The 56,228-nt window shown below is 47.1% G+C and carries 61 protein-coding genes, 7 tRNA genes, 3 rRNA genes, 4 pseudogenes and 1 riboswitch (1 of these 76 only partly in view); of the genes and pseudogenes, 69 read left to right on the top strand and 6 right to left on the bottom strand.

The window, feature by feature from the left end; translation table 11 throughout:
• Window positions 1-301 precede the first annotated feature (301 nt).
• From infA to L0M13_RS00445, 24 genes and pseudogenes are all read left to right on the top strand, one after another.
• A complete protein-coding gene (gene infA, locus L0M13_RS00330) occupies window positions 302-520 on the top strand; it encodes a translation initiation factor IF-1 (protein ID WP_006828950.1) in 219 nt (72 codons plus the stop codon).
• 37 nt (window positions 521-557) lie between these two features.
• Window positions 558-671 carry a 50S ribosomal protein L36 gene (gene rpmJ, locus L0M13_RS00335; RefSeq protein WP_006828951.1) on the top strand — a complete coding sequence of 38 codons (114 nt, stop codon included), beginning with the start codon at window positions 558-560 and terminating at the stop codon, window positions 669-671.
• Between the two features lie 23 nt (window positions 672-694).
• Window positions 695-1,060: a 30S ribosomal protein S13 gene (rpsM, locus tag L0M13_RS00340; protein ID WP_052654076.1), complete on the top strand. Its 366-nt coding sequence runs from the start codon at window positions 695-697 to the stop codon at window positions 1,058-1,060.
• A gap of 25 nt (window positions 1,061-1,085) precedes the next feature.
• Window positions 1,086-1,475, top strand: coding sequence for a 30S ribosomal protein S11 (rpsK, locus tag L0M13_RS00345; protein WP_052654071.1), 390 nt, complete (start codon window positions 1,086-1,088; stop codon window positions 1,473-1,475).
• 130 nt (window positions 1,476-1,605) lie between these two features.
• A complete protein-coding gene (locus tag L0M13_RS00350) occupies window positions 1,606-2,550 on the top strand; it encodes a DNA-directed RNA polymerase subunit alpha (protein ID WP_052654068.1) in 945 nt (314 codons plus the stop codon).
• Window positions 2,551-2,598: 48 nt separating this feature from the next.
• Complete coding sequence (gene rplQ, locus L0M13_RS00355) at window positions 2,599-2,973, top strand: 50S ribosomal protein L17 (RefSeq protein WP_052654065.1); 375 nt, start codon at window positions 2,599-2,601, stop codon at window positions 2,971-2,973.
• A 282-nt stretch (window positions 2,974-3,255) separates the two neighbouring features.
• Window positions 3,256-4,104 (top strand): energy-coupling factor ABC transporter ATP-binding protein, encoded by an 849-nt coding sequence (locus L0M13_RS00360; RefSeq protein ID WP_235197820.1) that lies wholly within the window; start codon window positions 3,256-3,258, stop codon window positions 4,102-4,104.
• A complete protein-coding gene (locus tag L0M13_RS00365; protein ID WP_235197821.1) occupies window positions 4,080-4,952 on the top strand; it encodes an energy-coupling factor ABC transporter ATP-binding protein in 873 nt (290 codons plus the stop codon). The genes L0M13_RS00360 and L0M13_RS00365 overlap by 25 nt, the downstream gene beginning before the upstream one ends.
• Window positions 4,949-5,745, top strand: a pseudogene (locus L0M13_RS00370) (energy-coupling factor transporter transmembrane component T family protein). Before L0M13_RS00365 ends, L0M13_RS00370 begins: the two are co-directional and overlap by 4 nt.
• An 11-nt stretch (window positions 5,746-5,756) precedes the next feature.
• On the top strand, window positions 5,757-6,500 hold the full coding sequence (gene truA, locus L0M13_RS00375; protein WP_235197822.1) for a tRNA pseudouridine(38-40) synthase TruA: 744 nt from the start codon (window positions 5,757-5,759) through the stop codon (window positions 6,498-6,500).
• 199 nt (window positions 6,501-6,699) lie between these two features.
• A complete protein-coding gene (gene rplM / locus L0M13_RS00380) occupies window positions 6,700-7,137 on the top strand; it encodes a 50S ribosomal protein L13 (protein ID WP_235197823.1) in 438 nt (145 codons plus the stop codon).
• 29 nt (window positions 7,138-7,166) lie between these two features.
• Window positions 7,167-7,559, top strand: a complete 393-nt coding sequence (gene rpsI / locus L0M13_RS00385) for a 30S ribosomal protein S9 (RefSeq protein WP_033542771.1) — start codon at window positions 7,167-7,169, stop codon at window positions 7,557-7,559.
• Between the two features lie 307 nt (window positions 7,560-7,866).
• A pseudogene (locus L0M13_RS00390) lies at window positions 7,867-8,932 on the top strand (P-loop NTPase).
• A gap of 163 nt (window positions 8,933-9,095) precedes the next feature.
• The gene (locus tag L0M13_RS00395; RefSeq protein ID WP_235197824.1) at window positions 9,096-9,779 is read left to right on the top strand and encodes a KinB-signaling pathway activation protein; all 684 of its coding nucleotides are present in this window, start codon (window positions 9,096-9,098) and stop codon (window positions 9,777-9,779) included.
• 503 nt (window positions 9,780-10,282) lie between these two features.
• Window positions 10,283-11,832 (top strand): 16S ribosomal RNA (locus tag L0M13_RS00400).
• Between the two features lie 205 nt (window positions 11,833-12,037).
• Window positions 12,038-14,968 (top strand): 23S ribosomal RNA (locus L0M13_RS00405).
• Window positions 14,969-15,049: 81 nt separating this feature from the next.
• Window positions 15,050-15,165 (top strand): 5S ribosomal RNA (gene rrf, locus L0M13_RS00410).
• Together the 16S, 23S and 5S rRNA genes with 7 tRNA genes alongside form the textbook arrangement of a ribosomal RNA operon.
• Window positions 15,166-15,204: 39 nt before the next feature.
• A tRNA-Thr gene (locus L0M13_RS00415) sits at window positions 15,205-15,277 on the top strand.
• A 56-nt stretch (window positions 15,278-15,333) separates the two neighbouring features.
• Window positions 15,334-15,408: transfer RNA gene (locus tag L0M13_RS00420), tRNA-Glu, on the top strand.
• A gap of 46 nt (window positions 15,409-15,454) precedes the next feature.
• Window positions 15,455-15,530 (top strand) — tRNA-Val (locus tag L0M13_RS00425).
• An 8-nt stretch (window positions 15,531-15,538) separates the two neighbouring features.
• Window positions 15,539-15,622, top strand: a tRNA-Tyr gene (locus L0M13_RS00430).
• A 10-nt stretch (window positions 15,623-15,632) separates the two neighbouring features.
• Window positions 15,633-15,707 (top strand) — tRNA-Gln (locus L0M13_RS00435).
• Between the two features lie 8 nt (window positions 15,708-15,715).
• A tRNA-Lys gene (locus L0M13_RS00440) sits at window positions 15,716-15,788 on the top strand.
• A gap of 31 nt (window positions 15,789-15,819) precedes the next feature.
• Window positions 15,820-15,892: transfer RNA gene (locus L0M13_RS00445), tRNA-Ala, on the top strand.
• A 73-nt stretch (window positions 15,893-15,965) separates the two neighbouring features.
• On the opposite strand, the gene L0M13_RS00450 is transcribed toward L0M13_RS00445, so the two are convergent.
• The gene (locus L0M13_RS00450; protein ID WP_235197825.1) at window positions 15,966-17,045 is read right to left on the bottom strand and encodes a citrate synthase/methylcitrate synthase; all 1,080 of its coding nucleotides are present in this window, start codon (window positions 17,043-17,045) and stop codon (window positions 15,966-15,968) included.
• Between the two features lie 106 nt (window positions 17,046-17,151).
• On the opposite strand from L0M13_RS00450, the gene L0M13_RS00455 reads away from it, so the two are divergent.
• From L0M13_RS00455 to L0M13_RS00575, 25 genes and pseudogenes are all read left to right on the top strand, one after another.
• Window positions 17,152-18,033, top strand: coding sequence for a LysR family transcriptional regulator (locus L0M13_RS00455; RefSeq protein ID WP_235197826.1), 882 nt, complete (start codon window positions 17,152-17,154; stop codon window positions 18,031-18,033).
• An 11-nt stretch (window positions 18,034-18,044) separates the two neighbouring features.
• Window positions 18,045-18,608, top strand: a complete 564-nt coding sequence (locus L0M13_RS00460) for a GNAT family N-acetyltransferase (protein WP_235197827.1) — start codon at window positions 18,045-18,047, stop codon at window positions 18,606-18,608.
• 70 nt (window positions 18,609-18,678) lie between these two features.
• Window positions 18,679-19,587, top strand: coding sequence for an arginase (rocF, locus tag L0M13_RS00465; protein WP_235197828.1), 909 nt, complete (start codon window positions 18,679-18,681; stop codon window positions 19,585-19,587).
• A 222-nt stretch (window positions 19,588-19,809) separates the two neighbouring features.
• Window positions 19,810-20,373: an RNA polymerase sigma factor SigW gene (sigW, locus tag L0M13_RS00470; RefSeq protein WP_235197829.1), complete on the top strand. Its 564-nt coding sequence runs from the start codon at window positions 19,810-19,812 to the stop codon at window positions 20,371-20,373.
• 12 nt (window positions 20,374-20,385) lie between these two features.
• Window positions 20,386-21,018 carry an anti-sigma factor family protein gene (locus tag L0M13_RS00475; RefSeq protein WP_235197830.1) on the top strand — a complete coding sequence of 211 codons (633 nt, stop codon included), beginning with the start codon at window positions 20,386-20,388 and terminating at the stop codon, window positions 21,016-21,018.
• 283 nt (window positions 21,019-21,301) lie between these two features.
• Window positions 21,302-22,138, top strand: a complete 837-nt coding sequence (gene cdaA, locus L0M13_RS00480; RefSeq protein ID WP_235197831.1) for a diadenylate cyclase CdaA — start codon at window positions 21,302-21,304, stop codon at window positions 22,136-22,138.
• Window positions 22,131-22,739, top strand: coding sequence for a CdaR family protein (locus L0M13_RS00485; protein ID WP_235197832.1), 609 nt, complete (start codon window positions 22,131-22,133; stop codon window positions 22,737-22,739). Before cdaA ends, L0M13_RS00485 begins: the two co-directional genes overlap by 8 nt.
• A gap of 19 nt (window positions 22,740-22,758) precedes the next feature.
• Window positions 22,759-23,136: a CdaR family protein gene (locus tag L0M13_RS00490; protein ID WP_235197833.1), complete on the top strand. Its 378-nt coding sequence runs from the start codon at window positions 22,759-22,761 to the stop codon at window positions 23,134-23,136.
• Window positions 23,137-23,210: 74 nt separating this feature from the next.
• Window positions 23,211-24,560, top strand: a complete 1,350-nt coding sequence (gene glmM / locus L0M13_RS00495; RefSeq protein WP_235197834.1) for a phosphoglucosamine mutase — start codon at window positions 23,211-23,213, stop codon at window positions 24,558-24,560.
• Between the two features lie 666 nt (window positions 24,561-25,226).
• Window positions 25,227-27,030, top strand: a pseudogene (glmS, locus tag L0M13_RS00500) (glutamine--fructose-6-phosphate transaminase (isomerizing)).
• Between the two features lie 102 nt (window positions 27,031-27,132).
• Entirely contained in the window at window positions 27,133-27,504 is a 372-nt protein-coding gene (locus tag L0M13_RS00505; protein WP_235197835.1) for an iron chaperone, read from the top strand.
• An 89-nt stretch (window positions 27,505-27,593) separates the two neighbouring features.
• A complete protein-coding gene (locus tag L0M13_RS00510; RefSeq protein WP_235197836.1) occupies window positions 27,594-27,776 on the top strand; it encodes a hypothetical protein in 183 nt (60 codons plus the stop codon).
• A 15-nt stretch (window positions 27,777-27,791) separates the two neighbouring features.
• Complete coding sequence (locus L0M13_RS00515; protein ID WP_235197837.1) at window positions 27,792-27,968, top strand: hypothetical protein; 177 nt, start codon at window positions 27,792-27,794, stop codon at window positions 27,966-27,968.
• A 111-nt stretch (window positions 27,969-28,079) separates the two neighbouring features.
• The gene (locus tag L0M13_RS00520) at window positions 28,080-29,234 is read left to right on the top strand and encodes a GAF and HD-GYP domain-containing protein (RefSeq protein WP_235197838.1); all 1,155 of its coding nucleotides are present in this window, start codon (window positions 28,080-28,082) and stop codon (window positions 29,232-29,234) included.
• Window positions 29,231-29,575 carry a DUF3307 domain-containing protein gene (locus tag L0M13_RS00525; protein ID WP_235197839.1) on the top strand — a complete coding sequence of 115 codons (345 nt, stop codon included), beginning with the start codon at window positions 29,231-29,233 and terminating at the stop codon, window positions 29,573-29,575. Before L0M13_RS00520 ends, L0M13_RS00525 begins: the two co-directional genes overlap by 4 nt.
• 11 nt (window positions 29,576-29,586) lie before the next feature.
• On the top strand, window positions 29,587-30,378 hold the full coding sequence (locus L0M13_RS00530) for a hypothetical protein (RefSeq protein ID WP_235197840.1): 792 nt from the start codon (window positions 29,587-29,589) through the stop codon (window positions 30,376-30,378).
• Complete coding sequence (locus tag L0M13_RS00535) at window positions 30,305-31,426, top strand: adenylate/guanylate cyclase domain-containing protein (RefSeq protein WP_235197841.1); 1,122 nt, start codon at window positions 30,305-30,307, stop codon at window positions 31,424-31,426. The genes L0M13_RS00530 and L0M13_RS00535 overlap by 74 nt, the downstream gene beginning before the upstream one ends.
• Window positions 31,427-31,589: 163 nt before the next feature.
• Window positions 31,590-32,645 carry an LLM class flavin-dependent oxidoreductase gene (locus L0M13_RS00540; RefSeq protein ID WP_235197842.1) on the top strand — a complete coding sequence of 352 codons (1,056 nt, stop codon included), beginning with the start codon at window positions 31,590-31,592 and terminating at the stop codon, window positions 32,643-32,645.
• A gap of 12 nt (window positions 32,646-32,657) precedes the next feature.
• A complete protein-coding gene (locus L0M13_RS00545; RefSeq protein ID WP_235197843.1) occupies window positions 32,658-33,224 on the top strand; it encodes an NADPH-dependent FMN reductase in 567 nt (188 codons plus the stop codon).
• A gap of 328 nt (window positions 33,225-33,552) precedes the next feature.
• Complete coding sequence (locus L0M13_RS00550; RefSeq protein ID WP_235197844.1) at window positions 33,553-34,017, top strand: GNAT family N-acetyltransferase; 465 nt, start codon at window positions 33,553-33,555, stop codon at window positions 34,015-34,017.
• Window positions 34,018-34,019: 2 nt separating this feature from the next.
• The gene (locus tag L0M13_RS00555; RefSeq protein ID WP_235197845.1) at window positions 34,020-34,817 is read left to right on the top strand and encodes a DUF2785 domain-containing protein; all 798 of its coding nucleotides are present in this window, start codon (window positions 34,020-34,022) and stop codon (window positions 34,815-34,817) included.
• Between the two features lie 155 nt (window positions 34,818-34,972).
• Window positions 34,973-35,797 (top strand): MBL fold metallo-hydrolase, encoded by an 825-nt coding sequence (locus tag L0M13_RS00560; RefSeq protein WP_235197846.1) that lies wholly within the window; start codon window positions 34,973-34,975, stop codon window positions 35,795-35,797.
• Window positions 35,798-35,802: 5 nt separating this feature from the next.
• A complete protein-coding gene (locus tag L0M13_RS00565) occupies window positions 35,803-36,288 on the top strand; it encodes a tetratricopeptide repeat protein (RefSeq protein WP_235197847.1) in 486 nt (161 codons plus the stop codon).
• A 27-nt stretch (window positions 36,289-36,315) separates the two neighbouring features.
• Window positions 36,316-36,867, top strand: a complete 552-nt coding sequence (locus L0M13_RS00570; protein WP_235197848.1) for an SF0329 family protein — start codon at window positions 36,316-36,318, stop codon at window positions 36,865-36,867.
• Window positions 36,857-37,402: a GNAT family N-acetyltransferase gene (locus L0M13_RS00575; protein ID WP_235197849.1), complete on the top strand. Its 546-nt coding sequence runs from the start codon at window positions 36,857-36,859 to the stop codon at window positions 37,400-37,402. The genes L0M13_RS00570 and L0M13_RS00575 overlap by 11 nt, the downstream gene beginning before the upstream one ends.
• A gap of 52 nt (window positions 37,403-37,454) precedes the next feature.
• On the opposite strand, the gene L0M13_RS18405 is transcribed toward L0M13_RS00575, so the two are convergent.
• Complete coding sequence (locus tag L0M13_RS18405; RefSeq protein WP_397443530.1) at window positions 37,455-38,252, bottom strand: putative bifunctional diguanylate cyclase/phosphodiesterase; 798 nt, start codon at window positions 38,250-38,252, stop codon at window positions 37,455-37,457.
• Between the two features lie 75 nt (window positions 38,253-38,327).
• Window positions 38,328-39,877 (bottom strand): annotated as a pseudogene (locus L0M13_RS18410) (MHYT domain-containing protein); the annotation flags it as partial.
• Between the two features lie 308 nt (window positions 39,878-40,185).
• Here L0M13_RS18410 and fliW point away from each other — a divergent pair.
• From fliW to L0M13_RS00615, 6 genes are all read left to right on the top strand, one after another.
• Complete coding sequence (gene fliW, locus L0M13_RS00585; RefSeq protein WP_235197850.1) at window positions 40,186-40,632, top strand: flagellar assembly protein FliW; 447 nt, start codon at window positions 40,186-40,188, stop codon at window positions 40,630-40,632.
• Between the two features lie 3 nt (window positions 40,633-40,635).
• The gene (csrA, locus tag L0M13_RS00590; RefSeq protein ID WP_235197851.1) at window positions 40,636-40,857 is read left to right on the top strand and encodes a carbon storage regulator CsrA; all 222 of its coding nucleotides are present in this window, start codon (window positions 40,636-40,638) and stop codon (window positions 40,855-40,857) included.
• 180 nt (window positions 40,858-41,037) lie between these two features.
• A complete protein-coding gene (locus L0M13_RS18415; protein ID WP_311195597.1) occupies window positions 41,038-42,108 on the top strand; it encodes a flagellin N-terminal helical domain-containing protein in 1,071 nt (356 codons plus the stop codon).
• A 321-nt stretch (window positions 42,109-42,429) separates the two neighbouring features.
• Complete coding sequence (locus L0M13_RS00605; RefSeq protein ID WP_311195598.1) at window positions 42,430-42,564, top strand: flagellin; 135 nt, start codon at window positions 42,430-42,432, stop codon at window positions 42,562-42,564.
• A 58-nt stretch (window positions 42,565-42,622) separates the two neighbouring features.
• Window positions 42,623-42,799, top strand: a complete 177-nt coding sequence (locus tag L0M13_RS00610; protein ID WP_235199232.1) for a YjfB family protein — start codon at window positions 42,623-42,625, stop codon at window positions 42,797-42,799.
• 74 nt (window positions 42,800-42,873) lie between these two features.
• A complete protein-coding gene (locus tag L0M13_RS00615) occupies window positions 42,874-43,101 on the top strand; it encodes a hypothetical protein (protein WP_235197852.1) in 228 nt (75 codons plus the stop codon).
• Between the two features lie 24 nt (window positions 43,102-43,125).
• On the opposite strand, the gene L0M13_RS00620 is transcribed toward L0M13_RS00615, so the two are convergent.
• Window positions 43,126-44,004 carry an endonuclease gene (locus L0M13_RS00620; protein WP_235197853.1) on the bottom strand — a complete coding sequence of 293 codons (879 nt, stop codon included), beginning with the start codon at window positions 44,002-44,004 and terminating at the stop codon, window positions 43,126-43,128.
• Between the two features lie 189 nt (window positions 44,005-44,193).
• Between L0M13_RS00620 and L0M13_RS00625 the strand changes: the two genes are divergently transcribed.
• The 13 genes from L0M13_RS00625 (at window position 44,194) to flgL (ending at window position 53,604) form a co-directional block, all read left to right on the top strand.
• Window positions 44,194-44,952 carry a glucosaminidase domain-containing protein gene (locus tag L0M13_RS00625; protein WP_235197854.1) on the top strand — a complete coding sequence of 253 codons (759 nt, stop codon included), beginning with the start codon at window positions 44,194-44,196 and terminating at the stop codon, window positions 44,950-44,952.
• A 158-nt stretch (window positions 44,953-45,110) separates the two neighbouring features.
• A complete protein-coding gene (gene flaG, locus L0M13_RS00630) occupies window positions 45,111-45,458 on the top strand; it encodes a flagellar protein FlaG (RefSeq protein WP_235197855.1) in 348 nt (115 codons plus the stop codon).
• Between the two features lie 12 nt (window positions 45,459-45,470).
• The gene (gene fliD / locus L0M13_RS00635) at window positions 45,471-47,000 is read left to right on the top strand and encodes a flagellar filament capping protein FliD (RefSeq protein ID WP_235197856.1); all 1,530 of its coding nucleotides are present in this window, start codon (window positions 45,471-45,473) and stop codon (window positions 46,998-47,000) included.
• A complete protein-coding gene (locus tag L0M13_RS00640; protein WP_235197857.1) occupies window positions 47,001-47,390 on the top strand; it encodes a flagellar protein FliT in 390 nt (129 codons plus the stop codon).
• Window positions 47,391-47,404: 14 nt separating this feature from the next.
• The gene (gene fliS, locus L0M13_RS00645) at window positions 47,405-47,782 is read left to right on the top strand and encodes a flagellar export chaperone FliS (RefSeq protein WP_235197858.1); all 378 of its coding nucleotides are present in this window, start codon (window positions 47,405-47,407) and stop codon (window positions 47,780-47,782) included.
• 431 nt (window positions 47,783-48,213) lie between these two features.
• Window positions 48,214-49,011 (top strand): flagellar motor stator protein MotA, encoded by a 798-nt coding sequence (gene motA / locus L0M13_RS00650; RefSeq protein WP_235197859.1) that lies wholly within the window; start codon window positions 48,214-48,216, stop codon window positions 49,009-49,011.
• Window positions 49,001-49,774 (top strand): flagellar motor protein MotB, encoded by a 774-nt coding sequence (gene motB / locus L0M13_RS00655; RefSeq protein WP_235197860.1) that lies wholly within the window; start codon window positions 49,001-49,003, stop codon window positions 49,772-49,774. Before motA ends, motB begins: the two co-directional genes overlap by 11 nt.
• 17 nt (window positions 49,775-49,791) lie before the next feature.
• Window positions 49,792-50,217 (top strand): flagellar basal body-associated FliL family protein, encoded by a 426-nt coding sequence (locus tag L0M13_RS00660; protein ID WP_235197861.1) that lies wholly within the window; start codon window positions 49,792-49,794, stop codon window positions 50,215-50,217.
• A 117-nt stretch (window positions 50,218-50,334) separates the two neighbouring features.
• Window positions 50,335-50,715, top strand: coding sequence for a flagellar protein (locus L0M13_RS00665; protein WP_235197862.1), 381 nt, complete (start codon window positions 50,335-50,337; stop codon window positions 50,713-50,715).
• Window positions 50,716-50,735: 20 nt separating this feature from the next.
• Window positions 50,736-51,008: a flagellar biosynthesis anti-sigma factor FlgM gene (flgM, locus tag L0M13_RS00670; protein WP_235197863.1), complete on the top strand. Its 273-nt coding sequence runs from the start codon at window positions 50,736-50,738 to the stop codon at window positions 51,006-51,008.
• 28 nt (window positions 51,009-51,036) lie between these two features.
• Window positions 51,037-51,522, top strand: coding sequence for a flagellar protein FlgN (locus L0M13_RS00675; protein ID WP_235197864.1), 486 nt, complete (start codon window positions 51,037-51,039; stop codon window positions 51,520-51,522).
• Window positions 51,523-51,546: 24 nt separating this feature from the next.
• Entirely contained in the window at window positions 51,547-52,758 is a 1,212-nt protein-coding gene (gene flgK, locus L0M13_RS00680) for a flagellar hook-associated protein FlgK (protein WP_235197865.1), read from the top strand.
• Window positions 52,759-52,785: 27 nt separating this feature from the next.
• Window positions 52,786-53,604, top strand: a complete 819-nt coding sequence (gene flgL / locus L0M13_RS00685; RefSeq protein WP_235197866.1) for a flagellar hook-associated protein FlgL — start codon at window positions 52,786-52,788, stop codon at window positions 53,602-53,604.
• 422 nt (window positions 53,605-54,026) lie between these two features.
• Here flgL and L0M13_RS18420 read toward each other — a convergent pair whose 3' ends face one another.
• Together L0M13_RS18420 and L0M13_RS00700 are read right to left on the bottom strand one after the other, a co-directional pair.
• Window positions 54,027-54,869: a flagellar hook-basal body protein gene (locus L0M13_RS18420; protein WP_311195599.1), complete on the bottom strand. Its 843-nt coding sequence runs from the start codon at window positions 54,867-54,869 to the stop codon at window positions 54,027-54,029.
• A gap of 18 nt (window positions 54,870-54,887) precedes the next feature.
• The gene (locus L0M13_RS00700; protein WP_235197867.1) at window positions 54,888-55,742 is read right to left on the bottom strand and encodes a flagellar hook-basal body protein; all 855 of its coding nucleotides are present in this window, start codon (window positions 55,740-55,742) and stop codon (window positions 54,888-54,890) included.
• 215 nt (window positions 55,743-55,957) lie between these two features.
• Window positions 55,958-56,044, top strand: a riboswitch (cyclic di-GMP riboswitch).
• A gap of 83 nt (window positions 56,045-56,127) precedes the next feature.
• Between L0M13_RS00700 and flgB the strand changes: the two genes are divergently transcribed.
• Window positions 56,128-56,228, top strand: partial view of a flagellar basal body rod protein FlgB gene (flgB, locus tag L0M13_RS00705; RefSeq protein WP_235197868.1) — the beginning only. It continues 301 nt past the right edge of the window; the window shows 101 of its 402 coding nt (coding positions 1-101); the start codon lies at window positions 56,128-56,130; the stop codon falls past the right edge of the window.

Here is a 56,228-nt window from a genome sequence, read left to right on the forward strand (position 1 = left end):
GATTGCTCCAGACCATGTCTGAACCGTGCAATCCCGCACTGGAAATAGTATAATGGGTTTCGTGGAAGCATCTGTGTAACGGGTTTGGAACTCATCCTAGGCAGTCCGGGCGGTCGAGGATTCATGAGGCAGACTGGCTTAACCGGATTACCCCCTATTCGCTGCTATGCGGAAAGCGGAACTCGGAGACTGTCTTTCAACTGTCACTCATGCATTCCTGGTGAATGAATACTATTATTCAATCAGCAAATACTGTTTGAAGATGAGAACCTGATTTGTATACAGAAGGGAGACTGGGTCGATGGCGAAAGACGATGTAATTGAAATCGAAGGAACAGTCGTTGAGACTTTGCCTAACGCGATGTTTAAAGTGGAACTGGAGAACGGCCATACGATTCTTGCGCATGTATCTGGCAAGATCCGCATGCACTTCATCCGCATTCTGCCAGGAGATAAAGTTACAGTGGAACTCTCTCCTTACGATTTAACACGCGGTCGTATCACATACCGTTTTAAATAATCTTTTGCACTCCGGACTACTAAGGAGGTTGGGTTAGATGAAAGTGAGACCATCTGTGAAACCGATCTGCGAAAAATGTAAAGTTATTCGCAGAAACGGTAAAGTAATGGTAATCTGTGAAAATCCGAAACATAAACAAAGACAAGGCTAATAAGAAGGAGGTGCATCATACACATGGCACGTATTGCTGGTGTTGATATTCCGCGCGACAAACGCGTTGTTATTTCATTAACATACATTTTCGGTGTTGGTAAAACTACTGCTCAGAAAGTACTTGCAGGAGCTGGTATCTCAGAAGATACTCGCGTACGCGATCTTACTGAAGACGAGTTGAACAATATCCGTGAACAATTGGATCAATACAAAATTGAAGGTGACCTTCGCCGTGAAGTTTCAATGAACATCAAACGTTTGATGGAAATTGCTAGCTTCCGAGGTATCCGCCACCGCCGTGGACTTCCAGTTCGCGGACAAAATACGAAGAACAATGCGCGTACGCGTAAAGGTCCTCGTAAAACTGTAGCTAACAAGAAAAAATAATCAGTAAAGGAGGTTTCTTCTTAACATGGCACGTAAACAACAAACTCGTAAGCGTCGTGTGAAAAAGAATATCGAATCAGGTATTGCTCACATCCGCTCAACATTTAACAACACAATTGTTACGATTACAGATATGCAAGGGAACGCAGTATCATGGTCAAGCGCTGGTGCTCTAGGATTTAGAGGTTCACGTAAATCTACACCTTTCGCTGCTCAAATGGCTGCAGAAACCGCTGCTAAAACGTCAATCGAACATGGTCTTAAAACTTTAGAAGTTACTGTTAAAGGTCCTGGTTCAGGCCGTGAAGCTGCAATTCGTGCACTTCAAGCTGCTGGACTAGAAGTTACTGCAATCAGAGACGTAACTCCAGTTCCTCATAACGGTTGCCGTCCGCCTAAACGCCGTCGCGTGTAATCGTTAATTCTGAATGGGATTTTTGAACATCACGACTTGCTGGATGGATCTAAATCGTAACGAAAGTCTGTGACTATCGAATTCTTGATGAAACGAAAAAACACCGACGTTTTGAAGGAGGGTAAAATGAATGCTCGAAATAGAAAAACCAAAGATTGAAACGGTTGAGATCAGCAACGATGCCAAATTTGGCAAGTTTGTTGTTGAACCCCTTGAGCGTGGATATGGAACCACTTTAGGAAACTCCTTACGTCGAATCTTACTTTCATCTTTACCAGGCGCTGCTGTTACTTCAATTCAAATTGATGGTGTGTTGCACGAATTCTCCACTGTTGAAGGTGTAGAAGAAGATGTTGCGTCAATCATTTTGAACATAAAGAAACTGGCTCTTAAAATTTACTCTGACGAAGAAAAAGTCATTGAAATTGATGTTAAAGGTGATGGAACGGTTACGGCTGCAGATATCACTCACGATAGTGACGTGGAAATTCTGAATCCGGATCTATATATTGCATCAATCGCTAAAGGTGGCCATCTCCGTATGCGCATGTATGCGAACAGAGGCCGCGGATATGCCCGTGCAGATCAGAACAAACGTGAAGATCTTCCGATCGGCGTTATCCCGATTGACTCTATTTACACTCCAGTTTCACGCGTTAATTTCCAAGTTGAAAATACACGAGTAGGTCAACTCGCTAATTTCGATAAATTATCTCTTGATGTTTGGACAGATGGAAGCATTGGTCCAAAAGAGGCAATTGCACTTGGGGCAAAAATTTTCACTGAGCACTTAAACATTTTCGTTGGTTTGACTGATGAGGCACAAACGGCTGAAATCATGGTTGAAAAAGAAGAAGACCAAAAAGAAAAAGTCTTGGAAATGACAATCGAAGAACTTGATCTTTCGGTTCGCTCTTACAACTGCTTGAAACGTGCGGGTATCAATACGGTACACGAACTGGCAAGCAAGTCGGAAGACGACATGATGAAAGTCCGCAACCTTGGACGCAAATCACTAGAAGAAGTTAAAGTGAAGTTGGAAGATTTAGGACTAGGCCTTCGCAAAGAAGACTGATTGCCTTAAATTCTGATCCGAACTATTCAACAAAGGAGGGAAACTTCAATGAGAAAGCTTCAACGTACAAGTTCTCAACGTAAAGCACTATTACGTGACCTTACAACAGACTTAATCGTACACGAACGCATTCAAACGACTGAAGCTCGTGCGAAAGAAGTGCGTTCAACTGTAGAAAAAATGATTACGCTTGGTAAACGTGGAGATATCCATGCACGCCGTAAAGCTGCAGCATATATTCGTCGTGAGCTAGTAACATCTACGGACGCTGAAGGTAACGAAAACACAATCTTTGCTTTGCAAAAATTGTTTGATGACGTTGCTCCACGCTACGCAGAACGCCAAGGCGGTTACACGCGCATCATGAAAATGGGGCCTCGTCGCGGAGACGGCGCACCGATTGTCATTATTGAATTAGTTTAATTTGAATTACGGGGAGAGGGTTAACGCCCTCTTCTTTTAGCATAATGATTTATACGACATATATGAAAAGCTGAGTGTTATGATGAGCGAGCCGAAAGGCGGCGTCTTGTCTAGCTCTACGCACCTCATTCAACCCTGGCTTAAGCAACCGGGGAGCCATAGAGACAGAAAAGCGCATTTCTCTGAATGAGGTGCGCGCTTTTTTTATTTATACCAATATTTACAGATGCTTAGGAAACCGAGTAGAGTAGAGATGAGAACAGCCAGAGGAGGTTAGCTGAGATGACTTTGAACATAATGTCTTTTGAAAATGTGACATTTACATATATGCCAGATGATGAAACAGTAAAGCCGGCAGTTGAAGGGCTTTCCTTTTCGATTGAACAAGGGGAGTGGATCGCTCTCGTGGGCCATAACGGTTCCGGGAAATCCACCATTGCGAAATTGATGAACGGGTTGCTGTTTCCACAAAGCGGCACAGTGACCACGATGGAACAGAAGATGTCCGAAGAAAGCTTATGGGAGATCCGTTCGCAGATGGGCATGGTCTTTCAAAATCCGGACAATCAATTTGTGGGAGCGACGGTGCAAGATGATGTAGCTTTTGCTTTGGAAAACAACGGCGTCCCGCATGCAGAAATGGTGCAGCGCGTGCATGAGTCGCTGCGGCAAGTGAAGATGGAGGATTACCTGAATCATGAACCGCATCACCTCTCAGGGGGCCAGAAGCAGCGTGTGGCAATTGCAGGGGCACTTGCTTTGCGTCCGAGGCTCCTGATCTTGGATGAAGCGACTTCGATGCTCGATCCGCAAGGGCGCATGGAAGTGATTGAGACCATCCGGGAATTGCGTAAAGAGACCGGTTTGACGGTTATCTCGATTACCCATGATTTAGAGGAAGCGGCATTGGCAGATCGCATCATCGTGATGAATGCGGGCCATAAGCAATTGGAAGGAACGCCGGAAACGGTATTCTTCGCGGGCAATAAGTTAACGGATCTTGGACTGGATTTGCCGTTTGCGATGCGGATGTCAAAGCTCTTAACGGAAGCCGGCGTCCAATTGAGCAGTGAACATATGTCAGAAGACGGGCTGGTGGAGGATTTATGGACATTCTACTCCAAGAAGTAGGCTATAGCTACGCTAAAAATACGCCTTTTGAGAAAAGGGCGCTGCATCATGTGAACATCCACATTCCTTCGGGATCTTATACAGCGATTATCGGCCACACGGGATCCGGGAAATCGACCGTTCTACAGCATCTAAATGCGTTATTGAAACCGACAGAAGGCTCCGTCATCATAGGCGACCGTAAAGTGGAGGCGGGCGTTAAAGCAAAAAACCTCCGGGATATCCGCCGGCAAGTAGGGATCGTCTTTCAATTTCCGGAACAGCAATTATTTGAAGAAACGGTATTAAAAGATATCATGTTTGGGCCGATGAATTATGGCGTACCGGAAGAAGAGGCGAAACGCCGGGCTGTTGAATTAGTGGCTCAACTGGGGTTGCCGCCGGAAGTGCTTGAAAAGTCGCCATTCGATCTGTCCGGAGGGCAGATGCGCCGTGTGGCTATTGCGGGAGTTCTCGCGATGGAACCGGAAGTGCTGGTGTTGGACGAACCAACGGCAGGGCTCGATCCGAGAGGGCGCCGGGAGATTATGGATTTATTCCATCAATTGCATGTGCAAAAAGGGCTGACGACGGTATTGGTGACGCACAGCATGGAAGATGCTGCGCGGTATGCCGATCAAATCGCGATTATGCATAATGGAAAATGCGTCGTTTCCGGAGAGCCGAGAGACATTTTTGCGAATGAAGAACAATTGATGGATTACCGGCTAGAGCCGCCGCGGACAGTGAAATTGCAGCGGATGCTGGAAGAAAAGCTGGGAATCGAGTTGGACGGGATTTCGTTGACCGAAGAAGTTTTGGCGAAGAATATCGCGTTGGCTCTTGCGAAAGGGCGTGGCGCTGAATGATGGAAAAAATGATTTTCGGACGGTTTATTCCGGGAGACTCATTGGTTCACCGTTTGGACCGCGAGCTAAAATCCTATTTGTCTTCCTGTTTATCGCTATCGTCTTTGTGGCGAATAATGCCCTGACTTATCTGCTTTTGTTGGTATTCACTTTGCTCGTGGTCTTTTTATCGAAGATTCGTTTGTATTTCTTGATTAATGGATTAAAGCCGGTCTTTATTTTATTGATCTTTACGTTTCTTTTGCATATCTTCTTCACAAAAGAAGGGGATGTGCTTTTCAGCTTCTGGTTCGTTGAAGTGTATGAAGAAGGCTTAAGGCAAGGGATTTTCATTTCCATCCGGTTCTTGGTTCTGGTGTTCATTACGAGCATCCTCACCTTGACCACATCGCCGATTTCGATTACGGACGGGATTGAAGTGCTGCTGGGGCCGTTTAAGAGGGTTAAATTGCCTGTGCATGAATTGGCCTTGATGATGTCCATTTCGCTGCGCTTTATCCCGACCTTAATGGATGAAACTGGCAAGATTTTAAAAGCACAGATGGCAAGAGGTTCGGATATCGGCTCAGGTCCAATCAAAGAGCGCATCAAAGCGGTTGTGCCACTTTTGATCCCGTTATTTGTCAGTGCGTTCAAACGGGCCGAAGATCTAGCGACAGCCATGGAAGTGCGGGGCTATCGCGGCGGCGAAGGGCGGACACGCTACCGGCAGCTGGATTGGCGGCTGATTGACAGCTTGAGTTTATTGCTGCTAGCTGGGTTTACGGCTGCACTTTGGTATTTCCGCACTTAAGGAGAGAAAGCATGAAACGATTAAAAGCGAAAATCGCCTACGACGGTTCAGGATTTGCAGGATATCAAGTTCAGCCGGAATCTAGAACCGTTCAGGCAGAATTAATGAAAGTCCTAAAAACCATCCATAAGGGAGAAACGATTCAAGTGGTGGCGAGCGGGCGCACCGATTCAAAAGTGCATGCCACGGGGCAAGTGATCCACTTTGATACGCCTCTTTCGATTCCGATGAACGGTTGGCTGAAAGCGCTGAATGTTTTATTGCCGGAGGATATTCGGGTGTTCGAGATTGAAGAGGCGGATCCGGCGTTTCATGCACGCTATCATACGGCGGGCAAGACGTATCGCTATAAATGGGACCGCAGTTCAATCATCAGTCCGTTTACCCGGAATTATATGGTTCATGTCAAACAGAAGCCAGATGTTGAAGAAATGCGGAAAGCGGCGGAAGCGGTTCTCGGGACGCACGACTTCTCGAGTTTCTGTGCCGCGAATACGGCTGTAGTGGATAAAGTGCGGACTGTTCGCCGCCTGGAATTCGAAGAGCATGGGGAAGAATTGCATATGGTGATCGAAGGTACCGGCTTCCTCTATAATATGGTGCGGATTATTGCAGGTACGATGATGGAAATCGGAACGGGGCGCAGGGAGGCTTCGGAGATGGCTGGAATCATCGCCGGAGCGGATCGCAGTTTGGCTGGTAAAACCGCGTCAGCACACGGTTTATACTTGGAAAATGTGGAGTATGAAAGCTGAAGCAACTTTTCCTGGTGTTTTTATAAAAACCCTTGACTTTAAGGGCTATCCATTATATGATGATGTATGGTATTTTCATTACCCCCACGATATGCCCCGGAAGGTTATTTGTGTTTAGGGATAACGAAAAAACGGAACAACGGAACTATAGGAACATGTGATTTTAAAAAAGAGATGATATATTAGGAGGACAATATACATGCGTACAACATTCATGGCTAAAGGTCACGAAGTCGAGCGTAAATGGTTAGTTGTCGATGCAGAAGGGCAAACTCTTGGACGTTTAGCTTCTGAAGTCGCTTCAATCTTACGCGGTAAATACAAACCAACATTCACACCAAACGTTGACACAGGTGATCACGTAATCATCATCAACGCTGACAAAATCCACTTAACTGGTAAAAAGTTAACTGACAAAATCTACTATCGCCACACACAATTCAGCGGCGGGTTGAAACAGCGTACTGCACTTGAAATGCGCACAAAATACCCAACGAAAATGCTTGAATTGGCTATCAAAGGGATGCTTCCTAAAAACTCTTTAGGACGTCAAATGTTCAGAAAACTACACGTTTATGCTGGACCAGAACATGCTCACCAAGCACAACAACCAGAAGCTTACACGCTTCGCGGATAATCATTAGTAAATAAGAGGAGGATACACCTTTGGCACAAGTTCAATATTTAGGTACAGGTCGCCGTAAAAACTCAACAGCTCGCGTACGTTTAGTACCAGGAGACGGCACAATTACAATCAACAACCGTGACGTATCGGACTACGTTCCATACGAAACACTTGAGCAAATCATCAAACAACCATTAGTAGCTACTGAAACTCTTGGAAGCTATGATGTACTTGTAAACGTAAGAGGCGGAGGCTTCACAGGTCAAGCTGGAGCAGTACGCCACGGAATTGCACGCGCTCTACTTACTGTAGACCCTGCTTTCCGTCCAGCACTTAAATCTGCTGGATTGCTAACTCGTGACCCACGTATGAAAGAACGTAAGAAACCAGGTTTGCGTTCAGCTCGTCGTGCACCACAGTTCTCAAAACGTTAATATTACAGAAACCCCTTTTCTCTTTGGAGAAAAGGGGTTTTATTTTGCTTTGAAACTGGTAGAACGATATTGCTTTTAGGAATGAAAATGGGCGTCACCGATTTTCTGAGTGTCCAGCTGCGGTGCCCAATTCTTTGGGTCATAAGCCGATCCGGCTGTGCAGCAAATAAACGCCGCTTCGCCGAATCGGCTTATGCCGGTCAGAGCTAAGCGGGCACCTCCGCTTTTCTAAGTCGCATTAGATTTAATTTAAAAGTCGGTATGTTATACTTTAGGGTGAGCAAAAGTGATAGGGAGTGTTTGAGATATGTTGACTGAAGTACAAGTTCGCGAATTACTCGGAGAGCTTCAAGATCCGTTTTTACATAGATCGCTGACTGAGACAAACGGCATTACGTCCGTGAAGATAAAAGAAGAGAAAAACCACGTAAGTGTGAAACTGGCGATTGCGAAAGCAAATACACCAGAACAGATGCAGCTTCAGATGAAAGTGGTCGAAGTGCTAAAAGGAGCGGGGAGCAGGATCTGTCGGAATCCGTTTCGAAGAACTGCCGCCTGAAGCTTTAGCGCAATTCCGTGGGACTGCTAGCGAATCGGAAGCACAAGATTTATTGTCTCCGCTGAATAAAGTCGAATTCATTTCGATTGCCAGCGGTAAAGGCGGCGTCGGTAAATCAACAGTATCGGTCAACTTGGCTGTAGCATTAGCGCGCCTCGGCAAAAAAGTTGGTTTAATCGATGCGGACATCTACGGATTTAGTGTTCCAGACATGATGGGCATCGACAAATCCCCAGTCGTGCGCGGTGATACGATTATTCCGGTTGAACGTTTCGGAGTGAAAGTCATTTCGATGGGATTCTTCGTTGAAGACAATATGCCGGTTGTATGGCGTGGCCCAATGCTTGGGAAAGTCTTGGACCAATTCTTCCGTGATGTAGAATGGGGCGACCTGGACTACCTTCTATTGGATCTTCCACCAGGGACTGGAGACGTAGCGCTTGATATCCACCAGATGCTTCCTGCATCTAAAGAAATCGTTATTACTACTCCTCACCCGACTGCAGCATTTGTTGCTGCACGTGCAGGAGCGATGGCGATTCAAACCGACCATGAAGTATTAGGCGTCATTGAAAACATGTCGTGGTTTGAAAGCAAAGAAACAGGCAAGAAAGAATATTTATTCGGACAAGGCGGCGGCCCGAAACTTGCAGAAGAATTGCAAGCGCCATTGCTGGGCCAGATCCCACTTGGCCAGCCGGATTGGAACGAAGAAGATTTCGCGCCTTCGGTTTACTTGGAAGACCATCCAACTGGGAAGATCTACGGCGAAATTGCTGAACAGATCCTTGCGCAGTTTGCTAAAAAACAATAATGCTGAACCCGATTGCCTATGCCGGCTCTCGGGTTTTTCTTCTATATATGGCAAATTGTCACGACTTTCAAGCTTTGTTCACATCTTAGCTGAGAGCTCAATGGATTTTTCCTCTGGGGGTTGGTACAATCTTAAGAGGATTTTAAACAATGGAGGCATTGATGTGACGATACGAAATTGGGTCAAATTTTTCTTTAAAGCGCTTTTAATCGGTGGAGGAGTAACTGGGGTACTAGGATTATTCGTTCGCTGGGATGATATATTTTCACAAGCAGTAGCGGACGGAGCATGGGGCGAAGTATTGGCAGGCTTTGTCTGGATGGTCATTATCGGTTTAACGATGAGCATCATCAGTCAGCTTTGTTTCTTTGCCTACTTGACGGTTCACCAAATCGGCATGAACATTTTCCGTACGCTGCGGCTATGGAACTGGGTTCAGCTGTTGATCATTGCAGTAGTCATTCTCGATTTGATCGTGTTCCGTTTTGCACCTAACGCAGAAACGGTCGGACAAGTTTGGCTCTACGGCGTATTGCTGGCGATTTTATTAATCACAGCTGTGGTAACGGCTTACTTCAAAGCAAAATGGACAAACAAAGACACGTTCATCTCAGCTTTATTCTTCATGATCGTCATTACTACCGTAGAATGGCTGCCTGCATTGATGGTGGAGGCAGGGAATATCGATAGTTGGGTAACTTTGCTGTTATTCCCGTTCCTTGCGGTGAATGCTTATCAATTATTGGTCTTGCCAAAATACAATGAGCAGTCGGACATCGACCGCCAGAGATTGGAAGAGCGGCGAGCAGCTCGTAAAGCAGCGGCTCAAGCAACTGCAAAAAAATAAAAAAGCGTTTTGAACTTCTCTATATAGAAGAAGTTCAAAACGCTTTTTCTTATAAGAAAGCAATAAACGAAATCGAGGAAGATAAGGGAACTGCCAACAAATAAAATTTCAGAAAAGTATTACTTCCGAAAATCACGTTCATTCGGTTATTAAAATTGCTGATTGAAATTCCTTGGAATCGCGGTGTAATAGGGTTTTGATGAAGGGAATTCAAGAATGAAGAAAACAAAAAAAGAACTTCGGTAAAAAGTTTTCCAAAAGTGTTGACAGGAATATAAACATGCTTTAATATAATAAAAGTCGCCAAGCAACAACGAACAACACAAACAATACCGGCGGCAACATGAACCTTGAAAACTGAACAGCAAAACGTCAACAATATCGGCAACGGACTTTCGGGTCCCGCGCCACAAACTTACTGATCAGGCTTGACCAGATCAAAGCGAATCGTGCGTCTTTTCGGAGACGGCGATGCGCCAGCATTGAGCAATCAATACTACTCTATAATGGAGAGTTTGATCCTGGCTCAGGACGAACGCTGGCGGCGTGCCTAATACATGCAAGTCGAGCGGAACACTTGGAGCTTGCTCCAAGTGTTTAGCGGCGGACGGGTGAGTAACACGTGGGCAACCTGCCCTGCAGATCGGGATAACTCCGGGAAACCGGTGCTAATACCGAATAGTTTGAAGTCTCACCTGAGGCTTCACGGAAAGACGGTTTCGGCTGTCACTGCAGGATGGCCTGCTGGCGCATTAGCTAGTTGGTGGGGTAACGGCCCACCAAGGCCACGATGCGTAGCCGACCTGAGAGGGTGACCGGCCACACTGGGACTGAGACACGGCCCAGACTCCTACGGGAGGCAGCAGTAGGGAATCTTCCGCAATGGACGCAAGTCTGACGGAGCAACGCCGCGTGAGTGACGAAGGTTTTCGGATCGTAAAACTCTGTTGTGAGGGAAGAACACGTACCAACTAACTATTGGTACCTTGACGGTACCTCACCAGAAAGCCACGGCTAACTACGTGCCAGCAGCCGCGGTAATACGTAGGTGGCAAGCGTTGTCCGGAATTATTGGGCGTAAAGCGCGCGCAGGCGGTTCCTTAAGTCTGATGTGAAAGCCCACGGCTCAACCGTGGAGGGTCATTGGAAACTGGGGAACTTGAGTGCAGAAGAGGAAAGTGGAATTCCACGTGTAGCGGTGAAATGCGTAGAGATGTGGAGGAACACCAGTGGCGAAGGCGACTTTCTGGTCTGTAACTGACGCTGAGGCGCGAAAGCGTGGGGAGCAAACAGGATTAGATACCCTGGTAGTCCACGCCGTAAACGATGAGTGCTAAGTGTTAGGGGGTTTCCGCCCCTTAGTGCTGCAGCTAACGCATTAAGCACTCCGCCTGGGGAGTACGGCCGCAAGGCTGAAACTCAAAGGAATTGACGGGGGCCCGCACAAGCGGTGGAGCATGTGGTTTAATTCGAAGCAACGCGAAGAACCTTACCAGGTCTTGACATCCCGCTGACCGCCTTGGAGACAAGGCTTTCCCTTCGGGGACAGCGGTGACAGGTGGTGCATGGTTGTCGTCAGCTCGTGTCGTGAGATGTTGGGTTAAGTCCCGCAACGAGCGCAACCCTTGATCTTAGTTGCCAGCATTCAGTTGGGCACTCTAAGGTGACTGCCGGTGACAAACCGGAGGAAGGTGGGGATGACGTCAAATCATCATGCCCCTTATGACCTGGGCTACACACGTGCTACAATGGACGGTACAAAGGGCAGCCAACCCGCGAGGGGGAGCCAATCCCAGAAAACCGTTCTCAGTTCGGATTGCAGGCTGCAACTCGCCTGCATGAAGCCGGAATCGCTAGTAATCGTGGATCAGCATGCCACGGTGAATACGTTCCCGGGCCTTGTACACACCGCCCGTCACACCACGAGAGTTTGTAACACCCGAAGTCGGTGGGGTAACCCTAGTGGAGCCAGCCGCCGAAGGTGGGACAGATGATTGGGGTGAAGTCGTAACAAGGTAGCCGTATCGGAAGGTGCGGCTGGATCACCTCCTTTCTAAGGATTTATTCGGAAACAAGATCTTAGATCTTGTGTTGACGTTTTGCGTTCAGTTTTGAAGGTTCACCCTTCAGGCGTGAGCCTGTTTTGTGACTTCAAACTTGTTCTTTGAAAACTGGATAAAACGACATTGAAACAAATGAAAACAAGCAATTCATGCAAGCACGATCCCAATTGGGATCCACTTTTTAACAAACCACTTGGTTAAGTTAGAAAGGGCGCACGGTGAATGCCTTGGCACTAGGAGCCGAAGAAGGACGGCACTAACACCGATATGCTTCGGGGAGCTGTAAGTGAGCGATGATCCGGAGATTTCCGAATGGGGGAACCCACCGCCTTTAATGGGGCGGTATCCATGTGTGAATACATAGCACATGAGAAGGCAGACCCAGGGAACTGAAACATCTAAGTACCTGGAGGAAGAGAAAGCAAATGCGATTCCCTGAGTAGCGGCGAGCGAAACGGGAACAGCCCAAACCAAGAGGCTTGCCTCTTGGGGTTGTAGGACACTCATTGCGGAGTTACAAAATCCGAATTTAAGCGAAGCGACCTGGAACGGTCCGCGAGACAAGGTAACAGCCCTGTAGCTGAAAGGTTCGGATCTCCCGAGTGGATCCTGAGTACGGCGGAACACGTGAAATTCCGTCGGAATCCGGGAGGACCATCTCCCAAGGCTAAATACTCCCTAGTGACCGATAGTGAACCAGTACCGTGAGGGAAAGGTGAAAAGCACCCCGGAAGGGGAGTGAAACAGATCCTGAAACCGTGTGCCTACAAGTAGTCAAAGCCCGTTAATGGGTGATGGCGTGCCTTTTGTAGAATGAACCGGCGAGTTACGATTGCATGCAAGGTTAAGCTGAGAAGGCGGAGCCGCAGCGAAAGCGAGTCTGAATAGGGCGAATGAGTATGCAGTTGTAGACCCGAAACCAGGTGATCTACCCATGTCCAGGGTGAAGGTAAGGTAACACTTACTGGAGGCCCGAACCCACGCACGTTGAAAAGTGCGGGGATGAGGTGTGGGTAGCGGAGAAATTCCAATCGAACCTGGAGATAGCTGGTTCTCTCCGAAATAGCTTTAGGGCTAGCCTCAATCTTGAGAATCCTGGAGGTAGAGCACTGTTTGGACTAGGGGCCCATCCCGGGTTACCGAATTCAGACAAACTCCGAATGCCAGTGATTTATGATTGGGAGTCAGACTGCGAGTGATAAGATCCGTAGTCAAGAGGGAAACAGCCCAGACCACCAGCTAAGGTCCCCAAATATCCGTTAAGTGGAAAAGGATGTGGCGTTGCTTAGACAACCAGGATGTTGGCTTAGAAGCAGCCATCATTTAAAGAGTGCGTAATAGCTCACTGGTCGAGTGACACTGCGCCGAAAATGTACCGGGGCTAAACGGATTACCGAAGCTGTGGATGGACCTCATCTGAGGTCCGTGGTAGGAGAGCGTTCTAAGGGCGTTGAAGTCAGACCGGAAGGACTGGTGGAGCGCTTAGAAGTGAGAATGCCGGTATGAGTAACGAAAGACGGGTGAGAATCCCGTCCACCGAATGCCTAAGGTTTCCTGAGGAAGGCTCGTCCGCTCAGGGTCAGTCGGGACCTAAGTCGAGGCCGATAGGCGTAGACGATGGACAACAGGTTGATATTCCTGTACCACCTCCCCGCCGTTTGAGCAATGGGGGGACGCAGAAGGATAAGGTGAGCGCGCCGTTGGTTGTGCGCGTCCAAGCAGTGAGGCGTGGAATGAGGCAAATCCCATTCCTGATACGTTAAGCTGTGACGGCAAGAGGATTCATCCTCGAGTCCCTGATTTCACACTGCCAAGAAAAGCCTCTAGCGAGGGGAGGTGCCCGTACCGCAAACCGACACAGGTAGGCGAGAAGAGAATTCTAAGGTGAGCGAGTGAACTCTCGTTAAGGAACTCGGCAAAATGACCCCGTAACTTCGGGAGAAGGGGTGCTCTGGTAGGGTGTTACAGCCCGAGAGAGCCGCAGTGAATAGGCCCAGGCGACTGTTTAGCAAAAACACAGGTCTCTGCAAAACCGTAAGGTGACGTATAGGGGCTGACGCCTGCCCGGTGCTGGAAGGTTAAGGGGAGTGCTTAGCGCAAGCGAAGGTGCGAACTGAAGCCCCAGTAAACGGCGGCCGTAACTATAACGGTCCTAAGGTAGCGAAATTCCTTGTCGGGTAAGTTCCGACCCGCACGAAAGGCGTAACGATCTGGGCACTGTCTCAACGAGAGACTCGGTGAAATTATAGTACCTGTGAAGATGCAGGTTACCCGCGACAGGACGGAAAGACCCCGTGGAGCTTTACTGTAGCCTGATATTGAATTTTGGTGCAACTTGTACAGGATAGGTAGGAGCCTTTGAGCCCGGAGCGCCAGCTTCGGAGGAGGCGTCGGTGGGATACTACCCTGGTTGTATTGAAATTCTAACCCACACCCCTGATCGGGGTGGGAGACAGTGTCAGGCGGGCAGTTTGACTGGGGCGGTCGCCTCCTAAAGAGTAACGGAGGCGCCCAAAGGTTCCCTCAGAATGGTTGGAAATCATTCGCAGAGTGTAAAGGCACAAGGGAGCTTGACTGCGAGACGTACAGGTCGAGCAGGGTCGAAAGACGGGCTTAGTGATCCGGTGGTCCCGCATGGAAGGGCCATCGCTCAACGGATAAAAGCTACCCCGGGGATAACAGGCTTATCTCCCCCAAGAGTCCACATCGACGGGGAGGTTTGGCACCTCGATGTCGGCTCATCGCATCCTGGGGCTGTAGTCGGTCCCAAGGGTTGGGCTGTTCGCCCATTAAAGCGGTACGCGAGCTGGGTTCAGAACGTCGTGAGACAGTTCGGTCCCTATCCGTCGCGGCGCAGGAAATTTGAGAGGAGCTGTCCTTAGTACGAGAGGACCGGGATGGACACACCGCTGGTGTACCAGTTGTTCTGCCAAGGGCATCGCTGGGTAGCTATGTGTGGCCGGGATAAGTGCTGAAAGCATCTAAGCACGAAGCCCCCCTCAAGATGAGATTTCCCATTGCGCAAGCAAGTAAGATCCCTCAAAGACGATGAGGTAGATAGGTTCGAGGTGGAAGCGTGGCGACACGTGCAGCTGACGAATACTAATCGATCGAGGACTTAACCAAAATGCTTTTTGAAGAGCGCGTTGCGTTTGTTTCATGTCGAATATCCAGTTTTGAGTGAACAAGTCACTCTGAAAAAAATAGTCCAGTGATGATGGCAAAGAGGCCACACCCGTTCCCATCCCGAACACGGAAGTTAAGCTCTTTTGCGCCGATGGTAGTTGGGGGTCTCCCCCTGTGAGAGTAGGACGTCGCTGGGCTATTCTATGTTTTTTTTACCGCAACGAATCTTTTACCTTGCTTCCATAGCTCAGCAGGTAGAGTGCTTCCATGGTAAGGAAGAGGTCACCGGTTCGAACCCGGTTGGAAGCTTTTTGATTTCCATAAGGTTTTGTAGATTGGTGAGAGACTGTTATACTATTTATATTGGCCCCTTGGTCAAGCGGTTAAGACACCGCCCTTTCACGGCGGTAACACGGGTTCGAATCCCGTAGGGGTCACCAAATTGTTTTTTAAAAACAATTTATAGAAATAAATTTTGATTTTCGTGGAGGATTAGCTCAGCTGGGAGAGCATCTGCCTTACAAGCAGAGGGTCGGCGGTTCGATCCCGTCATCCTCCACCATTCTTCTCGGTGGGGTAGCGAAGTGGCTAAACGCGGCGGACTGTAAATCCGCTCCTTCGGGTTCGGCAGTTCGAATCTGCCCCCCACCACCAGTTTTATCTTTGGGGTATAGCCAAGCGGTAAGGCAACGGGTTTTGATCCCGTCATGCCCTGGTTCGAATCCAGGTACCCCAGCCATTTTTTTCGAGCCATTAGCTCAGTTGGTAGAGCATCTGACTTTTAATCAGAGGGTCGAAGGTTCGAATCCTTCATGGCTCATTTTTATTTTTTTCCTGCGCCTGTTCAGCGCGGGGCCTTAGCTCAGCTGGGAGAGCGCGACGCTGGCAGTGTCGAGGTCAGGGGTTCGAGCCCCCTAGGCTCCATTGTTCCATGTGTATTTGTACTATCCATGTGTAAAAACCCGTTTCCATTAACTTGGAGACGGGTTTTTTTTAGTTAGTTTCCAATGTATTCGGATTGCGGCCGGAAAATGACATTGTCCCGCTGCTGTTCGAGTACGTGAGCAGTCCAGCCGACTATGCGAGCGACACTGAAAGTGGGTGTGAATAAAGCCGGCGGCATATCGATCGAGCGCATAATGGCAGCTGCATAAAATTCAACATTTGTGTAAAGGGCGCGCCCCGGTTTTCGTTCATTCAGCAAGCGGATGATTTCCTGTTCTGCAGATACGGCTAAATCGAGCCAAGGGTCTTCGCCTGCGAGTGCCAAACAAGTTTCACGCAATAAAATGGAACGCGGATCTTCTGTCCGGTAAATGCGATGGCCGAACCCCATGATTTTCTCTCCTTCATCAAGTTTATGGGCAATGACGGGTTCAATTCGTTCGGGAGATTGGATTTCTTCCAACAGATCGATGACACCAGAAGGAGCGCCGCCATGCAAGGGGCCTTTCATCGTTCCGATCGCTGATGTGATGGCTGACACCATATCCGATTCGGTAGAAACCGTCACCCGTGCGGCGAAAGTGGAGGCGTTCATGCCGTGCTCCATGGTCAATTTTAAATAAGTTTCCAATGCCTCAATTTGGGCAGCTGTCGGCTCTGTACCTTTTAACATCCATAAATAATTGGCCGTGTGGTTCAAATCTTCCCGAGCATCGATGGGTGGGAGTCCTTGCTGTAAGCGGTAGAGTAAAGCCGTTAAAACCGGAAAGACTGAAACGAGAGATAACGCTTGTTGCTCAGGAGTTGTACGTGAAAATTCTTGTTGGCTATAAGCTGAAAGTAAAGTACGCAGCCCGTCCATGATAGGGGCTTCTTTTGGCAGCAATTTCGCGATTTCCAAGATGTGTTCCGGTACTTTCCGGTATTTAATGAAAGAAGCTTCCCAGTCTTCAAGTTCTGTAGCGCTTGCGCTATGCCCATGCCATAAGAAATAAGCCGTTTCTTCAAATGATTTTCCTTTGATCACTTCATGCACTAATTTTCCGCGATAGCGTAATTCCCCTTTATCCCCGTCGACAGATGCAATGCCTGTCTGGACCGCTACTACACCTTTTAAGCCTTTTTGGAACATGTTCCTTCTCCTCCTTTTCTTTTATCATACCTCGCTGTATTGATTATAAAAATTAAAGATATATAATTAAAACAATTCAAATTATTAATTGAGAAAGGAGGCAGTTATGGAACTTTCTTGGTTAAAAACTTTTGTGGATGCGGCGGAAACCTTAAATTTCAGGAAGACATCCGAACGCTTGTTGATGTCACAGCCCAATGTGACCGTACACATCCGGTTATTAGAAGAGAGTTTAGGAATACTCCTATTTAAACGGGAAAGGAATCGGGTAGAACTGACCGATGAAGGGCGCCATTTTCTCGGTGAAGCAAGAAAAATTTTAGTGCAAGTGGATTTGAGCGTTGAAGGACTGCATGCCTTTGCACAAGGATATCGTCAGAAATGGCGATTGGCTATTTCTCCGTTAATGGCTGAGACGGTTCTCCCGTATATCTTAAAATCCTTCACATTGAATCATCCGTATATTGAACTGGTGATACAGGTAGAAGAATCCGAAAAAATCGAGGACTTGGTAGAAAACGGAGAAGTTTCAGCGGGAATTTCGGCCTTGCCGCCGGTGCGAAGGAATATTCTCCATGAAATTGTCTACGACGATCCGCTCTTATTCATTTTGCCGCGAGACGCCTATGATGACGAAAGTGGACCGACTGTTTCAGCCGAAGCGATGCTTCAATCTTCGTTTTTGTTTACTCATCACCATCCGGTATTTTGGGAGGAATTGCTGCTGAAATTGCGTTTGCAAGTGACGGGAATCCGGACGATGAAAGTGACACAGGCACATATTGTGAAAAGGTTTATCCAGGAAGGGCTCGGCGTATCGTTTCTGCCGAGATCCATGGTGCGGCGGGAATTGATTGAAGGGCGCTTGATGGATGCCCATTTTGACTTGTTTCCGTTGCCTAAAGTATCGACCTATTTTTTAGCGAAAGAGATGGGCGAGCTCGAAAAGGAATTTTTGCAGCGGATCCAATCGGTCTATTTTAGTTAGGAGGAGAAGAAATGATAATTGAACAGCCAGGCATTCGCTTGCGTTTATTGAAGAGAGAGGATTTTGAAGCGCTTTGGGAATTGTATACACCGGGGATTTTCGAACACATGCTGACGAAAGTGGAAACTTTTGAGCAGTTGGAAGCGTGGCTTGCATCCGGGCTGAACCAGTCCAACGTGTTGATCTTTGCCGTCGAGAACCCGGAAACGCCGGAAATTATCGGGACAACCCGCATCTATGCAATCGATGAAACGAATAAAAGCTGTGAAATCGGCTCGACGTTCTATGCAGAATCGGCACAGCGCACACATGTGAATACCCGAGTGAAATTGGCGCTTCTCCACTATTGTTTTGAAGAACGCGGCATGATTCGTGTGCAATTCAAGACAGATGCTAAAAATATCCGTTCACAGAAAGCATTGGAACGCATCGGTGCAGTAAAAGAAGGGGTGCTGCGCAATGAGCGGATCCGGTCTACGGGCAAACCGAGAGATGCTGTGGTCTATTCCATCATCGATCGGGAATGGCCGGAAGTGGAAAAAGAATTGTTGGAAAAGTTGAATAAATATACGTGATTTTGTACGGTTGAGCCAAGTCCCCTTTAGCAGTTACAATGAATGCATCTTGTTAAGGGGGAATAAAATCATGAATAAAAAGAATGTATCGATTATCGGTGTACCAATGGACCACGGGCAAAATCGCCGCGGCGTCGACATGGGGCCAAGTGCCATCCGCTACGCAGGAGTGGTCGAACGCATCGAGGAACTTGGCTATACGGTGAAGGATGAAGGGGACATCCAAATCGGGCAAGCAGACGGTTCAGTGGAAGAAAACACGAATCTGCGCAATTTGAAAGTGATTACAGAAGCAACGGAAGCGCTGGGCGCAAAAGTTTTTGAAGTGGCGGAAGCTGGAAACTTCCCATTAGTTCTAGGCGGCGACCACAGCATTGCAATCGGAACGCTTGCAGGAATTTCAGAACGCCATGAAAATCTTGGCGTCATTTGGTACGATGCGCACGCAGACATGAATACGAGCGACACATCGCCATCCGGCAATATCCACGGCATGCCGCTTGCTGCAAGCTTCGGGCTTGGGCATGAGCAATTGACGCACATCCGCGGCTATTCGCCAAAAGTGAAACCGGAAAACATTGTCATCATCGGAGCGCGTTCGGTCGACCCGGGAGAGCGGGAATTGATCAAAGAGCGCGGCATCCGTGTATATAGCATGCACGAAATCGATAAAATGGGTATGAATGAAGTCATTGCAGATGCCATCCAGTACTTGAAAGAAGAGCGCCGGACAGACGCTGTGCATTTATCGCTTGACCTTGATGGCATCGATCCTTTGTACACGCCAGGGGTCGGCACACCGGTTCCAGGCGGCATCACTTACCGTGAAAGCCACTTGGCAATGGAATTATTATTTGACGCCGGCATTATCACTTCTGCTGAGTTTGTTGAAGTTAATCCGATTTTAGACGAAAAGAACCGGACAGCGGATGTAGCGGTCGCATTGATCGGTTCGTTGTTTGGTGAAAAATTAGTATAAACGAGCGAAAAGCAGGCGAAAGCCTGTTTTTTTATGGGCAGAAATGTTTCTTTTATTGCCAAAAGCTTTTATATCGGAAAGAGTCGCAAAATTTCATGGATTTAAATGGGTAAACTTTGATACGATAGAAAGAGATTTGTAAAAAAGAACATTTAATTTGAAACCTTTTGGAATCTAGTCCGTATATAAAAGACAGCCGCATAGGCGGAGGGAAATGAGATTATGGATGCGTTAGTCAATAAACGAATAAAAAAAGTGTTAAAAGGCGATCAGAACGCATTCGCCGAAATCGTTGAGCTGTATCAGCACCAGCTTTATCAAATCTGCTACCGCATGCTGAACAACAAGCATGAAGCGGAAGATATTGCGCAAGAAGCGTTTATGCGTGCTTACGTCAATCTTCATACGTTCGATCAGCAGCGTAAATTTTCGACATGGCTGTACCGCATTGCGACGAATTTATGCATCGACCGGATCCGCAAGAAAAAGCCGGATTACCATCTGGATGCGGAAGTGCGCGGAACGGAAGGCTTGGATATGTACTCCTCTATTGCAAGCGACGATCAGCTGCCTGAAGAAGAGCTGATGCGGATGGAAGTCCAGGAACGTGTGCAATATGAGATCAGCCGCTTGCCAGATAAGTACCGTGCCGCTATTGTATTAAAGTACATTGAAGAATTGCCGCTGGCGGAAATCAGCGAGATTTTGGATTTGCCGCTTGGGACCGTGAAAACGCGGATACACCGGGGACGAGAAGCTCTTCGGAAGCAATTGAGCAATTTGTAGGAGGCGAGCACGATGAATACGTGTCCGGAGAACATCATTCAGTATATGGATGATTATTTAGATGGGGATATAAATGCTGCCGACGAAGCCGTTTTGAAGGCGCATTTAGAAAGCTGCATCGATTGTCGAAAGCAATACCATGAACTGACCAAAACGATTGCATTTGTCCAAAGTGCATCTCATATACAGGCACCTGCCGATTTTGTCCAAAAGACGATGCAGCGGCTGCCGAAACAAAGCCAACGCGGCGGCGTCCAACGCTGGTTCCGCAAAAATCCGATTTTGACGGCTGCAGCGCTGTTCTGTATTTTGATGAGCGCGGCCTTGTTCACGAACTTCAATGACGATCAGCAATTTGCATTCACAAAACAGGAAAACCTGGTAGTGGAGGGTGAAACGGTGGTCGTGCCGGAAGGGCAAGTCGTGACAGGGGATATCACCGTCCGTAACGGAGACATCCGGGTCGAAGGTGAACTGCGCGGAGACGTAACCATCGTCAACGGCAAGTATATGGCATCAAGTGGTGTCATCACCGGGGAAATTGAAGAAATCGACCGTGCTTTCGAATGGCTCTGGTATCAAATCAAGTCAGGCGTGAAAGAAGCGGCCACTATTTTTAGCGGCAGCGAAGATATGGAAGAATAAAGAGACAACTCTGTAAGCCAGTGAAATCGGCTTATGGAGTTTTTTTAATGGGAAAATAAAAAAGAAAGCTGCAGTTGACTGCGGATTGCGGGAGAAAAGTTTGGCTGTTTGGGAAGGCAACGGAAATAGCGTGGGCCAAATTATTCGGAAATGGGTTGTATCGTCCGCATTGTAAAAATTTTGAAGAGAGTTTATGCGTTTTAGAACCCCTCCAAGCAAGGCAGGCGTGATTTGATTATGCTATACTATTAGATATGCAGATGTTGAAAAGTGAGGGTTGCAGATGCCGTTTTTGGAGAATTTAACCGACCAAACACCACTCGAACTTTTAGTGAATGTCATTGATATTTTATTGGTATGGTTCGTTGTATATAAATTAATTACGATTATTAAAGGGACGAAAGCCGTCCAATTGTTAAAAGGAATCTTCTTTATCATTATTGCGTATCTGATTACCCAGGCACTCAATTTGGAAACGCTTGGATGGATTATGCAGCAAGTATTGAATTGGGGATTCTTGGCCATCATCATCATATTCCAGCCCGAAATGCGCCGTGCATTGGAACAGTTAGGGCGAGGGAAGCTGTTTTCGAGCAGCCAATTGAATGAGGAATCGGAGCGGGGCCGTTTAATTGATGCGATGTCTAAATCGGTCAGTTATATGGCAAAACGCCGCATCGGTGCGCTTATTTCGATTGAACGCGAAACGGGATTGAGTGAATATATCGAAACTGGAATCCCGATGAACTCAGACATTACGTCAGAGTTGCTCATTAATTTATTTATCCCGAATACGCCTTTGCATGATGGAGCTGTAATCATCCAGAAAAACCGGATAGCGGCCGCCGCCTGCTACCTGCCTTTGTCGGAAAGCCCGTTCATTTCAAAAGAACTGGGGACGCGGCACCGGGCAGCGCTTGGAATCAGTGAAGTGACGGATGCGATTACGGTCATTGTGTCGGAGGAAACCGGAGCGATCAGCTTAACGGCGAACGGTGATTTGCACCGCAATCTGTCATTGGAAGATTTTGAAGTGAAATTGCGCCGCATCTGGTTTGGCGCAGAACAACAGGCAGCCGACTCTTCCCGTTGGAATTGGAGGGGGAAAAAGAATGGATAAAATGATGGACAACCCTTGGTTTTTGCGGATTATGGCCCTTCTATTAGCCTTTCTTCTGTTTTTCACGGTGAAGTCCGGCGATGAGGCAGTCGATTCGGCTGGCAGCGGAACTGTAACGGAAGAGATAGAAGATGTGGCATTGGAAGTTTTCTATGATGATACGAACTTAATGGTCAGCGGATTGCCTGAGACCGTCGATTTGACGATTTCAGGTCCCACAAGCATTGTCCAGACAACACGTCAACTGAAGGATTTCACGCTGTTCGTGGATTTGCGCAATTTGACGCTTGGGGAGCACCAAGTGCCGATCCAGACAGAAAATTTATCGGAAGAACTGCGTGTGCAGATTTCTCCCGCTTTTATTGATATTACGATTGAAGAGCGGGTGACCCAGGAATTCCGGATTGATCCGGAAATTAATGAGCGTTTGCTGGCGGAAGGATTTGTGCTGAAAGGCATAACTGCTGAGCCGAAGACGGTGGCTGTTACCGGGCCGAAGAGCGTCATTGATGCCATCAGTTTTGTGAAAGCGACCGTTACGGGGGAAGCGGGACTGGACGATTCCTTTACTACGGAAGCGGGTCCGGGTTCTTGCCAATGATTTGACGAAGCTCGAAAACGTGACGATTGAACCGGAAGTGGTCGAAGTGGCCGTGGATATTGAAGAATACAGCAAAGAAGTGCCCGTCTCGATTGAAGAGAACGGTGAGCCTCAGACAGGTGTTACGATCGATTCGCTGACGCCGTCCAGTGAAACCGTGAAGATTTCAGGTCCGCCGGCAGTGGTGGATGCATTGACGGAATTTGTCGTCGAAGTTAATGCCGGTGTCATCACGCCGACCGATACAACGGTGGAAGCGGAACTGAAAAAGCCGAAAGGCACGAGCAGCGTGTCGCCTGGGAAACTGACGGTGGAAGCGGAAATTAGTGTGGATGAATCGGTCCAGCTGCCGGAAGACGTGGAAAATCCGGTTCTGGCAGAAGACGATCCGTCGTAAATGTCTTTAGCGCAATAAAACAAAATGGAGCATCATAAAACAATTCAAGCTTAAGAATTGAAGGAGAGAAAATAATGGGAAAATATTTTGGAACTGATGGTGTGCGGGGTGTAGCGAATACCGAACTAACACCGGAATTAGCATTTAAATTAGGCCGCTTCGGCGGATATATCTTAACAAAAAGCTCAAAAGGCAAACCGAAAGTGTTAATCGGCCGCGATACGCGTATTTCCGGGGAAATGTTGGAAGGCGCACTAGCAGCCGGCCTTTTATCCGTCGGTGCAGAAGTGATGCGCCTCGGCGTCATCAGCACACCAGGAGTTGCTTATTTAACCCGTGTCATGAGTGCAGAAGCCGGTGTCATGATTTCAGCTTCACACAACCCGGTTGAAGACAACGGTATCAAATTCTTTGGTTCGGATGGCTTTAAATTGTCGGATGACCAGGAATTTGAGATCGAAGCATTGCTTGACGCAGAAGAAGATACATTGCCGCGCCCAACTGGCGGAGATCTTGGCAGCGTGACGGATTATTTTGAAGGCGGACAGAAATACATCCAGTATCTGAAACAGACAGTGGACGAAGAGTTCGCAGGCATCCATGTGGCGCTTGACTGTGCACACGGTGCTACTTCAACATTAGCGACACACGTATTTGCGGATTTGGATGCAGACATCTCAACGATGGGCGCTTCGCCAAACGGCTTGAACATTAACGACCATGTCGGTTCGACGCATCCTGAAAAACTGGCTGAACTGGTAGTAGCGAAAAAAGCGGATATCGGCCTTGCGTTTGATGGCGACGGCGACCGTTTGATCGCAGTGGATGAAAAAGGAACTATTGTAGATGGCGACCAGATTATGTACATAATCGCGAAACATTTGCATTCCGAAGGACGATTGAAGAAAAACACGGTCGTTTCTACTGTGATGAGCAATATGGGCTTCTATAAAGCGTTGGAAGCACACAGCATGGAAAGCAAACAGACAGCTGTCGGCGACCGCTACGTAGTGGAAGAGATGAAGAAAAATGATTACAACTTGGGCGGCGAACAATCCGGCCACATCATTTTCCTTGATTACAACACAACCGGCGATGGTTTATTGACAGGCTTGCAGTTGGTCAACATCATGAAGATCACCGGCAAAAAAATGTCTGAGCTGGCAGAGGAGATGACGATCTTCCCGCAGAAGCTCGTTAATATCCGTGTGACGGACAAACACGCCGTGACGGACAATGCCAAAGTGGCACAGAAGATTGCCGAAGTGGAAAACGAAATGAACGGCAACGGGCGCGTACTCGTGCGCCCGTCCGGAACAGAACCGCTTGTCCGCGTGATGGTGGAAGCAGCTTCAGTGGAAGACTGTGAAAGCTACGTGGAGCGCATTGCTGAAGTAGTGCGAGCAGAAATGGGCATGAATTAAGTTTAATAAAGCGAGACGGACCGGAGGCGGATGCTTCCGGTTTTTTTTATGGGGAGCAAATGGAGAGTGTGAAGGCGGCTAGCGCGCGTAAATTCAGTTGAACGCGCGCAAATCTCTGCGAGCGCGCGCATTTTTCACTGAACGCGCACAAATCCTTTTGAACGCGCGTATTTTCCCATGAACGCACGCAAATTCATCCAAACGCGCGCATTTTTTATTTCACATCCATCAGTCTTAAATAATTTCCAATTATTCGTGTGAAGAATACCTGATTTTATGTCCGAATTCTTTCCAGTCTTTCGCACCATCCGGTTCTCGCCTTAAGCCCTATTTCAATAGTGTATCGTTGACGCGGTGCAGGTTAGAGGTTATGATAAAGTTGCCTGTTTAGGGCCGCAGAAAAAGGGGGATAGTAATGCGTACGAGGAAAATAGTTAAAGCGCCTGTACTGGAAAAATTGGACGGACATGTCAGTTTCCAGTAGACGAGGAGGAGGAGTATCGAGATTTCGGCGGATACCTCCCGGCCGCGAAGCCCGGTCGTCATATCCAATACTTAAAGCAGCGGAGCAATCGGCTGTACAACGGTATGGATGGGCTCACTAAGGTGTTTGCGAACGCATGCAAATGCTTATTTTAACTTGCAGAAAACTGGAGGAATTGGATTATGTGTGGAATTGTTGGATATATTGGGGAAAACGACTCGAAAGAAATTTTGTTAAAAGGGCTTGAGCGCCTGGAATACCGCGGCTACGATTCAGCGGGTATCGCTGTACGCAACGGAAAAGGCATCACAGTCTTTAAAGAAAAAGGACGCATCGCTGATTTGCGTGCTGTCGTAGAAGACGAAGTGGTTGGAACAACAGGGATCGGACATACGCGCTGGGCAACTCACGGGAAGCCGAACCGCGTCAATGCCCACCCTCATCAAAACGAAAACGACCGTTTCACTTTGGTGCATAATGGCGTAATCGAAAACTATCACCACATTCAGCGCGATTACCTAGCGGGCGTGGAAATGGAATCTGATACAGATACGGAAATCATCGTGCAATTGATCGGCAAATTTGTCGAAGAAGGCATGACGACTCAAGAGGCGTTCAGCAAAACATTGACGCTATTAAAAGGTTCTTACGCAATCGCTTTGCTTGATGCAGAAGAAGAACAGACAATTTTCGTTGCGAAAAACAAGAGCCCATTGCTTGTCGGCCTTGGCGACGGCTTCAACGTTGTAGCAAGTGACGCAATGGCGATGCTTCAAATCACGGATCAATTCGTGGAATTGATGGATAAAGAAATCGTCATCGTTCGCAAAGACAGCGTAGAAATCCTGACATTGGACGGGGAAGCGGTAAGCCGCCAGCCATTCAAAGCGGAAATCGACATGAGCGACATCGAAAAAGGGACTTACCCTCATTATATGTTAAAAGAAATCGATGAGCAGCCAGCTGTAATGCGCAAAATCATCCAAGCTTACCAAGGCGCGGACGACAAATTGACAATCCAGCCTGAAATCATCGAAGCGGTGAAACAAGCAGACCGCATCCACATCATTGCTGCGGGTACGAGCTATCACGCAGGATTGATTGGCAAAGAATACTTGGAGAAAATGGCTGGCATTCCAGTGGAAGTGCATGTAGCAAGTGAATTCGGCTACAATATGCCGCTTCTTTCAGAAAAACCGCTATTCGTCTTTATTTCCCAATCAGGGGAAACAGCGGACAGCCGCCAAGTATTGGTGAAAATCAAGAAATTGGGCCATCCATCATTAACTGTCACAAACGTAAGCGGGATCAACGCTTTCACGTGAAGCTGACCATACGTTATTGTTATATGCTGGACCTGAAATTGCTGTAGCTTCAACAAAAGCTTACACAGCGCAAATCGCTGTCCTTTCGATCTTGGCTGCTGTTACTGCACAGTCTAAAGGAATCGATATCGGTTTTGACCTTGTGCAGGAACTTGGAATCGTTGCGAACGCGATCCAGTCGCAAGTCGACATGAAAGAAGAAATGGAACAAATCGCACGCGATTTCCTTTCAACAACACGCAATTGCTTCTTCATCGGCCGCGTGATGGATTACTTCGTAGGCTTAGAAGGCGCATTGAAATTGAAAGAGATTTCGTACATCCAAGCGGAAGGCTTTGCCGGCGGCGAATTGAAGCACGGTACGATTGCTTTGATCGAAGAAGGCACACCGGTTATCGCCCTTGCGACGCAAGAAGCGGTTAACTTGAGCATCCGCGGCAACGTGAAAGAAGTAGCGGCGCGCGGTGCACATCCTTGCATCATTTCAATGGAAGGCTTGCAAGAAGACGGCGACAGCCTTGTGCTTCCAAAAGTCCATGAATTGTTGTCTCCATTGGTATCGGTCATCCCGATGCAATTGATTTCTTACTACGCAGCGCTTCACCGCGACTGCGACGTGGACAAGCCGCGCAACTTGGCGAAATCTGTAACAGTCGAATAAAAATCATGAAAATACGCTCCTTCGGATATGCCATCCGAAAGGGCGTTTTTTTATCCTTTGAAATATGATACGGTTAACTCAATTAAAATTGGAGGAGATCTAATGGAGACATTTGAAGAGTTCTTATCGAAGATTGGTGAACCCGATCACAAGGAACGGCTCGAAGAAATTCTGGGATGGATAAAGGAGAAATTTTCGCAGCTCGAGACGGCAATCAAATGGAATCAGCCGATGTTCACGGACCACGGCACGTTCATCATCGCTTTCAGTGTAGCGAAAAAGCATTTATCGGTGGCGCCGGAGAAAGTGGCCATCGTCCAGTTTTCAGAACCGATTGATCAGGCAGGCTATAGCCAGACGCAGGAACTATTCCGCATCCCATGGAACAAGCCGGTAGATTTTGATTTGCTTGAGAAAATCATCGCTTTTAACATCGAAGACAAAGCTGGTTGCCAAAGCTTCTGGCGAAAATAAAAAAAGGGATTAAATTGTCAAAATTCCGTTTATTGCATAATCATCTCTCGTGAAATGGTATACTAGATGAAAAGCATGGAGGAGATTCGATGAACTGGGTTGTTTTGAATGACAAGAAGACGATGGCGGGACTCATCTTATCGATTTTATTGAGCATTGTCGCCGTTTTCCTAGCTGTAAAGGATAATAGCTACTGGACAGTGCTTGTACTAGCTGTTTTCGTGCTCCTGTTTTTCAGTATTTCGCGAGCCGACCGGCTAACGAAACAATGAAAAAGGAGGGATGGCATGCTGAGTTTTATCGATGATTTGACTGGGGCCGTTTACGATGTAGCGAGGATGCTGTTAAAGGGATTCGGCTATTTTGCAGCAGGAGTAGTGATTGTTGCCACACCTTTATATCTCTTGGCTTTTTCGTTTGAATGGATGGCAAAAATTATGATTGTCTGGGATTTTTACAAGTAAGCCGGTACCTCAGGGTGTCGGCTTTTTTTATAGAAAAATATCGGTTAAGAATAAGGCGAAAATTACCGATAAAGTAGATAAAGGCGTTTTACAGGAAAATGGGGGATTTTAGTGGAGCGGATAGCGGAGTTAGAAGGAAGAGTGCAGGAACTTTTGAGCTTATTGGATGCATCGAAGCAATTGAACGCAAATTTGGCGATTGAAGAGGTGTTTCAGAACATTCTTTTGCAGATGGTGGAAGTTATCGGGGCGGAAGCGGGGACGCTTTGGGTAACGGATGATGACGAGAAAGAAGAAATCAAGGCAGTGGCGGCTTTCGGTCCCTCGTCTTCGACTATTTTAAATATCAAATTGAAAAAAGGGGAAGGCGTGGTGGGGAAAGTCATTACGGAAGGCCAGGCACAGCTGGTTGAACATGCAGCGACGGATCCGAACTGGACGAACCGGGTCGACCATTCGAGCGGCTTTGCGACGAAATCGATGATCACCGTGCCGTTGATCGTAAAAGACAAGGTGCTTGGAGCTTTGCAATTGCTGAATAAAAAACACACCGCTTTCTTCACGGAACAGGATATGAGACTTGCCGAAGCGCTCGCGAATCAATCGGCGCTTGCGCTGCAGAACAGCCAAATGTACGATGCACTCTACAAAATGTTCGTCAGCATGATCAAAACGCTCGCAAAAGTGCTGGATGCCCGGGACCCGTATACAGCAGGGCATTCTGAACGGGTGGCGAAATACTCCTTATGGATCGGAGAGCGTCTGGGCTTGGAACCGCAAATGCGGGAAGAACTTTATAAAGCGGCGCTGCTCCACGACATCGGCAAAATCGGCATTACGGACGAAGTGCTTAGAAAACCGGAGCGCTTGACGTTCGAAGAATACGAATTGATCAAGCAGCACACCGTCATCGGAGCGGATATCTTATCAAATATGGAGCCGAAGTCTTCGATGGTCTATGCAATCGAGGCGACGCGCTCGCATCATGAACGCTTGGACGGGTCCGGCTATCCGGATGCTTTAAAAGAAGGGGACATTCCGTTATTTGCAAGAATCGTCGGCGTAGCGGATACCTTTGATGCAATGACGACAACCCGCTCTTATAGCGTCGGCTTGTCTTACCGGGAAAGTGCAGCGGAACTTCTCCGCTGCCGCGGCACGCTGTTCGATGCAGAAATTGTTGATGCGTTCATCAGCATCCTCGAAGAATGCAATTACGACTTCGATGACTGCGATATTGAACATGAAGATGAGTATAAATTATGAACCAGTTTGATTGGCTGTTAATCGGACATTTAATCGGTGATTTTTTATTGCAGACTTCCTGGATGGCGAAATACAAGGCAACGAAATGGCTGCCTCTATTGACCCATGTTACGGTCTATACAATCGTAGTGGCAAGTGTCGGCTGGATATCCGGCGGCTTGTCGCTAGAAGGAATTGCCATCATCTTCATCGGACATGTCATTTTAGACCGCAAAACTTTTGTCGCTTTCTGGGTACGCCGTGTCCAAACAGCTAAAGGGCCTGAAAAGGTCTGGCTGTCCATCATGGCTGACCAGATCTTCCATGTGATTTTATTAGCTGTCGCGATTGCGATATCTTAGGAGCGAAGCAGATGAATTATGCAGTAAAGAATTATACGATGGAGCGGGAATTTCCGCTTCGTAAAGAAACGATCTGGAAATTGCTGAGCGACAACAATCGCTTGAATTTATACATCGGCCTTTTTCCGGTCGCCTTCAGTGAAGCGAAAAAAGAAGGCAACAGTGTTTTTTTCCGGGAAGGCCGGGCGAAAATCGCCAACACGGTTCCGCTGCACTGGCGGGAATATCCGTTCCAATGGGAAGAGAACCGTGCGTATTCCGTGGAGCGCCGCTATATCGGCGGCCGGCTCGACTATTACCTGTGGGGTGTTGAACTATTCGAAGCAAAAGACGGTTCGCCGAATAAAACCGGCGTGCGCATCAAGGCTTCGTTCAAAGCGCGAAACGCTTTAGGTGCTGCCGCGATTCCGCTCATCGGTTTGCAATCGATGAAAAACAGCATGAAGTACTTGGAAGAATATTTGGCATCGGGAGCGGACGATCCGTTCCATGCTCCGCAGAAATCGCCCAACCATAAAGTGCAGCTAGATGAACTCGAGCGGCTGGAAACAGCATTGCGGAAGCGGCCCGTGAAAGAGGAGTATGTGGCACTGCTTCATGATTATTTGATCGAAAAAAGCAGCCAAGACGTCGCCCATATCGAACCCGCTGCTTGCGAACTTATGGCATGCGGACTTGGACGAAGTGCTCCGGCTCTTATTGTATGCAACGAAAGAAGGCATGCTGAACTTGAGCTGGAATCTGATCTGCCCGAATTGCCGCATATCGAAGTCGGAACAGAATTCGTTGTCGGATCTCAATGAAGAATTCCATTGCGACCTTTGCGGCATCAACTACGATGCGAATTTCGATCAATACGTTGAATTGCAGTTTTCGGTGCATCCGTCTGTACGAAAAGCGTATGCGGAAGTGTATTGCGTCGGCGGGCCGATGATTACGCCGCACGTAAAGATGCAGAAAATCGTTGGTATAGGGGAAACCGTTTTACTCAACATTCCCGAAAGCTTGGAATCGTTGCGGGTACGGGTAGTCCAGGCGAATGATCAAGTGCGGTTTGAGACAGGCGAGATGCAAAAAGGGCGCGATTCCTTGGTTTATTCCGATGGAGGGTGGTCGTTTGCATCGATTGGAAATCCGTTAGAAGTCGAAATCACGAATTCCAGTTCGAACGATATCGTCATTGTGCTGGAGCAGGATTCATGGAATGCCGAAAAAGTCACGGCGGCGAAAGTCACGGCGATGCAGGAATTCCATGATCTGTTTTCGTCGGAAGTGCTGTCGCCCGGCAAGAAAATCGGCATCGACCGGGTGACGATCCTGTTCACAGATTTGAAAGGCTCGACGTCGTTATACGAAACGGTCGGTGATGCTGCAGCTTACGGCCAGGTGCGCCGGCATTTTGAATTTTTGACGCAGCACATCGCGAAAAACTCCGGCAGCGTCGTGAAAACCATCGGCGATGCCGTGATGGCGGTGTTCCATTTGCCGGAAGACGGCTTGAAAGCGGCACTTGAAATCCAACAGAATCTGGCTGGGTTCAATGACGGTGCGAATGAAGACATCGTTTTGAAAATCGGCTTATACAGCGGACCGGCAATTGCGGTGAATTCAAATGACCGGCTCGATTATTTCGGCCGCACCGTCAATATTGCAGCGCGCATTGAAGGGCAAGCGGAAGGCGGCGACATCGTCTTCAGCAGCGACTATATGGAACAGACGAATTTGCGGAAACTACTGGATGCAAACGGCATGCAGCTCGAAGCCTTCACGGCGAACTTGAAAGGCATCGAAGGCAGTGTGGAATTGATGCGCTTGAAGACGGCTGCGCCAGCCATCAAAACAGTCGGATAAAAAATGGAGACAGTCCAGAGAGAGCCATCGTGCTTCTTTCTGGACTGTTTTATTTTTTCCTTCAGACCTTTGGCTGAAATGCATTGAATTCGAGACATTCTTCTAGATAGTTGCGGGAAAGACTGTTTATACTAGTATCATAGATGGAAAGGCGGAGGAATAGATGGAGAAGTATCGCATTGATGAAAGCAAAGGGATGGAATTCGGGATTTATACATTGGGGGATCATTTGCCGAATCCGCTGACGGGTGAACGGATTTCCGCAAAAGAACGGGTCCATGAAATTATTGAATACGCAAAGCTCGCGGAACAGGCAGGCGTCGACTTTTTCAGCGTCGGCGAAAGCCATCAGGACTATTTCGCGACGCAAGCACATACAGTTGTATTGTCGGCGATTGCACAAGCGACAGAAAAGATCAAAATCGCGAGTTCGTCTACGATCATCAGTACGTCCGATCCGGTGCGGGTCTATGAAGACTTCTCGACGATCGATTTGATTTCAGGCGGACGTGCAGAAATCGTTGCAGGGCGTGCGTCCCGTGTCGGCTTGTTCGACTTGCTGGGCTACGATGTCCGCAATTACGAAGAATTATTCGAAGAGAAATTCGAATTGCTGTTGAAGTTGAATGAAGAAGAAGTGGTCAATTGGAACGGCGAGTTCCGTGCGCCACTAAGAGATGCGCGCGTGCTGCCGCGCCCTGTGGCCGGTTCGATGCCAATTTGGCGCGCAGTCGGCGGCACACCTGCCAGTGCGATGAAAGCAGGATACGCCGGCGTGCCGATGTTCATGGCGCATCTCGGTGGTTCGACAGCAGTATTTAAACGCACAATCGATGCCTACCGACAAGCGGCACGAGCAGGCGGACACGACCCAGCCCAGCTGCCGGTCGCAACAGCAGGCTTTTTCTATGCAGCCGATTCGATGCAGCAGGCGCTGAAAGACCTGTATCCACATATCAACGAAGGCATGAAGCTGACAAACGGACAAGGCTTTCCGAAACAGCTATTCGCGCAAGGCGCCGATCCGCAAAACATCATGAACGTCGGCAGCCCGCAGCAAATCATCGAAAAGATCCTGCACCAGCACGAAGTCTTTGGCCACCAGCGCTATATTGCGCAAATCGATTTCGGCGGCATGCCATTTGACAATATCCGCAAAAACCTGGAATTGATCGGCACGGAAATTTTGCCGGCCATCAAGAAATACACGGCGAAATAGGAGGCGATGAAAATGAAAATTGTAGGATTATCGGGTTCAAGAGTCGGATCCAAAACCTGGATTGCGATGGATTATACGCTTGGCGTTTTGGCGGCAAAGTACCCGGACGCAGAAACCGTCTTGCTCGACCTTGCGGATTACGATGTCCAGTTCAGCGACGGCCGCAACTACTTGGAATATGAAGGCGACACGGGCTATGTCACGCGCACGCTCATGGAAGCGGACGCCATCATCATCGGCACGCCGATTTTCCAGGCGTCGATTCCGGCGACCTTGAAGAATATTTTCGACTTGCTTCCGGTGGACGCGCTTCGCGACAAAGTCGTCAGCATGTTCATCACCGCAGGTTCTTCGAAGCATTACTTGATTGCAGAACTACAGCTCAAGCCGATCCTCGCTTATATGAAAGCGCAGCTCGTCCAGACCTTCGTCTTTATTGAAGAACAGGATTTCTACCGGAAAGAAATCGTCAATGACGATGTCCGCCTTCGCCTTGAGCGGCTCGTTGAAGACACGGTGATTTTGACGGAGACGTTTACGCAGATCCGGGAAGCGAAAGAAGCAGAGTACGATTTTTAAGAAGTGATGAAATTTCAGAATAGATTGCCAATAAATGCCTTTTGAGATATGTTTATCTTAGAAGGTGTTTTTTTGTGCGTGGATTTTCGTGTGGAAGCGTATTTAGCCGGTTACTGGGCGTATTTTTAGTGCTACTGAGCGTATTTCCCGTGTAATGGGGCGTATTTTTGAAACAATGGAGCGTATTTTATTTAAATAAAAGAAATCATTAAAGGAGGCGGTCATTATGTCAAATAATTACATGCACATCAACACGATCAACAAGGGGATTGCGAAGGACTGACGAACAGCTCCGTGTTTTCCCCCGCAAATTGGAAGGGGAACCTAGATGAACGCAAAAAATGTAACGATTACAGAAGTAAATGAAGAAAACTGGTATGCCTGCTGCGGGCTCGAAGTATCCGAGGAGCAAGCAGCCCATATTGAACCGAATGCGGTATCGATTGCGCAACTGCATTTTGAGCCGGCCTTAAAAGCGTATGCGATCTACGCAGATGACACGCTTGCCGGCTTCCTGATGTTCAACACGGTGCCGGAAGAAATGGACGGCCACTGGATTTACCGCATCATGATTGATAAGAAGTTTCAAAGCTCAGGAATCGGAAAAGCGGCAACACAGCTCATGATGAACGAAATGAAAACAAAATGGAACGCCGAGAAAATCGTTGTCGGCTACCATCCGGAAAATACAGGAGCCCATCAGCTGTATAAAAGTTTAGGGTTTATTGATGAAGGCAATCGGTTCGGCAAAGAAATGGCGGTTATCCATTATTTGAACAAGCGAGGAAATTAACTATGACAGAGGAAGAATTAAAGCGGAAACTGCAAAGGGAACAAGCGATAGAAGATGCACTCATCCAATCGATGATTGACCATATCGGTTCTGTGGACAGTGAACTCCGGGACGGACTGATTTATGGAACCTTTTCGACGTGGATCATGGAAGACCGGCTGAAGGGCGATCAATTGGCCGAGCTGCTCGACATCTCTTTGGAGCTGCTGTTTAAAGGCATCGGCGAGAGCGGAACGGATACGGTATTCACCCGTTCTTTCGCATCGCTTTGGATTGCGGCAATTCTTTACAGCGACAATAAGCATGATTTTCTGCCGGAAGCGGCGATTGGAAAAACTCATGAAGCCCTTCTCGCATATATGCCGGCAGAGCAGGATGTCCGCGGCTACGTACCGGTAAAAGGCTGGGCGCATAGCGTCGCCCATGCGGCGGATGCGTTTGATGAACTCGTGAAAAACCTGAAGCTGGATGCAGCGGCTTACCCCGAACTCGCAAAAGCGCTATGGAATAAAATCTTTATCTCCGAAAGCGTGTATGTCCATGCGGAAGAGGAGCGGCTATTGGTACCCCTTCTGGAAATGATGGAACGCGGAATGGATCTGAAGCTTGTAGAAGAGTTATTAACGGAGCTGCCGGAGAAAGTGCTGCTTCAAAAACAGCAGCTGCCTGAAGAGAACTATTGGTTTTTGGTGGCGAACTGCAAAGGGTTTTTGAAGAGCTTCTATGTGGAAACCGGTAAGAAGCTGAATTTATCAATCTTGCAAAAGAATATTGGAGAGAGCTTAAAAGCGATGGAGTAAAGGTTTGCGGACGGGAGAGGAATTATGGGGGAGTTAAGGGCAGAAACCGATTATTTTCACTTATATGAAATGGCTGCAGGGATATTTGCGGCGGTCGCGAAACCCGGCACCGGCGCTTGGAGCAACGCGGAGTAGTGGATTTAGGAGAAGAGCTGTTGGTCTTCGATTCGTTCAGTACGCCTTCTGCGGCACAGGAGCTGCGAAATCAAGCAGAGAAACTGACCGGAAAAAAAGTGAAGCATCTTATTAACAGCCATTATCACGGCGACCACGTTTTTGGCAATCAAGTATTTGAAGATGCTGCCATCATTTCAACTTCATTGACCCGGCAGTTATTTGAAGAACGAAACGTTCTAAAGGAAATGGCCGTTGAACAAGCGGAAATGGCGCATTATCTTCTCAGTTTGGAACATCAAATCAAAGCGGCCGCAAATCCGGTGATCCGGGCGAGCCTCATCAATCAATCGGAAGAGATGGCAAGAGTGAAAGAAGAACTGCCGCACTTGAAAATGGTCTTGCCCACTGTTGCGTTTGAAGACAGCCAAATTTTCCAGGGGTCAAAGCGGAAAGTGGAACTGAATTGCCTGGGCGGAGCGCATACACCGAGCGATAGTTTTCTGTATCTCCCTGAAGAAAAAATCCTGTTTGCGGGCGACATCGTGACAGAAGCGTTGCATTTGCCTATCTACGACCCCGATGGCTTTTTGAAAACCTTAGAAGCATTAAAAACTTTCGAAATTGATGCGGTGCTGCCTGGGCATGGCGCCATCCACTCGGTGAAAATCATCGAAGCGATGGGTGATTACCTCCTGCTGCTGAGTGATTCGGCGAAGCAAGCGCACGATGAAAAAGTGGCTATCGAAGAGTATGTAGCGGAATTTTTATTGCCGGAAGCTTACGCGGAATGGCGAGGGACGAATGGCATCCAGCGGAACTTGAAGACTGTCTATAATTTCTATGAGGCAAAAAAGAAGGAATGAATAGGATGGAAGAACAATTAAACCAAGCGATCCAGTTAAGAAATGAAGGCAAAACAAGGGAATCGAATCGCTTGCTGGTGGAATTAGCCGAGCAGCTTCCAAAAGATGCTTTGGTGAATTACCAGTGTGCCTGGAGCTTTGATGTATTGGGCGATGAAGCGGAAGCTGTCCCTTACTACGAAAAGGCAATTGAATTAGGCTTGTCCGGAAAAGATCTGGAAGGGGCCATCATTGGCCTCGGAAGTACTTGGAGAACTTTAGGCGAGTATAAAAAGTCGCAGAACGTCTTCTTGAATGGAATTGAACTTTTTCCAGAAAATCGAGCCATCCGTGTGTTTTATTCGATGACGCTCTATAATCTAAAACAGCATAGCCGAGCGATGGAAATCTTGCTTCGCTGTTTGGCCGAAACGACGAGTGACGAAGAAATTTCAAGCTATCAGAAAGCAATCGGCTTCTACGCAGGAGACTTGGACAAAGTCTGGAACTGAAATCCGGTACGATACAGGAGAGAACAAATGTACAGCCCAAAATGGAGCAAAGCGAAAAAGAAGTTGAAGAGCCTGACCTGTGAATCGCTCGCTGGCCGAGTGGATTTTCAAGTCATCAACTACCGGAAAGCGCATGACGGATTGGGACGCGCCGTTATCACGGTGGACGGAAAAGAACTGCTCAGCATGTGCACCATCACGGCGGAGCGGGAAGAGTACAAAAAGGAATGGACGCTGCGGCATTCGCAGGAATTCTACGAGTTTGATGATGTCGAAGAGAATATCCGGATCCAGGACATCGCCCATCAATTGCTCAAACAAGAAGGGATTTACGGACAATACGATTTTTTCGATGCGCTGGAATCTTATTTCAACGCCCCGATTTCCGAATCGCTGGCGTCGGAAAATCACATTATTCAAATCCTTAGCTTAATGGACCGGCGCGTCGGCAAGCGGCCATTGGTGAAAATGGAAAAGAGAATCGCGAATGAACCGGAATGGGTCCAGCGCATTTACAAGTTGAGATGCGAGGTGGAAGGAATTCGGCTAGAGAATGGAGATCCTGAATATGCGAATTAACAGCAAAGAATTAATCGTTCGCGGCATCAGCTATACTATCCGTTCTGCTGAAATTCAGGATGCCCGCCAATTATCAGAAGTAAGATTGCAAATTGATGGAGAAACGGAAAACATGGACCGGGAAAAAGGCGAGGCGTATATTGACTGCACTGGATTTGAAAAAATCATTGAAGAAGACACGCAAGCACCCAATCATTTATTTCTCGTGGCAGAAGTTGACGGGGCAATTGTCGGCTTTTCTAGATGCGAAGGCAATTCGCTGAAGCGGACTGCGCATAAAGTGGAATTCGGTGTTTGCATGCTGCAGGCATACTGGGGATACGGTATCGGAGGAGCACTTTTAAGCGAAACGCTCGACTGGACAGATGCGGCCGGCATCAAGAAAGTGGTCTTGACGGTCCTTGAAACGAATGAAAAAGCGATCAAGCTCTACGAAAAGCATGGGTTCAACGTAGAAGGAATCCTCCGGCAAGACAAGCTTTTATCCGATGGAAACTATTACAATACGGTAGTAATGGGCAGAATCAGCATTTGAATAAAACACAAAAGGCTCTTGAGACATCCCGTCTCAAGAGCCTTTTCCCATGCTATACCCCGGCAGGCGCCGGGTCTCCGTACAATCTCAAAATGTCTTCTGCAGGCAGCGGGCGGTTGAAGTAATAGCCCTGTGCCTGGTCACATTGGCGTTCTTTCAGGAAATCCAGCTGCTCGTTCGTCTCCACGCCTTCTGCAATGACGTTCAACTCGAGGTTGTGCGCCATGCGGATAATCGTATCGACAAGCGCCGCGTCTTTCACATCGACGTGGATGTTGCGCGTGAAATACTGGTCGATCTTCAAGGTGTTGATCGGGAACAGCTTCAAATAGCTCAGTGACGAATAGCCGGTTCCGAAATCATCGATCGACAAATGGATGCCCATCGCTTTCAGTTCCATCATCGTTGCAACCGCGCTCGTCGATCCTTGAATGATGCTTTCGGTCAGCTCCAGCTCCAAATACTTCGGCTCGAGGCCAGAGTCGGTAAGGGCGCTGTGGACCAAGTCGCTAAGATTCGTTTGCGAGAACTGGCGCGACGAAATATTGATGGCCACCCGGAACTTCGGCAGCCCTGCATCTTGCCAAGCTTTATTCTGCAGGCAGGCATTTCGCATCACGAATTCGCCGAGCTGGATAATCGTGCCGGTTTCTTCTGCAATCGGGATGAACTCACCCGGGGAAATCGGCCCCATATGCGGATGCACCCAGCGGACGAGCGCTTCCACGCCGATGATCTTCCCGGTTTTGATGTCGATCTGCGGCTGATAGTTGATCGTAAACTCGCCGCGGTCCAAACCTTTCCGGAGGCCGATGGCAATTTTCGAACGGCGGGACACTTCTTCGTTCATGTCTTTTGTGAAGAACTGGTAGTTGTTTTTGCCTTCCTCTTTCACCCGGTACAGGGCAAGATCGGCGTTTTTGATCAAGGTTTCGGCGTCTTCCCCGTCTGTTGGGTAAAGGCTGATGCCGATTGACGGTGTGATGAACACTTCCTCGCCGTTAAATTGGAACGGCTCGTTAAAGCAGTCGAGGACTTGCTGGGCAAATTCCGCCGCTTTGCTGGAATCGGTCTGCGGCAATAAAAGAATGAATTCGTCTCCGCCGAGGCGGAAATGGTATCCCGTTCCGCGGCATGCTTTTGCAGACGCTCCGTCACTTCAATCAATAACTGATCGCCGGTCGCATGTCCGAAGGTATCGTTGACCAATTTAAAATGGTCGATATCCAAATACAGCAAGGAGAAACGCTGCTGGTTTTCAGCGGCCCGGGACAACGTGGAAGCGAGCCGGTCGTTGAACAAGCGGCGGTTCGGCAAGCCGGTCAATGGATCCAAGTAGACGAGGCTGCTGATTTTCTCGTCCGTTTGTTTCCGTTCGGTGATGTCGCGAATAATGCTGCTGAAAAACACGCCGTCTTCCGTTTCCCAAGTGCCAAGTGACATTTCGATCGGGAATACGGTTCCGTCTTTATGCAAACCTTCCAGTTCAATCGTTTTTCCGATAATATGTGGCATGCGGGAGTGATAATAGCGAAGCATGCCGTCTTCATGCGGTTTGCGGTAATGTTCCGGGATGATCATTTGCAGGTTGTCGCCGATCATTTCTTTTTTGGCATGGCCGAAAATGCGCTCGGCTCCTTGGTTCCATTGTGTGATTAGGCCGGTATGGTCCGCAACGATGATGGCATCGTTCGCCGATTCGATGACCGACTGGAATTTCAGCTCTGATTCATCCGACTGCGCGGCAATCCGGCGGTCGATGCGGACGCTGTTGTAAGCGAGGCTCAAAATCAGCATCGCACCAAGTCCGACCGCGTAGCCGAGCAGTGTGCCATTAATGGACGAAGCGCCGTGATGCATATGATTTTCCATCGGCATAAACGTCGCAGCGGCCATCCCGGTGTAATGCATGCCCGCTACCGCAAAGCCCATCAAGATCGCACTGCCGAATTTGCCCCAGTGGAAATTGGACAAGCCGCGTAAACGGAATAATAGATAAAGCGCCGCAAGTGAAGTGGCAAAGGCAATCAAGGCAGACAAAGCGAAAAGAAACGGATCATACTGGATATCCGCGCCCATCTGCATCGCTTCCATGCCGATATAATGCATCGAAATGATGCCAAGCCCGATAAAGAACGCCCCGACAAGCAGACGCTTCCACGAATTCGACGGGCGGCTGATGATGCGGAATGCTACCCAGCAGGAAGCGAGCGCCGGCAGGATTGACAAGATGACAACCGGCACGCTGTAGCTGACTTCCATCGACATATGGAAAGCGAGCATGGCGATGAAATGCATCGCCCAAATGCCGAGCCCCATAACGATGGCGCCAGACAAGATCCAGCGTTTCTTCAAGCCTTGCTTTGAAATGGCAAGGCGGCTGCTGATGTCGAGGGCCACGAATGCAGAAAACATTGCCACCAAGATGGAAAGAACAACGAGCGGCCAATTATAAGTGAATGAAATAGGTTCCATAAGTAAACAACTCTTTCTAGGTGTAAGATAGAAAATGTAAAATAAAGGATTTATGATACAATTAAGAGAATAAACGAACTATCCTTTATTGGGATAAAGCGAATTTCCTATTCTCTAGGTGCATCGTTCCCTTAAGATAGCACATGACTAGTCTTTTTTCACTAGTTTTAAGCAGAAAAATGTAAAGGTTTTATTAAGATGTAACAATTTAGGTCTTAAGGTACTCCTTGAAGCTTCCGAAATATCGGTTAAGCTAATAAGAGAAACTCATTATTTTATATAAGTGAACAGATGGAAAGGAGCCGATCATGAAAATCCAAACAAGCCAATTCGGCGAAATTGAACTTACGGACGACCGCGTCCTGACATTTACAAAAGGAATCCCAGGCTTTGAAGAGATGAAGAAGTATGTTTTGCTGCCGGCAGACGAAAGCAGCGACTCGCCATTCTTTTTCCTCCAGTCAATTGAATCAGCAGAACTCAGCTTTTTCCTCGTCGATCCGTTCTCATTCTTCCCGGAATACGACATCAAACTTGCGGAGCAATTGGTGGAGCGTTTGGAACTTGAAGAACCGATAGACGCCATCGTCTTAACAACCGTTTCTGTTACCGGCGACATGAAAGACGCGACGACGAACTTGAAAGCGCCGCTTGTCGTTAACAATAGGAAGAAACTCGGCATGCAAATTGTCTTGGACAACAAAACCTATGAGATCAAACAGCGTTTATTCCAGACTGAACAAGGGCAGGTGTAAGCGATGCTCGTACTTGGCAGAAAAAAGGGCGAATCGATTGTCGTCGACGACAATATCGAAATCACGGTCACGGCGATTGAAGGGGACATGGTCCGGCTCGGCATCAACGCGCCGAAGCACATCACCATCCACCGGAAAGAAGTGTATTTGGAGATTCAGGAAGAAAATAAGCAAGCGACATCGAATGTGATTAATATTAGTGATTTTTTGAAGATGAAGAAGTGAGGGAGGGCCTGCAGAGATGCAGGCTTTTTCTTGTGAAGAAAAGAAAATGGAAAACTTTATAAAAAACTTTTAAAAAACGCTAAACATTTCAAAATGCCCTCCGATATAAATACTGTAAGGCAGTCCAAACGGATTTGGGCGCTTGCAAAAACAAAAAACATTACACGGAGGTAATACAAAATGATTATCAATCACAATATCACAGCTTTAAACACGCACCGTCAAATGGGTGCAGCAACAAATGCTCAAGCAAGCAGCATGGAAAAATTGTCTTCAGGACTTCGAATCAACAGTGCGAAAGATGATGCAGCTGGACTTTCAATCTCTGAAAAAATGCGCGGACAAATTCGTGGATTAGAACAAGCTTCAGCAAACGCTCAAGATGGAATTTCACTTCTTCAGACTGCAGAAGGAGCATTGAACGAAACTCATAGTATTCTTCAGCGTACTCGTGAACTTGCAGTACAAGCAGCTAACGATACTTCTACTGCGGATGATCGCAAAGAAATTCAAAAAGAAGTAAATCAGTTGCTAGAAGAAATTGATAGTATCGCAGGCAAAACGGAATTTAATGGACAAAAAGTACTTGATGGTTCATACACAGGGAAGAAATTCCATATTGGTGCAAATGAGACTCAAACAATTGACATTGCAATTTCAAACATGAAAACAGATCAATTAGGGGCGAGTACAGGTGGTTTTGCCGCATCTAATGATGTATTAGATAGTGCTTCATTAGACTTTACAGGAGTCAATCCAGCGACAGTCACAATTGGTGAAGTTACTGTAGAGCTAACAGAAGACTATAGTGGTGACCTTGCAAGAATGGCAAAAGATTTAAATGAGGTTTTCTCTAAAACTTCAGGTATTAATGTTTCTGCTAAAAACAATGAATTAGTATTTACAAGTGAGAAAAGTTTTGGTGCTATAACATACGGAGGGGCTTCCGAGGCTGCATTAGGCATAGAAGGCGCAGTTAATCCTGGTACATCTACTGGCGCTTTACTAAGTACTATTAAGGTTACAAACCCAACTGAAACTTCTACAGGGGGGGTCATGACTCAAACTGATGCTGAAACTGCAATTAAAGCGTTTGATAACGCAATTAAAACAGTATCAGCTGAACGTTCTAAACTAGGAGCAGTTCAAAACCGTCTAGACCATACAATCAACAACTTAAACACATCAGCTGAAAACTTAACTTCTGCGGAATCACGTATCCGCGACGTTGATTATGCCGAAGCCGCGTAAGCGAGCAGAGGTACAGTCGTCCTGGCCGGTAACAGCCAGAGATTACGATCGGGTGAATTGCTGGAAACCCCTTATAGCTTTTATTGCCACAACGCAGCTGGAAACGGCAGACGTGACGGTTCGAAAAAATAAAAGATTGGGCAATCAGCAGCCAAGCTCCTGTCTCGAAAGAGTGGAGAAGGTTCAACGACTAGGATAGACCATCTAAGGCGCAAGCTATGGTGATGAAATCCGTAGGTGACATAGTGTACATCAGCACTGAATGATCCGAAGTGCCCGGCCCCTACTAAATTAGAGGGTGAAGATATAGTCTAGTCATTTATGAAAGTAAATGTTCGCACGATGGCGAAAGAAATGATGACTCAAACGAAGAACTCGATTCTTGCACAAGCAGCACAAGCAATGCTAGCGCAAGCCAACCAGGCTCCTCAGCAAGTATTGCAATTATTACGTTAATCTTAATGAAAATTGGGAGCCTAGAAATAGGCTCCTTTTTCTATAAGGAGGATTTCACATAGATATCGCAGCTCTATCAATGGCATTGAGCCAGATGAATGTAAGGCAAGAAGCTAGTATTTCGGTTATGAAGAAGTCAATGGATCAGGCAGAAGTTAGTGGTGAGAGTGTAGTAAAGATGTTGGAGCAATCTGTTCAGCCGCATCTTGGTGGATCGGTGGATTTGAAAGGGTAAGTTTTTAATGAAATGAGCAGCCACAAAATATCTGTGACTGCTCATTTTAATTTTGTGAAAAGGAGAATGGGATAATGAAAGAACAAAAAGAAGTTCTGGAGCGGCAACTTCAATGGACAAAAAAGCAAATTAAAATTCTAGATGACATGGATGAAAAGCTACAAACAATGAAAATGATAGCAGAATATGCTGCTGGAAATGATCTTTCTAAAGAAGAAGTAGAAAAGTTGAACGGCCAACTAAAAGAGTTACAAATTGAATACAACGTTCTTGAAGCTCAGCGGAACATTAATTTTCATTAGGAGGGAGTATAATATCTTTTGAATTTATAAGCGGAAGCAATGTGCGGTTATTTGACTAATAGTTAATCCTGTCTTGCATTTTAATTTTACTAGAAGATCCTTATAATCTTCTTTAATTTTTATCTGATAGGGCTTAGTAATAATTGTTTCATTTTGGACCGAAATATTCTCTTTGAAAAATTCGGTATGATTTTCAGTAAGAGCCATCAACAAGGGCAATTTTTTATACTGATTGTTTATTTCAACAGTAGGATTTTTAACAACGAAATCGGTAGGCAAGTAAATCGTGGAGCGTTCTGCAATTTTTTTAGATCCATTTAAACTTTGTCTTTTTCGGTTCATAGATTCGTGTATGTGAGGACTGACTAACTTTAAGAAATGGAGGATTTGAAATTGGTCATACAAGATAAGCCGGTTTTGAGCATCGATTGAAAAGCTAAGATGATACTTCTTTTGAAGAAAGTCGATGAGAAATTGGTTTTCTAAAGATGTAAAGCTATCAGTTGAAAAGATAACTTTTTTTACAATGCCATTCTTTTGTTTTAAATGGCCGTCATCTTGATACCACCAAGCAAATGTTTTTTCATTGAAATAATCCTTGATATAAGAGAAAGGCAATTCTTTTTTTCTTTGAGGGTACCAAATTTCGTATAGCTTACTAAATTCATCTGAAGTACGGGATTGGACAATATAACTTTCTGTGAATCCTGCCGCCATTCTTGTATCTACAATTTTTCTGTACTTAGGAGAGTTTAATGGAAGGGAGTTCGAAAGTTGTTCATAACAATATTCACTCCAGCCTTTATCATTTTTACAATGAGTAAACTGAAATCTCGGTTTTCTTGTTCCTTGTTTTGTTAAGCAACCGTCACCTAGTAACTTTCCACAAAGTAAATCGTGCATTTCCGCCGCCTCCTAAAACACTCCGTTTTTTCTAGTATAAGAGGGTATCTTTCACTAAGTAAAATCTGGACAAGTTTAATTTCTCCTGACAATTTTTTATTATTGCCACAATTATCCTATTCTTTTTTCCTCCAATATCCTATACAATAAACGTGCATTCATTTAAGCAAAAAGGTGGGAACCCTCTAAATGACCGGTCCAGTTTCTTCAAATTGGTTTTATTACATGACTATGGCTTCTATGGCGCAAGCAGCGCCTTCAATAAATCAGACAAATATGGCATCACCGACGGGCGGCATGCCGAACGATAATTCGCTATTCATGATGATTTTGAATGCGGCGATGCAGAATATGCAGCCTGCTTCTTCTGAACAGACGATGCAAATGTCGACTCAATTACTTCCACAGACTAACGGTTCGTTTACTCCGATTCAAGTGACGATCAAACCGCTCGAAACGGAAACAGCAACGGCTGCTAAGAATACGGCTTCGTCGATCGATACGAGAGCCGTTCCTACAAGCCCACAGGATACGAGCGACTTTGGCTTCAAGCCGGTGCAGTTCATCAAGCTCGAGAATACGCTTGATGGAAAACTTAGCGGTGCAGCGAATCATTTCATCAATGCTGGAAAGAAATACGATATTAATCCTAACCTTCTTTCAGCAATCGCCATCCATGAAACTGGCAATGGATCTTCGAACGCGGTCAACCAGAAGAACAATGTTGCCGGCATGATGGGTAAGAACGGCCTCCGCAGCTACGACTCGATTGAAGACAGTATCTTCGATATGGCACGGAACTTGCGGAAGAATTACTTGAATCAAGGAAAAGACACCATCGCAGCCATTGGCGCAAAATATGCTCCAGTCGGTGCAACGAACGATCCGACTGGACTCAACAACCACTGGACGCAAGGCGTCAGCAAGCAATTCAATAACTTAGCTTAAAGAAAGGCCGGTTCCTCCGTGAATCGGTTTTATTTTTTTGCGGAAATCCGTTAAAAATATCTTTCATCTGCCGATAACTACTATAGATAGGTGACGGTTCGAGCGCGCTTTCCTAACTCAACCGAACAGCTAATAGAACGGTAAAGGGAGAGTTAACCATGGAAGTGAAGCAGCCACCAGTAGTTTATATTCCAGTAAAGACGCCTGAAGCAGCAGTTGTATCCGCTGCTCAGCCGAAAGAAAAAACAGCGGAGTTTGAAATCGAGAAAACAATGCCCGTCACAAAAGAAAAACTTATCGAAAAAGTGGAAGGCATGAATGATTTCCTTGAGCCGACGAATACATCTGTTAAATTCCAATTCCATGACGAACTGGGCGAGTATTACGTCCAAGTCATCGATACGATCACCGACGAAGTGATCAAAGAAATCCCGAATAAGAAATTCCTCGATATGTATGCCTCGATGGCCGAATTCGCAGGATTGCTAGTAGACGAAAAACTGTAAGGAGTGAGCCTCATGCGTATTGGTGGATTAGCATCCGGAATCGACACAGATTCCTTAGTAAAAGAAATGATGGCAGCACAAAAATTGCCGCAAGATAAATTAACGCAGCAAAAAGCGTTCACGGAATGGCAGAAAGATGCTTACCGCGATGTGAACTTATCGCTGTCAAACTTGCGGACACTGGCGAGTGATATGCGTCTTCAAAGTTCGTTTAATTCATACAGCTCGACTGCTACAGGAAGTAGTGTGACGCCGGAAACAACTGCACTGTCGGTCAGCGGTTCTTATAAGGTAGAAGTAATTAGCTTAGCAGCGGGTGCGAAAATCAATTCAGCGGCGCCGATTAAAAGTTTCACTAATTCAGCTGTTTCAGCAAAGTCGACCGATGCAATCGGTACGGCTGGAAGCATCACCATTAAAGGGTCGGGCGCAACGGCAACCGACATTGTTGTACCGATCTTAGCTACTGACACGTATGAACAAGTAGCGAAAAAAGTCCAAGAAGCGACGGCTGCAAAAGTTCCTGAGTTGCGGATGAGTTTTGATAATACGACTTCAAGCTTTTTCATCTCGACAAAAGGCATGGGTGGAGATCAGAACTTCACGATGAACTTCAGTACGCCGGAACTGGCGGGGCAAGTCATTAATGCTAAAGATGCGGCAAATGGGAATGCAGTCATTACAAACTTTTCAACAAGTACTGCAGCTACAAACACTTTCATGAAAGCTGCTTCAAACGGTTCTGTAAAGTTCGACGGCATTACCGTCGATAATCTGACATCTAATAAAACAACAATAAACGGTCTAACGTTAAACCTTGTAGAAACGGGTACTTCGACCATCACCGTCCAAGCAGATCCAACAAAAACTTTCGATAAAATCAAAGGCTTTATTGATAAATACAATGAAACAATTGCGGACATCGAAAAGCAATTAGTTGAAAAACGCTACCCGGATTTCCAGCCGCTTTCTGCGGAACAAAAGAAAGAAATGACAGACAACGAAATTGAATTATGGGAAGAAAAGGCGCGCAGCGGCTTGCTTCGGAACGATCCGATTTTAAGAAACGCCATGCAGGAATTGCGCCAGTCGTTTACAAGTCCGGTTGCGGGCATGCCTGCAGGCAGCATCAACATGCTATCGCAAATCGGCATCAATACCGGAACATGGTCTGAAGGCGGAAAGCTGTTCATTGATGAAGATAAATTGAAAAAAGCGTTGACGGACAAGCCTGACCAGGTGATGGCGCTCTTTACGAACCGGGTTGATGATAAAAACGTCGGTGTCGGCGGACGTGTTTATGATGCTTTGAATAATGTCGTGAAAAAACTAAGCGATAAAGCGGGCAGCCCGACAAGTTTGGTCGATAATAGCCAAATCACAAAATACATCAAACAGATGGACGAAGAGATCAGCCGCTGGCAGACACGCTTAGAAAAAATCGAAGACCGCTACTGGAAGCAGTTCACGGCGATGGAAAAAGCCATCAGCCAGATGAACTCGCAAAGTTCATGGATTTCACAAAGCTTAGGAATGATGTAAATGGACAAGCAGCATGAGAATTTGCAGGAGCTTCTGGAATTGACAGAAGCAATCCTTGCAAAAGCGAAAACGATCGGTTCCAAGATGGACGATAATCAAACAGAAGACTTGGTGGAAGTCCAGATTTTATTCGACAGGCGGCAAGAAGTGATTGACCGCATGGAAGCTTCGAAAAACGGAGCGGAGTTCAACTGGTCCGTTGAAGGCAAAGAAATGGTGAAGAGCTTACAGGCGGCGGAGCTCGAATTGAATCCACTCATGAACAGCTTGCACCAAGCATTCACGAACCAGATGAACCGCATCAACCAAACGAAACAGATGTCCAAGAAATACCGCGGCGCTTACCAAAGCACGCCGGCGGACGGGACGTTTTTAGATATACGGAAGTAAGAGGGGGAACGACGATGGCAACGATTAATCCTTATCAGGCGTATCAGCAAAACTCGGTGATGACGGCATCCCCGCAGGAATTGACCTTGATGCTTTATAACGGCAGTTTGAAATTCATGAAACTCGCGAAAAAAGCGATGGCGGATAACAATTTCCAGGAAAAGAACACGAACATCATCAAAGCGCAGAACATCACGCAGGAACTACGCGTGACTTTGGATCCAGACGCTGAGATTTCAAAGAATATGGAACAATTATACGAATACATGTACACGCGCTTGATCGAAGCGAATACGAAAAACGATTTGGCAATTTTAGAAGAAGTTGAAAGCTTGATGGTAGAGCTTCGCGACACATGGAAACAGGTTATGGGGCTTGTGAAGAACAGCTGATTTTATGAAATTGAATAAAAATAATCCTTTATAACCGCACCGGTCGCTTTGGGCATGACTCCCGCAATAAGCCGAGAAGAACACTCGTCTTATTGCTTCGTCTAGCCCTTGGACGCGCCGGCGCTAAGAAATTTCTTGATATGGAGCAAAACAGCGAAGACTCCCGTGGGATAGCGAAGTGCCGAAATCCACTTGGGCGTTAGCCCGAGTTAGTTCGGCGCAAGCCAAGAGTTGACCGAAGCCTGCGAGGGCAAGTCTTTGCGACGAAGCTAGCGCAGCGATGCAGGAGCACAAGTTTTGAAAAGCGGAGCTGTTTTGCGGAATATCAGCTAATCAAACTAGTTAGTTCTGACAGAAATAGAAAAAACTCAAAAGCAGGCACAGCAGGGGTAGAAAACATACTTTTTAACGAGTGAAATGAGGTTTTTGGTGTGGATAAGACATCATGGATAGGCGTAATACTTGGCTTTGTCGTATTGGTCGGCGGGATGATTCTTAAGGGATCAGATCCGGTCGCTTTATATAATCCGGCGGCGTTGGTCATCATCTTCGGCGGAACAATCGCCGCGGTCATGGTCGCGTTCCCGATGGATGAATTGAAAAACGTTCCGGGATTGTTCAAAGTGCTGTTCGGCGGCCCGAAAATCATTCCGATCAAGGAAATGATTCCGACGTTTACGGAATGGGCATTATTGGCGCGAAAAGAAGGCTTACTCGCTTTGGAAGAGCGCGCAGAAGAAGTGGAAGATCCATTTTTGCAGCGCGGCTTGAAAATGGTCGTTGACGGGCAGCCGCAAGAATACATCCGCAGCTTGATGGAAGAGGAAATTGCGGCAATGGAAGAACGTCATGAAGTGGGCGCGAAGATTTTCTCGCAAGCGGGCACGTACGCACCGACGCTTGGAGTTTTGGGAGCGGTAATCGGCCTCGTTTCGGCACTTGGTCACTTGGACGATATTGCACTTCTTGGGAAGTCGATTTCAGCGGCATTTATTGCGACGCTGTTCGGGATTTTCACGGGTTACGTGCTTTGGCATCCATTTGCGAATAAGCTGAAACGCAAATCCGAACAGGAAGCGAAGATGAAAATGATCATGCTGGAAGGTTTGCTTGCCGTACAGGAAGGCTTGCCGGTTCGCACTGTGGAAGAGAAATTATTGACGTATTTGCCGGCGAAAGACCGTGTCTTGAAAGAACCGGAAAAAGTGGGTGGTCAGGTTGAAGCGTAAGAAAAAGCATGAAGATCATGTCGATGAGTCGTGGTTGATCCCTTACGCCGATATTTTGACGCTGCTTCTCGCACTGTTCATTGTTTTATTCGCTGCAAGTGAAGTGAACTCGCAGAAGTTCCAGGAAATCTCGCAGTCGTTCAATAAAGAATTGCAAGGCGGCACGGGCATCCTGGAAAACCAAGCGCCGGTTGAGACACCGGATACAACTTCGAAATTGGCGGATCTCGGGGAAGACGAACCGGGAGACGATGAAGGGCCGAAAACGCCTGAAGAAATCGCTTTGGAGCAGGATTTCAAAGAGCTCGGGGAAGTGCGTGAAAAGATTGAAGCGTACATCAAAGAAAAAGGGCTGTCGACTAGGCTAGAGACGGAACTTACCGGAAAGGGCTTGCTTTTGACGATTAAAGAAGGCGTCTTGTATCCTTCCGGAAGCGCTGAAATTACAGAAAACGCTGAGAAAATGGCGGCTGAAATCGCGGAACTTTTGATTACCGATTTGCCGCGGAATATCTATATTGAAGGCCATACCGACAATGTGCCGGTCCAGACCGATGATTATCCGTCCAACTGGGAACTGAGTTCAGAACGCGCCATCAATTTCATGAAGATCCTTCTTGAAAACGATAAGCTCGATCCGCGTACATTCAGTGCGACCGGCTACGGCGAATACCGGCCGATCACGTCGAATGATACACTGGAAGGCCGTGCAGAAAACCGCCGCGTGGAAGTGTTGATTTCCCCGTACGGCGAAGAAATTTAACAAGATAGAGGTGCACCATGGGGAAAATGAAAGTGTTGGTTATTTTATTGATCGCGGTCGTGGTCCTTGGCGGAGGTGCGATGTATTATTTGAAGAGCCCTGCTGCTGAAGCGGAGACGGAGAAAAAGCTGTCAGCTGAAGAGTTGGTGGAAATGAGCATCGACACGGATATCATCACGACAAACTTAGCCAATGGCGAGAACTACGCTGTAGTCCAGTTTAATATCCAGCTGAACAGCAAGAAAGCAAAAGAAGCAACGGAAAAGCGCACAGCTGAAGTGCGGGCAGCGATTATTTCAACTGTAGCCGGATTCACGAAAGAAGAATTGGTTGGCAAAGAAGGCATCGCGATGCTTGAGACGCAGCTGAAAACGAAGTTGAGCGAGACCATCACCGAAGGCAAAGTGGAGCGCGTGCTTGTGACTGAATTTAAATTGCAATAAAATTAAATTTGGACTAAACATTTTGGCGGGGATGCCGATATAAATAATAGAAAGCACCAGGTGATGGATGTGCACTCAAATCAATTGGAAAATTGTGTACTTTGCGGCAGGCTTTATTTGAAATCCTATACTGATTTTTGCTTGGATTGCTACAAGGAAATCGAGGCGGATTTCAAAAAAGTCGATGCCTTCATAAAAGACGAAGCAAACCGCGAGGCAACACTCGAAGAGCTGAGCGAAGCGACGGATGTCTCTGAAAAGAGGATTGCCGATTTTATTCGCGACGGGCGCATTTACGGGGAGGATTTCCCGAACTTGGGTTACCCGTGTGCACATTGTGGTACAGTGATCAAAAGGCAAGTGCTGTGCAATTCCTGTTACGAGCAGTTTTCATCGGAAATCAGCCGGACGCTGAAGCGGGATAAACTCGCAGACGAGATCGGTAGAAAGCCGCAGGAGCGGGCAGGAAAGTACTGGCAGGTCAAGCAGGACAAATAAACGAACAGGGCGGTGAAGGAATGAATATCGATAAAACAAATGGTTCTTCCTTTATTCAATCTTATCAAAAACAGATGCAGGTCTCTCCGGTGGAACGGTCAAAGCCGATCCAGAAGGAAGACGAAGTGCAGATCTCAAACCGGGCAAAAGAGATGTTTGAGAAGAACACAGGGGTAGACATGGACAGACAAGAAAAAATCAATGCTTTGAAACTCCAGATCCAATCAGGCGAATACGAAGTCAACAGTTCGAAAGTGGCTGAAAGCGTCTTTGATTTCTGGTATGACAAGTAGAACGCTGCTTTAAAGAGGAGGGTGTCGAATGCTTACATCATTAGCCGCGACGCTAGAAGAATTAATCGGCATCCAGAAGCAGCTCCTGGACTTTGCGGAACAGAAACGGATTGTTTTGATCGAGCGCAAAGTCGATGAGCTGAATGGATTGGTAAAAGAGGAAGCGAAGCTTGTCAAACAGCTGAACCAGGCTGAAAACGAGCGCGAACAACTGGCGGAAGAACTTCGGAAAGAACATCCGGACCTGACGTTCAGTGAGTTTGTCGCACAGCTTCCGGACGAAATCATGAAAAAGAGATTGCAGACGCAGATCGAAACCTTGCAGGAATTGCTGGTCGAACTGCAAGCGAAGAATAAGATCAATGAGCGGCTCCTGATCGATTCGATGAGCTTTGTGCAGCACATGATCGATCAAGTCACAAAAACGAAACAGCAAAACTTCAATTACCAATCGCCAATGGGCCAACCAAAATCACAAACCGGCAACCGCGGCTTTTTCGATACAAAAGCGTAAACGTGCCAGAAAGCAGGGAATTACATGGTTTCAACATTTCATGGACTAGAGCTAGGAAAGCGCGGCTTATCTGTCGCCCAAACGAATATCACCACAACGGGCCACAATATCGCCAACGCCAACACAGAAGGCTATTCACGCCAAAAAGTGAACTCCAGCTCGACGCCGTCATTGGATATCTGGACAAATGGCCAAACCAGCCAGCTTGGAACCGGAGCTCAAGTTGACTCGATCATCCGTGTAAGAGACCGCTTTCTGGATGCGCAGCACCGCGACCAATCGTCGACACTCGGCGAATGGAAAGTACGGCAGGAAACACTCGGCCGCCTTGAAGTGGCGATCAATGAACCGAGCACAACCGGATTGAACGCCGCGATGGACGGGTTGAGTGCAGCGTGGCAGGATGTGCAGAACAATCCGAGCGACGCATCGGCTCAAGCTGTGTTGAAAGAACGTGCAGAAGCGTTTGTGGAAACAGCTCAAGCGATGAATAAATCAATGGGGAATATTACTGCGGATCTTGAATCGCAGCAAACGGCGGCGCTAGAAGAAGCCGGCAGCTTAATGAAGCAAATCGATCAGTTGAACGCGAGCATTAAGAAAAGCGGCAACTTATCGAATGACTTACAGGACAAGCGGGATGTATTGATTGGCAAGCTTTCGGAGATTGTGCCGGTGACCGTGAAGGATATGAAAGACGGGACAGCGGAAGTCACATTGCCGGACGTGTTCGACACGAGTGCAGATGGTGAACTGACATTGAAAGCGGACGCAGAAGTTCCTGGCGGGAAATTGGCTGGGATTCAGAAGTCACTTGAAATCGCAGACGGATATCAAACAGAGTTAAATTCAACAGTTGAAAAATTCGCTGCAGCGAATGGGAATTTATTCGCATCAAAAGGAATTGCCGGTGCTGATTTCATCACGAACTTAACAGTGGGTACGACGATTGATGCAACCACTTTGAATGAAGCAGATCTTGAAGCGGCTCAAGGCGACTTCCGCGCACTTGTCAGCAAGCTCGGTGCGCAAAGTCAGACGGCGATGAACACCGTAGCAAACCATGAATCCGCATTGCTCGCAACAGACAACCGCCGCCAATCAGTGGTTGGGGTTTCCATCGACGAGGAAATGGCGAACTTGATCATGTTCCAGCACGCATACAGTGCGGCTGCCCGTTTTATCACAACGACAGATGAAATGCTCGACACCATCATTAACCGCATGGCGAATTAAGGTTTTAAGCAACGGAGGTAGATTGCGATGAGAGTCACTCAACAAATGCTGCATCAAAATTCGGTCCGCAACATGGGACAGAATTTGAGCCGCTTTGAAAAAACGAATAGCCAAGTGGCGTCCGGCAAAATGCTTGAGCTTCCCTCGGATAACCCGAATGGCGTGAGCCAAGCGATGAGCTTGAAAAGTTCACTTGCCGCAAATGGACAATATGAAAAAAATATCGATACAGCCAATCTGCTGCTCGATGAAACCGACCAGACAATCGGCAAAATGACAGACGTTATGCAGCGTGTCCGTGAACTGGCGGTTAACGGCAACAACGGAACATTGGCACCGGAAGACCGGGCGACAATCGCGGCGGAAATCAAAGAGCTGGCAAACCAGCTTGAAGAGTTTTCAAAAGCGAAAGTGAATGGCCAAGATTTATTCGCTGCAGCTGTGGGTGGAGAGAAAGAATTCACCATCAGCAATGGCATCACGATCAAAGCGACTACGTCAAAAGAAGCTTTGTTTGGAACTGGTGATCAGCTAATCCAATCGGTGAAGGATTGGGCAGTGAATATCGAGAGCGGCGTGGAAGTTGACTTGAAAGATGTCGACACCGGCTTCAATAAACTGCTAGGCGTCCAATCCGAAATCGGAGCGCGTGCAAACCGAGTGGAAGCTTTTGAAAACCGCTTGCTCGACAACAATTTACAGCTGAAAAAAATGCTATCGAGCATTGAAGATGTCGATTACGCAGAAGCGATGATTCGCTTGAAGAGTGAAGAAAGCGTCTACCAGGCCAGCCTTGCTTCTTCGGCTAAAATCATTCAGCCGACATTGATGGATTTCTTGAGATAAGATAAATAAAAGCTGGATCCGTTCTTAATCGAACGGATCCAGCTTTTTTGTTTTGTAATTTTTTTGTTAAGTTTTTTATTGCATTCAAAGTTGGATTTTAGGTGAAATCAACTGTATGGGTTCCGAAATCAACTTTATACGAGCTGAAGTCAACCCAAACTTACTCGAAATCAACTCATTCACCCGCGAAATCAACTCACTCCCGAATTAAAGCAAAAAAAGAAGCAGCTGCTGGGGCAACTACTTTTCAAGTTTATAAATAATTAAGATGAAGCGAAAGGCGGCGACTCCTGCGGGAGCAGTGACGGAGCAAAGCGACAGAGCGACACGAGCTGGAGCCACTGGACTGAGCAACGCGAGGGAAGCGGCAGAAGCCGTGCCCGCGGAAAGCGTCCGCCTGCAGCGAAATCAGCAGTTAAGATTTATCCGCGAATTGTATTCACGAGCCCCATCATGTCATCAGCGAAGGAAATGGCTTTCCCTTGCGACTGGATCAAGCGCTGTGTGGCAATCAGTTCGGTCATTTCTTCGGTCAAATCAACGTTCGACGTTTCAAGAGAGCCTTGGTTGATGCGGAAATTTTTATTGTTCTGCTGGCTGAGGTCCACTACCTGCAATGTGCCGTTCGCCACCTGTTCCGCTTCTGTGCCAGGCAGCTGGTAGCGGTTGCCGCCGACTTTCTCCAGCAGATTCGGACGGTTGATGTCCGCGATGCTCAATTGGATTTGCGTCGGCTGCTTGCCGGCGTCTTTATACGTCACTTGCAAGTTGCCGTTTTGATCCGCTTTAATCGAAGCGAAATCGTTGTCGAAAGAAATCGGGTTGTTGTTGCTGTCGAGTACTGCATCGCCGTTCGACGTCACGAGATTGACTTGGTTGGAGTTCAAGACGGGTTGGACTTGGAAAGAGCCGTCTTTTGTATAGAAAGTTTTTCCTTCAGAAGCTACCCGGAAAAAGGCAGAATCTCCTTGGATGCTGAAATCGAGCGGGCGATCCGTTTGCTGGATCGAACCTTGTTCGTTGCGAAGGCTCGTCTGCGTCACGCGTACACCTGAACCGACGCGCAAGCCATTCGGCGTCACGCGGCCGATTTCGTTATTGGCGCCTGCTTGCCGAGTGATCGATTGGACCAGCGTATCCGAGAAATTGGCTTCTTGGCGTTTATAGCCGTTCGTGTTGACGTTGGAAATATTATTTGCAATTACGTCTACTTTTTTCTGAAGTTCGCGCATGGATGTAGCAGCGGAATTCATTTGAATGTTCATATCTTAAAGACCTCCAGATTAAACGCGGCCAATTTCATTGACTGCTTTTTCCATGCTGCGGTCATACGCTTGCAGCACTTTTTGATTCGTTTCAAAGCCGCGGTACGTAGCCATCATATCCGTCATCGTCTGGGTAAGGTCTACATTTGACTGTTCAATGAACCCTTGCTTGACGAACGAACCGGAATTATTCAATAAAGCGACGGTTTCCGCGTTTTGCGGTGCAGCATCCGGAGCGCCTTCCCAACGGAGCAAACCATGACCTTCTTTAACAAATTGCTGCGGATTTTCGGTATAGCCAATCCATAGGCTATTTGTCGCGTCTCCGTTTGCCAGAGTAATTTGGCCATTATCTGCTAAGGTGAAGTCTGTCGAGTTAACGGGAATCGGCTGCATGTTTTGGCCAAGGACGTTATTGCCGTCTGCCGTTTTCAAGAATCCATCTGTACCAACGGAAAACTGGCCGTTTTTCGTATAGCGGACTTGTCCGTTTTCGCCTTGAACCGCAAAAACGAGCGATCCTCTTTGCTGGGTTTCGGGATTTACGGGAAGCAATTCATCCATAAGTGAAAAGTCCGTGTTGTTGCCTGTATCTTTTAAAGCGCCTTGGGCAAAAGAAGGGATTCCTTCTTGAGCATAAACACCTGTATTCAACTGTCCAATTGTCGTTTGGGAGGATGGACCTTTTTGGCCGTTCGCTGAAACTTTTCCAGCTTCCATAGCTTTGATCAATTGCTCAGGAAATGCACGCAGCACGGTCTGATCTTCTTTAAAACCCGGTGTAGCGGCATTTGCTAAATTATTTGTCAGGATTTGCTGCTGCCGGTTGTGGGCAAGCATTCCAGAAGTGGCTGTATATAAACCACGGAACATAAGCGGTTCTTCCTTTCGTACAAAAATGATAGAATATTACCGCGTTAGCATACCATATGACTGGGGCAAAAATATACACGAATATGGAAAAAATAGTACAAAAATTTTTTTGAGAGAAAAATATACAAAAATAAAAAAACATGATACTATAATTTGGTACAATTTTTTGAAAATGGTACTTATTATCGAGATAACTAAGTAAAATAGTCGTATCATGTCGACAATGGCAAACTTTCTCGAAAGAAAAGGACGCAAAGCCACGGGCCTAAATATCAGCGATACAAGGTAGCCGGGTTGCCGAAAGATGGTAGGTTTTTTATAAATCCACCTTTTCTTAAGGGTGGATTTTTATATGAAAATCAATAAAAAGAAAAGGAGTCGAACGATGAATATCTTTCCTCAATCGTTTCAATCACTCGAACAAGCCTTGTCTGCATCGGCTTTAAAGCAAAAAGTCCATGCAGCGAATATCGCCAATGTCGATAC

This window comes from Planococcus sp. 107-1, from assembly GCF_021513255.1.
GTDB lineage: Bacteria > Bacillota > Bacilli > Bacillales_A > Planococcaceae > Planococcus.

Coding starts and splice junctions, on each gene's coding strand:
- infA (WP_006828950.1), top strand. CDS start 302: ATGGCGAAAGACGATGTAATTGAAATCGAAGGAACAGTCGTTGAGACT.
- rpmJ (WP_006828951.1), top strand. CDS start 558: ATGAAAGTGAGACCATCTGTGAAACCGATCTGCGAAAAATGTAAAGTT.
- rpsM (WP_052654076.1), top strand. CDS start 695: ATGGCACGTATTGCTGGTGTTGATATTCCGCGCGACAAACGCGTTGTT.
- rpsK (WP_052654071.1), top strand. CDS start 1,086: ATGGCACGTAAACAACAAACTCGTAAGCGTCGTGTGAAAAAGAATATC.
- L0M13_RS00350 (WP_052654068.1), top strand. CDS start 1,606: ATGCTCGAAATAGAAAAACCAAAGATTGAAACGGTTGAGATCAGCAAC.
- rplQ (WP_052654065.1), top strand. CDS start 2,599: ATGAGAAAGCTTCAACGTACAAGTTCTCAACGTAAAGCACTATTACGT.
- L0M13_RS00360 (WP_235197820.1), top strand. CDS start 3,256: ATGACTTTGAACATAATGTCTTTTGAAAATGTGACATTTACATATATG.
- L0M13_RS00365 (WP_235197821.1), top strand. CDS start 4,080: ATGGACATTCTACTCCAAGAAGTAGGCTATAGCTACGCTAAAAATACG.
- truA (WP_235197822.1), top strand. CDS start 5,757: ATGAAACGATTAAAAGCGAAAATCGCCTACGACGGTTCAGGATTTGCA.
- rplM (WP_235197823.1), top strand. CDS start 6,700: ATGCGTACAACATTCATGGCTAAAGGTCACGAAGTCGAGCGTAAATGG.
- L0M13_RS00450 (WP_235197825.1), bottom strand. CDS start 17,045: ATGTTCCAAAAAGGCTTAAAAGGTGTAGTAGCGGTCCAGACAGGCATT.
- L0M13_RS00455 (WP_235197826.1), top strand. CDS start 17,152: ATGGAACTTTCTTGGTTAAAAACTTTTGTGGATGCGGCGGAAACCTTA.
- L0M13_RS00460 (WP_235197827.1), top strand. CDS start 18,045: ATGATAATTGAACAGCCAGGCATTCGCTTGCGTTTATTGAAGAGAGAG.
- rocF (WP_235197828.1), top strand. CDS start 18,679: ATGAATAAAAAGAATGTATCGATTATCGGTGTACCAATGGACCACGGG.
- sigW (WP_235197829.1), top strand. CDS start 19,810: ATGGATGCGTTAGTCAATAAACGAATAAAAAAAGTGTTAAAAGGCGAT.
- L0M13_RS00475 (WP_235197830.1), top strand. CDS start 20,386: ATGAATACGTGTCCGGAGAACATCATTCAGTATATGGATGATTATTTA.
- cdaA (WP_235197831.1), top strand. CDS start 21,302: ATGCCGTTTTTGGAGAATTTAACCGACCAAACACCACTCGAACTTTTA.
- L0M13_RS00485 (WP_235197832.1), top strand. CDS start 22,131: ATGGATAAAATGATGGACAACCCTTGGTTTTTGCGGATTATGGCCCTT.
- glmM (WP_235197834.1), top strand. CDS start 23,211: ATGGGAAAATATTTTGGAACTGATGGTGTGCGGGGTGTAGCGAATACC.
- L0M13_RS00505 (WP_235197835.1), top strand. CDS start 27,133: ATGGAGACATTTGAAGAGTTCTTATCGAAGATTGGTGAACCCGATCAC.
- L0M13_RS00510 (WP_235197836.1), top strand. CDS start 27,594: ATGAACTGGGTTGTTTTGAATGACAAGAAGACGATGGCGGGACTCATC.
- L0M13_RS00515 (WP_235197837.1), top strand. CDS start 27,792: ATGCTGAGTTTTATCGATGATTTGACTGGGGCCGTTTACGATGTAGCG.
- L0M13_RS00525 (WP_235197839.1), top strand. CDS start 29,231: ATGAACCAGTTTGATTGGCTGTTAATCGGACATTTAATCGGTGATTTT.
- L0M13_RS00530 (WP_235197840.1), top strand. CDS start 29,587: ATGAATTATGCAGTAAAGAATTATACGATGGAGCGGGAATTTCCGCTT.
- L0M13_RS00540 (WP_235197842.1), top strand. CDS start 31,590: ATGGAGAAGTATCGCATTGATGAAAGCAAAGGGATGGAATTCGGGATT.
- L0M13_RS00545 (WP_235197843.1), top strand. CDS start 32,658: ATGAAAATTGTAGGATTATCGGGTTCAAGAGTCGGATCCAAAACCTGG.
- L0M13_RS00550 (WP_235197844.1), top strand. CDS start 33,553: ATGAACGCAAAAAATGTAACGATTACAGAAGTAAATGAAGAAAACTGG.
- L0M13_RS00555 (WP_235197845.1), top strand. CDS start 34,020: ATGACAGAGGAAGAATTAAAGCGGAAACTGCAAAGGGAACAAGCGATA.
- L0M13_RS00565 (WP_235197847.1), top strand. CDS start 35,803: ATGGAAGAACAATTAAACCAAGCGATCCAGTTAAGAAATGAAGGCAAA.
- L0M13_RS00570 (WP_235197848.1), top strand. CDS start 36,316: ATGTACAGCCCAAAATGGAGCAAAGCGAAAAAGAAGTTGAAGAGCCTG.
- L0M13_RS00575 (WP_235197849.1), top strand. CDS start 36,857: ATGCGAATTAACAGCAAAGAATTAATCGTTCGCGGCATCAGCTATACT.
- L0M13_RS18405 (WP_397443530.1), bottom strand. CDS start 38,252: ATGAACGAAGAAGTGTCCCGCCGTTCGAAAATTGCCATCGGCCTCCGG.
- fliW (WP_235197850.1), top strand. CDS start 40,186: ATGAAAATCCAAACAAGCCAATTCGGCGAAATTGAACTTACGGACGAC.
- csrA (WP_235197851.1), top strand. CDS start 40,636: ATGCTCGTACTTGGCAGAAAAAAGGGCGAATCGATTGTCGTCGACGAC.
- L0M13_RS18415 (WP_311195597.1), top strand. CDS start 41,038: ATGATTATCAATCACAATATCACAGCTTTAAACACGCACCGTCAAATG.
- L0M13_RS00605 (WP_311195598.1), top strand. CDS start 42,430: ATGAAAGTAAATGTTCGCACGATGGCGAAAGAAATGATGACTCAAACG.
- L0M13_RS00615 (WP_235197852.1), top strand. CDS start 42,874: ATGAAAGAACAAAAAGAAGTTCTGGAGCGGCAACTTCAATGGACAAAA.
- L0M13_RS00620 (WP_235197853.1), bottom strand. CDS start 44,004: ATGCACGATTTACTTTGTGGAAAGTTACTAGGTGACGGTTGCTTAACA.
- L0M13_RS00625 (WP_235197854.1), top strand. CDS start 44,194: ATGACCGGTCCAGTTTCTTCAAATTGGTTTTATTACATGACTATGGCT.
- flaG (WP_235197855.1), top strand. CDS start 45,111: ATGGAAGTGAAGCAGCCACCAGTAGTTTATATTCCAGTAAAGACGCCT.
- fliD (WP_235197856.1), top strand. CDS start 45,471: ATGCGTATTGGTGGATTAGCATCCGGAATCGACACAGATTCCTTAGTA.
- L0M13_RS00640 (WP_235197857.1), top strand. CDS start 47,001: ATGGACAAGCAGCATGAGAATTTGCAGGAGCTTCTGGAATTGACAGAA.
- fliS (WP_235197858.1), top strand. CDS start 47,405: ATGGCAACGATTAATCCTTATCAGGCGTATCAGCAAAACTCGGTGATG.
- L0M13_RS00660 (WP_235197861.1), top strand. CDS start 49,792: ATGGGGAAAATGAAAGTGTTGGTTATTTTATTGATCGCGGTCGTGGTC.
- flgM (WP_235197863.1), top strand. CDS start 50,736: ATGAATATCGATAAAACAAATGGTTCTTCCTTTATTCAATCTTATCAA.
- L0M13_RS00675 (WP_235197864.1), top strand. CDS start 51,037: ATGCTTACATCATTAGCCGCGACGCTAGAAGAATTAATCGGCATCCAG.
- flgK (WP_235197865.1), top strand. CDS start 51,547: ATGGTTTCAACATTTCATGGACTAGAGCTAGGAAAGCGCGGCTTATCT.
- flgL (WP_235197866.1), top strand. CDS start 52,786: ATGAGAGTCACTCAACAAATGCTGCATCAAAATTCGGTCCGCAACATG.
- L0M13_RS18420 (WP_311195599.1), bottom strand. CDS start 54,869: ATGAACATTCAAATGAATTCCGCTGCTACATCCATGCGCGAACTTCAG.
- L0M13_RS00700 (WP_235197867.1), bottom strand. CDS start 55,742: ATGTTCCGTGGTTTATATACAGCCACTTCTGGAATGCTTGCCCACAAC.